The following is a 54,854-nucleotide window of genomic DNA, read 5'->3' on the forward strand; positions in this document are numbered from 1 at the left end:
GTTTATTGCCGTCAGCTGTCAGGACAATATCATCCTCAATTCTCACGCCGCCGACATCTGGCAAGTAAATCCCCGGCTCAACTGTGACGACCATTCCCTCTTCTAAAACGACCTCTGATCGTGAGGAAAGGCCTGGCGCTTCATGTACTTCCATACCTAGGCCGTGCCCGGTTGAATGCCCGAAGTATTGACCATAGCCGTACTTTTCAATGATGTCTCGTGTGATGCGATCAGCTTCTTTTCCTGTTAAGCCTGGCTTGATTCTATCCACACCAGCGTTTTCTGCTTCTAATACGATATGATAAATTTCCTTTAGCTTGTCGCTTGGTGTTCCGACAGCAATCGTTCTTGTCATATCAGAACAATAGCCTTTATAGTAAGCACCGAAATCGAGTGTCACTAAATCACCAGATTCAATTACCTTTTCACTCGCTCTTCCGTGCGGCAGGCTTGAACGAACACCAGAAGCAACAATCATATCGAATGAAGATCCTTCAGCACCTTCTTTTCTCATGAAAAATTCAAGCTCGTTCATGACAGCAATTTCCGTCAGGCCCGGCTTGATGTAAGTGAGAATATGATCAAAGGCGTGATCTGCAATCTTCGCAGCTTCCTCTAATATCTTAATCTCTTCACTAGACTTAATCAAGCGCAACTTTTCAACTGATTCAGAGACTGGAACAAGCTCTATCTCACCTGCTTTGGCTGCGTACTGCTGATACGTGGCAAATGTCATATGGTTTTGTTCAAACCCAAGGCGTTTTACTCCAAATTCCTTCGCCGTTTGGGCAGCCGTTTCCACAATGTTTCCTTTGTGTTCAATGATGTCATAACCTTTGACTTGGTCCTTCGCTTGCTCTGTATAGCGGAAGTCCGTGATAAAAGCTGCCCGGTCCTTTGAAACAACTGCAAGGCCGGCAGATCCGGTAAAGCTGGTCATGTACTGTAAATTAAAGCTGCTCGTAATGACAAGGCCATCGATCTCTAATTCACTTAAAAGTGTTCTTAGTTTTTCAAGTTTCATGATACTGCTCCCCCTTCACTGACTAAATAACGAATCGCCAATTTGTACCCTTCTAAGCCAAGTCCAACGATTTGCCCTTGGCATACTGGAGCAAGTACAGAATGATGGCGGAATTCCTCTCTCTTATGAACATTTGAGATATGTACTTCAATGACAGATAAAGAAATACTTGCAATGGCATCTCTCAGCGCATAGCTGTAGTGGGTAAATGCACCCGGGTTAAACACGACTCCATCGTACTGATCTTCTGCTTCGTGGAGCGCATCAATCAAATCTCCTTCGTGATTCGATTGAAAGAACGTTAATTGAATGTTTGCTCGTTCTGCAAACTGGAACAAATCTGTCTCTAAATCTGTCAGCGTCTTACTTCCATAAACAGCAGGCTCTCTTTTGCCAAGCCTATTTAAATTGGGTCCATTCAGTACAAGAAAATGAGGCATATGACCACTCCTTCACCCTAATTCAATCTATATTGAGATCTGTTTCTTTTTCCTTAGAAACCTTTCGTTTCCAAAAATATTTTATCATATGAATAGGTGATTTACACTTTATTCTGTCTTTTTCCCGAGTGCCCTCGCAAGCTTTTGACTCGTCAATTCATTATATTCAAAAGAAATGCTGTACCCAACAAACATGCCATATAAAATATATAGGCAAAATGTCGTAACAATGGTGCTTTGCTGCAAGTCTTGTACTTGCTTTACATCTGGGAAAATGGGATTAAATACGTAAAAAACGAGCAGCCATAAAAGCCCGCCATAAACCAGACCCATCCAAAAGCCTTTGATCCTTTTTAAAAGCCCATAATAAATAAAGGCGGCTCCAATCGATAAAATTCCTAACAGCATAATACTTATAAAAGTACCAAGTCCTCCCTTTTTCCACTCTCCAAGCACAAATGGCTGAAGCAGCATGTTAGGACTCACCTCTGAAAAATGGAACACATAGGTCAGAAACCCGATAAAGCCCCAAAAAACACCGCCTACAAAGCCTGTAGCAGCTGCTCTTGCCACAAGTGATGTCGTTTGCACGGACTGATTTTTTTCTTCTTGGTTTTTCTTTTCATCACGTTTCATTTGTGAACACCTCCAGCAAGTAGTATGTCCAAAATGTCATGAAAAAAAAGGATTTCCATGCGTGAGTGTAAAATTTTTAAAACAGGGTATACTGGCTAAAAAGAGGTAGATAGAATTCTAGTAGATAATCGACCTGTGCGCTAGTGATTTCCCCTCAAATCCTGTACAATAAAGGTATAAGGAAATGCATGTAAATTACAGGAAACAGGCAGGTTGATGAAATATGTCCAATCAAACAAAACCTCCAGCTTATGGAGGGCAGGCAGTTGTCGAAGGTGTCATGTTCGGAGGTAAGAAGAACTATGTGACAGCGATTCGGCGAAAGGACCAGTCCATTGAGTTTTTGAAGCTTCCCCGGACCTCCAATAAACGAACCGCCTTTCTCAAGAAAATCCCCTTTGTCAGGGGTGTTGCTGCACTTGTTGAAGCAAGCGCAAACGGCAGTAAGCACTTAAACTTCTCCAGTGAGCGATATGACTTAGATCCTTCTGAAGATCATACTCTTGAAAAAGAACAAAAAGGCTCAAAATTATCCATGATTTTCGGCATTGCTGTGATCGGAGTTCTCTCTCTTCTCTTTAGTAAATTTGTCTTTACCCTGGTACCTGTCTTTTTAGCAGAGCTTGTGCGTCCCATCTTTTCAGGGAATTTCGCACAAATCGCAGTGGAAACATTCTTTAAATTGGTCCTTTTATTAGGCTATATTTACTTTATTTCCATGACCCCTTTAATTAAAAGAGTATTTCAATATCATGGGGCAGAACATAAAGTCATAAACTGCTATGAACAGAACCTTGACATCACAGTGGAAAATGTCCAAAAGCAATCCCGTCTGCATTATCGATGCGGCAGCAGCTTTATTTTATTCACTGTCATTGTTGGAATGTTCGTCTATTTACTCGTACCGACAGATCCTTTATGGGTGAGAGTTCTGAACCGCTTGGTGCTCATTCCGGTTGTTCTGGGCATTTCATTTGAAGTGCTTCAGCTCACGAACAAACTCCGAGAAGTGCCTGTACTTAAAGTGCTTGGCTATCCTGGCCTTTGGCTGCAATTGCTTACAACAAAAGAACCTTCTGACGATCAAGTCGAGGTAGCCATTGCAAGTTTTAATGAACTTCTTCGTTTAGAGGAAGCATCTCTAAAACAAGCGTCAGATTCTGCTCATCAAGTGATCTAACTTATAAATCCGGTAAATTCCTTCGGAGGTGGACAGTTATGAATCGCCGAGTACATCCTGCTTTTACCATTATTTTCGCTTTAGGTGTTTTGGGATTTGTGTACTTACTCACAACGAACCCAGGCAGACTTTTTACAATGCTGCTGTCTGTTGTGATCATTGGAGCGGCCCTATTTTTCCTATTTAGATGGCTGATGAATCGAAGAACTGGAACAGAAGGCAATCTTTATCGCAAAGCAGTAAAACAATCAAAACGTCGCTACCAGCAGCCTAAACCAAAAACGAAAAGCCAGATGAAAAATCGGGTCACTCATTTGCGAAGCGTGCCGACTGACCACAAGTCTAAGCCCGTCCTTCTCAAAAAGAAAAGCCAAACACATTTGACTGTGATTGAAGGCAAGAAAAACAAAAAGAAGAATCGCGCCTTATTTTAAAATGTCCAGCTTTTTAAAAATTGCTCGGCCTTCTGTCTACCTAGATCGACGAGCGCCTTTTTCTTTTCTGTCATGAGTTGAAAATCAGTGGCAATGACGTGTTCTACAGGAATAAAAATAATATGACGTTCGTGTTTTGTGGCGATATGTCTTTCGTCATGAGCACCACGCATCGTTTCAAAAAGAGCGCCAAACAGTTCAAACGCATTGCGGATGGAGTGTTGTGGGCGTTCTTTTTCGTTTGGCGTTAATGTGACACCGACGAACGGTCTTTTTTTCTCTTCAGCAAACAGCCAAATTGGAAAATTGCTAAGCACTCCTCCATCTACAATGGTACAAATGCCTTTTGAAGACTTCAGTTTGACAGGTTCGAAAAAATACGGCAGGCTGCAGCTCATTCGAATGGCCCTCGCCACGGAAAACCGCTCTGGATTCAAGCCATATGAAGGAAGGTCGTCTGGCAGTACGAGGATTTTTCCATTCGTTAAATCGGACGCAACAATTTTCAGCGAATCTTTTTTGAGGTCTCCAAACACGGTGACCCCTTTTCGTTTTAGCACATCAGTCAGCCATTTTTCCAGCCGGTCTCCTTTATAAAGACCAAGACGCCAGTAAATGGATACCCACCTAAGCATTTTAAACGGGATGAATTGACATCTTCTATCAAGCAATTGATGCTCATCCATTTCATCTAAAAGCTCCCGAATTTCCTGGCTTGTAAAACCTGCTGCGATGAGTGAAGCAATGATTGCTCCAGCACTTGTACCAGCAAGACGGACAAATTGAAATCCTCTCGCTTCAAGCGCTTCATAGGCACCAGCAAGCGCTGCCCCCTTAATGCCTCCACCTGAGAACACACCATCTATCTTCATCAAGGAGCCCCCTTTGATTTCACGCTAATAATAGTGTAGGAGCATTTGCTTTCAATTAGAACTTTAATCAAAAAGGACACCCATGCTAAGGGTGTCCTTTTTGATTAAGATTCTTGATTTGTTTGTTCGTTTTTCTTTTGAATCGCTTTCAGCTGAACAGATCGCTCATCGTTTTCTTCAAAAAATTGAACGAGATCGCCGATGCGGTCAATGCTGTTCCAGCTGAGATGATGTTCAATGCCTTCTACATCATCATAAATTTTCTCTTCATCTACACCAATGATTCTTAAAAATTGCTCCAGCAGTTCATGTCTGTATACGAGACGTTTTCCAATTTTTTTGCCTTTCGGGGTTAAAATTAGACCACGATACTTCTCATAAATGAGGTATTCATCTTTATCTAGCTTCTGAACCATTTTTGTTACAGAGGAGGGATGGACAGCGAGTGCTTCTGCAATATCAGAGACTCTGGCATATCCTTTTTCTTCTATCAGCATATAAATTTGTTCAATGTAATCTTCCATACTAGGTGTAGTCATAAAACCCCTCCATAATGCACCTTTACTTAATAATCAACCCAATTCTACACCATCGTTCATTAAAAAACAAGGAGTGTCCATCGTCTTAACGCTTGTAATTCCAATCATCTGAGGCATATTTCGTTTTGGCGAGATGATGGACAAACGCTAATTCTTCATCTGTCAGCTCATAAGGTTCAAGCTCAATATTTAATCCTTTTTCAAATCCTCTTTTAAACGCAACACGCGCATCGTCTATCGTACAAGTTCGGTCTGAGATTTCATTGATGGCAACCGCTTTGTTTTTAAAGCTTCGCTGCATCCGCTCTCTTACCCGGTCGTTAGGATAAAGGAACAAATCGAATAATTTATCCTCATCAAGGTCAATTAAAATAGATCCATGCTGGAGGATAACACCTTTTTGTCTCGTCTGAGCACTGCCCGCTACCTTTCTGCCTTCTACAACAAGCTCGTACCAAGAAGGGGCATCAAAGCATACAGAAGATCTTGGGTTCTTTAAGCTTTCCTTTTCTTTATCTGTACGAGGAATGGCAAAATACGCATCGAGTCCCAGCTCTTTAAAGCCTTCTAAAATGCCTTCTGAAATGACACGGTACGCCTCTGTCACCGTTGCTGGCATTTCTGGATGTTCCTCTGACACAATCACGCTGTAGGTCAGCTCCTGGTCATGTAGTACTCCTCGTCCTCCGGTTGGTCTGCGGACAAATCCAAGACCATAGCGCTTGACAGCTTCTAGGTTGATTTCTTTTTCAACGTTCTGAAAATACCCAACAGATAATGTCGCCGGATCCCATCCATAAAAGCGGATAACAGGCGGAATGAGCTTCTCACTATGCCAATAAAGCAAGGCTTCGTCCATTGCCATGTTAAAGGCAGGGTCTTGGTTTCCTGAATCAATGAAACACCATTTCTCTTTTTGCATATAAAATCCCTTCTCTTTTACGTAGTCAATGTTAGATGATGGTGGTGACCACCGGTTTTCTCTCTTCATCAGTCTATCAAATAGGAACGGAATTGAAAATAATTCTTACCATTTATGATGACAAGTTTCTTATGCTTTACTATAATAGTATTTGTCTAAAACGTACCATCAGACAGGCTACTGTGCTGATGCTCAAGAAGGAGTCGAGTTGTATTGTCAATGTTCAACTATATCGTCCTCTCACTTTGTGGACTTTTTGTTCTTTATTCCATCGGCAGCTACATTTATCAGCAGCGCATTATGAAAACGCTGACGGAAGCAGAATTTATTAAAGGTTACCGCAAAGCCCAGCTCATTGATGTGAGAGAGCCAAATGAGTTTGAAGGCGGACATATTTTAGGGGCAAGAAATATCCCTCTTTCCCAACTAAAGCAGCGCAAAAATGAAATACGTCCTGACAAGCCTGTTTATCTCTATTGTCAAAATAATTTCAGAAGTGGAAAAGCAGCCCAAACTTTACGTAAAAATGGCTGCCGTGAGATTTATAATTTAAAAGGCGGCTTTAAAAAATGGGGCGGCCGCATTAAAACGAAGAACTAACAAAAAAGACTCTGGGAGCATGATTCCCCCTGAGTCTTTTTTCTTTATTTTCTTTCAAAAACGAGAACGGGATTCCGAGCGGCCTTTGTTTCGTCCATACGTTTCACGACGGTTGTATGCGGCGCTTCCTGCACCACTTCAGGATTCTCTTCTGCTTCTTTCGCAATTTGAATCATTGCTTCGATGAATGCATCAAGTGTTTCTTTTGATTCTGTTTCGGTCGGTTCAATCATGATACATTCCTCTACATTGAGCGGGAAGTAGATCGTTGGCGGATGGTAGCCGAAATCAAGTAATCGTTTGGCAATATCCAGTGTCCGCACACCTAATTTTTTCTGACGTTTACCTGAAAGGACAAATTCATGCTTACAGTGACGATCAAACGGCAAATCATAATGAGCACTTAAGCGGCGCATCATATAGTTCGCATTTAACACGGCATTATCGGTTACAGCCTTTAAGCCGTCTGGCCCCATAGAGCGGATGTACGCATAGGCTCTGACGTTAATGCCAAAGTTGCCATAGAATGGCTTCACGCGCCCGATTGATTCCGGACGGTCATATTCAAAGTAAAAACGACCTTCCTTCTTTACAAGCACCGGCTTTGGCAAATACGGAATTAAATCTTTTTTAACGCCAACTGGACCTGAACCAGGACCTCCGCCTCCGTGTGGGCCTGTAAAGGTTTTATGAAGATTTAAGTGGACAACATCAAATCCCATATCTCCTGGTCTTGCTCTACTTAAAACCGCATTCAAGTTGGCTCCGTCATAATAAAGTTTACCGCCAGCTCCATGAACGATTTCAGCCATTTCTAAAATGTTTTCTTCAAAGAGGCCAAGTGTATTCGGGTTTGTAAGCATTAAAGCAGCTGTTTCTTCATTAACAACGCGGCGTAAATCTTCTAAATCAACAAGCCCGTTTTCATCAGATGCGACAGTAATGGTTTCAAATCCAGCGACTGTCGCAGATGCCGGGTTCGTTCCATGAGCAGAATCAGGCACAATGACTTTTGTACGCTGATGATCTCCTCTTGCTTCATGGTACGCACGGATCATCATGAGTCCCGTCCACTCGCCATGTGCTCCTGCCGCAGGCTGTAATGTCACAGCGTCCATCCCCGTAATTTCTTCAAGATGTTCACCTAGATCGTATAGTAATTCCAATGCACCTTGTACAGTGTCTGCCTCCTGTAGTGGATGGACCTGCGAGAAACCTGCAAGGCGTGCAACCTTTTCATTAATCTTTGGATTATATTTCATCGTACAAGAGCCAAGAGGATAAAATCCAGAATCGACCCCATGATTGCGTCTTGATAATGCTGTATAATGACGCATAATATCAAGCTCAGATACTTCAGGGAGCTCAGCATCCTCATCACGGATGTACGTCTTATCAAATAAAGACGGGATCTCCTGTTCAGGTACATCTAAATCAGGCAGGCTGTACCCAATTCTTCCTTCTTTAGATAATTCAAAAATAAGCGGCTGATCTTGTTTATTCATGGCGATCCCCCAATTCCTTGATAAACGTATCAATTTCTTCTTTTGTTCTCAGCTCTGTCACGGCTACAAGCATGTGCTGCTCAAGCTCTGGGTAGTCTAGCCCTAAGTCGTAGCCGCCGATGATTCCTTTTTCAAGCAATCGTTTATTGGCTTCTTTCACAGGCTCCTGTAACTTGATCACAAATTCATTAAAATGAGCCCCTTCTACATCCGCCTGCAGTCCATATTTTTCTGCCTGCGTCTTGGCATAATGGGCTTTTTGCACGTTTTGATAGGCGATGTCTTTTATGCCTGTTTTCCCTAGTGCCGTCATGGCAACAGAAGCAGCTAGCGCATTTAATGCTTGGTTCGAGCAAATATTTGACGTCGCTTTATCTCTTCGAATGTGCTGCTCACGCGCTTGAAGAGTCAGGACAAATCCACGAACACCATTTTCATCTTCTGTCTGCCCGACTAAACGACCTGGCACTTTTCTCATCAACTTTTTCGTCACAGCAAAATATCCGCAGTGAGGTCCGCCAAATGCCGCAGGGATACCGAACGGCTGCGCATCACCAACGACAATGTCTGCCCCAAGTTTACCAGGCGGCGTCAATAGCCCGAGTGCGAGGGGATTGCTAGAGACAATGAACAGGCTTTTTCCTTTATGTGCAATGGGTTCAATGTCTTTTAACGGCTCGACGACACCAAAAAAGTTTGGATATTGCACGAGAACTGCTGCTGTATCATCGCAGACGGCCTTTTCCAGTGCAGCTAAATCTGTCTGCCCTTTTTTCGCAGGCACTTCAACAACTTCAATGTTTTGTCCTTTGGCGTATGTTTTCAGCACCGCTCTTGATTCAGGGTGAACCGTTTCAGAAACCACCACTTTTTTCTTCTTTGTGTGTCCCGCAGCAAGCATTGCCGCTTCTGCTAGTGCCGTCCCGCCATCATACATTGAGGAATTGGCTAGATCCATACCAGTCAGCTCAGCAATCATTGTTTGAAATTCAAAGATCGCTTGCAATTCACCTTGTGAAATCTCCGGCTGATAAGGTGTATACGCTGTATAAAATTCAGAGCGTGAGATAACATGATCGACAATGACAGGCTGGTAATGATCATATACACCAGCACCAAGAAACGATGCATAGGAAACTGTATCCTTATTCTTTGCAGCTAGCCGGGATAATTCCCTGACAAGCGCTGTTTCAGATGCGGCTTCTTTGATGTTGTATGCTCCTTTGAATCTCACCTTCTCTGGGATATCTGAAAAAAGCTCATCAATCGACTGAACGCCGATGACATCCAGCATTTCTTTCTGATCTTGCTCTGTTTGCGGCAAATATCTGTGCTTCATCCTCTATTCCCCCTCGTTATTTGGTTCTTTTATAAAATGGTGTTGTGACGATTTTGGCTTTTAGACGCTTTTTGCGAACCTGTACTTCCACCTCTGCCCCAAGCTCCGCTTCTGAGGTTTCGATCAAAGCAAGCCCGACATTTTTCTTTAATGTTGGGGATTGAGTGCCCGTTGTGACAAACCCAACCTGCTTTTCTCCTGAAAAGACTGGATAATCTGTACGCGGAATCCCTTTTTCAATCATTTCAATGCCGACAAGCTTTCGCTTCAGTCCCTCTTCTTTTTGTTTTTTAAGTGCTGCTTTTCCGATAAAATCAGCTTCTTTATCCGTTTTGACAGCAAAACCAATTCCGCCTTCTAATGGAGAAATATCCTTTGTCAGCTCCTGGCCATAAAGCGGAAGCCTTGCTTCAAATCTCAAGGTATCACGTGCACCGAGTCCGCACGGTATTAATCCTTTTGGCTGCCCCGCTTCTAATAAAGCGGACCAAAGGTGGACCGCATCTTCTGACTGGCAGTAGATTTCAAAGCCATCTTCCCCTGTGTAGCCTGTTCTGGAAACGAGCACTTCTTTATTTGCGACCTCAGCTTTTGATAAAAACGTAAATGGTTTAAGCGATGTCACCTCTTCATCCGCCACCTCTTTGATGATGTCAGCTGCAAGAGGTCCTTGAAGCGCTAGCAAGGCGGTTTGATCAGATATATTTTTGATCAATACGTCATCCTTCTCTTGGTGCTTCAAAAGCCAATCCACGTCTTTATCGATATTTGATGCGTTGATGACAAGTAAATAGTGGTTCTTTTCTTTTTGGTAGACGAGCAGGTCATCTACCGTTCCGCCATCTTCATAACACATGGCTGTATATAGTGCCTTACCGTCTGTCAGCTTAGACACATCATTGGTTAATAACCTTTGTAAAAAAGGAAGGGCATCTTGACCTTTGACGTCCACCTCACCCATGTGAGACACATCAAAAAGCCCTGCTTTTGTTCGAACAGCTTCATGTTCTTCTTTAATGGAAGAAAATTGGACAGGTAATTCCCAGCCCCCGAAGTCAATGGTTTTTGCGCCAAACGTTTCATACGCATGAAAAAGCGGTGTTCGTTTCAACATCAATCGTTTCCCCCTTTTTTTAGTGCAAATGCAAGCTGAATTTTCAGAAAAAAATCACAGCAAAAAAGGACAGAGCGCTCCCTTTTATCAAAAAGAAGTCTCTGTCCTTGCACCTGAAAGTTTACAGCACAACATCATTGTGCGTTTTCCCCTTTGGTGGTTTGCTAAAACGATCAGCAAACACTCTCCAGAGTTGCGTCCGGTAAGAGTACTTTTGCCTGAGAGATTCACTGAATCATTCAGCTTGCTCCTTCGGCGCCTGCCAGTGCAAAATAACCGCCAAGTCTCTCCCCATACCATCATCCGCTCATATTTTTCACATTTATTGGACATACTATCAAAATGGGTGACTTATTTTCTAGATCACTTATCAACATCCTACCATTAGAAATGGATGGAGAGCAACAGAAAAATCATTAACATTTTTAAAATAACCTTTCGATATCGTTCGCTTTTATTCATATATCTAGTCTTTTAGAGACCTCTTAAAAAATGAAGCGTTTAAAAACAGAACAATTTATCAGATCCTACTAGAAAGGCAGGCGACCACATTGAATATTCAAACGATTTTTGATCAGGAATGGACAAATGAATTTCAGCAGCGGCTTTCATCAGACGGCCCCTGGGCGAACTGGGATATGTATCGATTAGCGACGCAGGTTCAAAAAGTCACAGCCATTGATTCATTCGAGGGACTGCAAGCTCCTGCGCACCTGCCTGCATTCACACCTTTACAGCACCAGCTCGAAGTAGCCAGAAGAGTCGTAGAAGAAATGAATGGGAAAGCCATTCTAGCAGATGAAGTGGGCCTAGGGAAAACCGTAGAAGCAGGACTCATTATCAAAGAATACATGATTCGTGGACTTGCCAAAAAGATTCTTATTCTCGTCCCCGCCTCCCTTGTATCTCAGTGGGTACAGGAGCTGCGGACGAAATTTTATATTGATGCTGTTGAACAAAAAAAGAGCTATGTGTGGGAGCAGTGCGACGTTGTCGTTTCTTCCATTGACACAGCCAAAAGACAGCCGCATCGAGACACGATTTTATCGATTGCCTACGATATGGTCATTATCGATGAAGCACACAAACTGAAAAACAATAAAACGAAAAACTATGAATTTGTGAGAAACCTGAATAAGAAGTTCTGTCTGCTGCTGACAGCGACACCTATTCAAAACCGGATCGGAGAAATATTTAATCTCGTTTCCCTTCTGAAGCCGGGCCACCTAGGAAATGAACATCAATTTAAAGATATCTTTGCCAAAAAGGACTTGCAGCTTGAAGACCATGACCGATTAAAACAGCTCGTCAATAAAGTGATGATTCGAAACCGAAGACAAGACACAGGCATCGAGTGGACAAAACGACATGTCAAAACGATTTCCATTGATTTTTCTCCGACAGAACAAGCATTGTATGATGAAATCTGCAAGCTGAAAGAGAATCCGTCTTATACAAAGCATATGTTTTCCATTATGACCTTGGAACGAGAATGCTGTTCAAGCCGTGAGGCAGTTTATATGACGATTAAAAAAATGCAGGAAGAAGAAAAGCATATTCTCGGCTCTTCTGCTATAGCGCAAATCATGGAGAAAATCAATCAAGTGGAGCAAAACTCAAAGGCGCTTGAAGTGGTCAAACTCATTCAACAGTTAAATGAAAAAGTCATTATTTTCACCGAATACCGCGCAACACAAATTTATTTACAATGGTTTCTACAGCAAAATGGCATTAGCTCCGTGCCATTTCGTGGCGGCTTTAAGCGGGGTAAAAAAGATTGGATGAAAGATTTATTTAGAGAACGGGCGCAAGTGTTAATTGCTACAGAAGCTGGCGGCGAAGGGATCAACCTTCAGTTTTGTAATCAAATCATTAACTACGACCTCCCGTGGAACCCGATGCGTTTAGAACAGAGAATCGGACGTATCCACCGCCTTGGCCAAGAACGAGATGTCCACATTTACAATATGGCAACAAACGGAACAGTTGAAGAGCATATTTTAAAGCTTTTATATGAAAAAATTCAGCTGTTCGAAAACGTCATAGGCGATTTAGATGATATTTTAACGAGAATTGATATTGAAGAAGTCGAAACAGAGTTGCATCAAATTCTCTTCCAGCATGAATCTGATGGAGACATGAAAAAGAAATTAACCCAATTTGCTTCTTATTTAACTGAAGCACAAACACCACTTTTAGAAAAGAGACAGCAGGGCTCATAAAGGAGAGTTGATCAATGGAGCAGCATGACATTCACACCTTTCTTCTCCGTTTTTTCAAGGCGAATCAATGCAGCATATTAGAAGAAAGTGCAGGACATATGACCGTACAGCTGACAATCGAAATGGATAAATTGATTATGAACCGTCCTTTTTATTGGCACTGGCTTGAAAAAACTGGCGGTGTACCTGAACCGCGGCAATTGACTTTCATCACAGATCAAAAAAAAGCGGGTGATACGGTCAGTGGTGAATTCATCCATTTCGGCTCCCCCCGGTTATTTCAAATATTTGAGGCGGTCAAACAACAGGGCCGTTTTATCCGGCTTTATGAACGAGTCAGCCCGCTCACGAACAATCAAATCGCACTTGAGCCATGGCTTGGTCTCAATGTAAAAATTTCTTACCTTGCAGACCGGAAGAAGGATAAGCTTTTATCATTAGGACTCCATCTTATACGCGGAGAAGTCATTGAACAATTTCAAGAAAAGCTGGAAGCTCGTGAGCTGTCGTCTCAAATTCCCGATTATTGTTTTACGATGAGTACAATGATTAAGCCAGAAAGCGGAATCAAACGGCTCTACAGCCTTATGGAGCGTTATGCCCATGAGGAGCCGGACGACTGGGCAGTGCGAGCCGTTCAAAAATGGAAAGAAGACTCCGAACTTTTAAACCAATTTTATGAAGGGACTTCAGACACATCTGTAGAATATGAAATAGAAAGGCAAGCACTCAAAACTTTATACGAACCAAAAATCAGTCTTACGATTGAAAATGGCGGACTTTTTTACTTACAGCAAAAAAGAGGAGGTTGACCCATAGTCCCCTCCCCTTTTATGTGACTTACAATTTTCGATCAGTCTAAAGCTAAGTTTGTCTGTTTGTATTGGGCGGAAACATGACGCAAGCAAACTATGAGGTCTTACCACCTATGTCTTTCCATTTCATGCGTTAAGTGCCTGAAATACATGATTCAGTATTTTAGGAGGGTATTTGTATGGAAAAGAAAACGAACAAATTAGACAGTGAATGGGTTCAATTATTACGTGAAGCTCGCAAGGCAGGACTAACAGTTGAAGAAGTCCGTCATTTCCTCAAATCAAATGAAAAGTCCTCTGAGTCTCCCCCTCTGGTAAGAAGTCATTCTATCAAACCTTTCTGAATGTGCTATAATATCGAAAGGAAGGTGATGACATTGATTGGCCAGCGTATTAAACAATACCGCAATGAAAAAGGCTACTCACTATCAGAACTGGCCGAAAAGGCTGGGGTAGCGAAGTCTTATTTAAGCTCAATAGAAAGAAACTTGCAAACAAACCCCTCCATTCAATTTCTTGAAAAAGTCTCCGCTGTTCTGGACGTCTCGGTTCATACACTTTTAAACGAAAAAGATGAAACCGAATACGATGGTCAATTAGATAGTGAATGGGAAAAACTAGTTCGAGATGCAATGACATCAGGGGTTTCGAAAAAGCAATTTCGTGAATTTTTAGATTATCAAATCTGGAGAAAAAAGCAAGAAGAGGAGTAAAGCGCACGTTTTAGCGCATACTCCTCCAATTGCTATGCAGATCTTGATATCAGCCTAAAGACTGGCTTTATTTTTTATCTTCGCTGTGTGCTTTTTCGTTTTCTTTCACGTAGCCTTTTTCATCCGTATGCTTTTTTGGATTGATCGTTAAACCATTCCACTGAGTCGCTTCGAAGGAAAGATCAATTTGAATCGCATCGCCTTGGTATTTATTTTGGATATAGTGACCAGCTTTATCCTTCGTCTGGTCATTGATAAATTCAATGGTCATTTCCACTTTATCGTAATCAAACGGATTCTTTGGAATGCCGTCATACTCTGGAGCCACTGTTCCATCAACAGTTGCTACATTAATTTTCCCACTTTCATGTAAAAACTTCTCATCGACGGCATGACGAAGCTTTTCAAATGCGGTCTGATCCTGTTTTGACGTTAATTGATGCAAGTCAAGCAGGTTTGCATGGTCTAAAATAATGTTTTTCGGATAACCATTTCCACCTTCGGCTCCAACCGTCAGAACACTCACCTGAAACTGACTGAGAAATTCTTCAGCTGTATTCTTACCGCCATTCTTCGCGGAAGATCCATCTGTAAACTGGCTATAATCAAGACTCATCAGCACTTGGTTTATCGCTAGTGATCCCTTATTATCAAAATGAAATTCTTTCTTGATCCGATCACCAGGTTTTAAGTTCGAAAGGTTGATGGCGCCGGAGTTCTCTTTAGCAGATAAATCCAGCTCTCCTGTCGAGTAGACCGCATTTGCCTTTTCAAAATCATTAAACGCCGCCCATGTTCCCCCGCCGATTAATGCAAGACCTAAAGCCCCTGATAATACACCTAAACGAATTGATTTCTTCATTGCCATGAATAATAAACCCCCTAATATTTTGTTTTATTGAAACCTGATTAGGTTACAAACGATTTAAGCTTGTTCCTCTGACATATGTACATCAGCCGTGTGTCTACGGTGTTTCGCTGCGCCCACAAAATGAATAGTTGAATAAACAAGCAGCATGACACCCGGTATAATAAGGAGCAAAGCAGTTCCAGCTGATGTCCCTGCATACGAAAGAAGCTTTCCTGCATAAGGAATGTTCACTCCCATATACTGCGCAGTCACCTGATCCGCTTTTACCAGCGTGCCGTCCTGATACATATTATTGTCACCCTTCGTCTCAAACGCTTTATTTGCATCCTTTCCTTTCACCCCAACAATTCGGTGGGTCACAAAGGACTGATCCTGTTTTGTTTGGAACGTAATAATATCTCCTTTTTTGAGCGTCTCAGGTGAGGCGACCTGCTTTACAACAATCAGTGACCCAGCTGAAAATTCTGGTTCCATCGAACCTGATAATACTTGCTTCAATTGATAACCGAAAATCTGAGGTTCTCCTCCTGTTGTTCTTGATGACAACACGACAATAATTGAGGCTATCATCACCGTGAACACCACCACATAAAGAATACTCCCAGACATCTTCATCCATTTTTTCATGACCCCTTCTCCCCTTCGCATATCATTTTTTCACTTTAAAAGACAGCTCCATTTAGGACGCCTTTTCTTGACACTTTGAGAGCACCATCTGTTTAGACCAAAAGTACGGCTGATCAGATGCGCCAAATCCTTTAGGATAAAAGATTTTAAATGCATAGATTCCATTTGTTTTTGCTTTATCTGTCGTGACAGTCGCTGTTTCTTGCGACAATAGGGACTTTATGGAGCCCTTTTCAAGAATATGACCATCTTGTAATGGCTCCTGACCATTTCCCACTTTATGTAATTCCCACTTCCATTCAGAGTACGCAATAGGCTGTCCACTATTTTTTAGTGTCATGCTCAGCCTTTGAGGTGCGCAGACTGTTCCTTCGATCATCGTTTGATCGACAAGCTCCAATTGACTTTGATCCCATTTTTTAGGCTGACAATGCTGATCTGTCTGTTCAAAGTTTTCACATGTTTTCATAACAAAATTTTTGTGCTCGACATCGTTAAAAGAGGCATTCGTTGGTGTCATGAGGAAAGATGTCAACATCAAACAAATGGCACAAAAAAGGACAAAGAGCGACTGTTTCATTAATCCCTTCAACTCCTTGAACGGTTGTTCTTTAAAAAGAACGATTATATACAGTATAAGGAAATACCTATAAAACCCAAAACGTCAAATTAGTTCATTTTGTTCTTAAACAAGAACAATTGCGAGAAAATTCTTCCATTTTCTCATTCTTTCGCCATATTCAATATTTTTTTGTGTGACATTTGTACTTCTTAAAACTTACATAAAAATGTAGGATTTGGTCAGGATATGAAGAGGTGAGGTGATGTTAAGTGAAATATGGAAAAATCATAATCATGCTCAGTTTACTGCTGAGTCCTATGATGCTAGACGTCAAACCTGTGGATGCGAGAGGTTTGACTGCCGCCACAGACCAATGGGAAATGCGAGCAGTCAAAGAAGCTAAAAAAAGATACCCGCTAACGCAAGTCTTATTTAAACAAAAAGTATGGGACCGCCACCGCGATAAGGAATCTGTAAAACAGTATCATATTACGTTAAAAGACCATACAAAGGAATTTGGGGTGTTTGTCACCATTTCCTATAATCCTTACTCAAATAAGGTGAATAAAGTGATTGTTGTGGAGGAATACAACTAAAATGGCATAAAAAAACCGCCTGCTGGCGGCTTTTTACTTTCGTCGATGTCGCTGACGTTTTTTAAGCATCATGGAGAAGCCAAACGGCAGAACCCCAAATAATCGCTGTGAAAACGGCGGTTTTGTTTCCATTTTTTCTTGTTTGTGTTCCTTCCGTTCGTCTCGTGGTGTATTCATATATTTAATGATTTCCTGCGTCATATATTTTACATAGTCATTTGTTTTCAAGCAAATTCACCTCTTCTTCCTTCAAGTGTTACCAGAAAGAGGATGATTTTATACACTGGCTAATCAGGGTTTGCCTATCTCATGATTTCACCGGTCTTCCAATCCAGCATCAGCTCCCGCTCATCGGATAAGCCATCCTTTGTTTTCACCCTCACCAAAGCGAGGACACGTTTTTTCTGTTGATCGCATTTCATCTGCTTCAGTGTCACATGCCCTTCTTCTGTATCAATATAGATCTTCTGCTTTTCACAAATGCGTTTTACTGAGCTGGCAGCTTCACTCACACCCACCCTAAAAAGATGCTGTTTTTTATAAAAAGAAATCGTGAGCTCTGCACTTCTCAGCTCTTTTTGAAAGCCCATCGTTATCGCTCCTAGGATCAAGAGAAAAAATAGGATCACAGCAAGCACATGCGGATAGATAAACCCTTCCTCTCTTTTCACGATTTCGGAACCACCCCTTTATATGTGAAAAAAACGGCTTCATGAACCTTACCAGATCCATCTGTGACTTTCAGGATGGCTCTATGCTGACTCGTTCTCACCTGAAATTGTTTTACCTTGTGCAATAAAGGAAGATGTCCAGTTTGATCCGTTCGTTTTCGAAGCATCTCTTGATATGGCTCAATCGTTACCACTCGCCCTTGATCAGATACATACTCTAACGCTTTACCTCCTTGCACCGATCGAACTGCCGTTGCACGGCTTAATTCCTCATCTAATTGCAGGACAGTCTGTTTCCACTCCATTTGTGAAAATCGGTTAATCTCTTCAAAAGGAAGGGCTTTCTCAGCTGTTGAAAAGATCAGTACACAGCCAAAAGAGAGGAACAAAAATAGCTGCAATTGCCACAAAGCCTGGACAAGGGTAAAACCTTGTTCACCGTTCCACAACCTGGTGAAAGCATATCGTCTGCTTTTCTTGCAATTTGTATGATACACATCCCTTCTCTTTACTCCAATTGAATACATATGTGTTGTCGCCTCGCTTCTTTTTGACAGAAGATTTTTTACCTTCTATGAACGCTTCATTCATCTGTTCATGCAAGATTTGGTAAGCATCAAGTTTGGCTCTTACTTCCTTTTTCCCCATCATGATTTTTTCATAGGCCGGCATAATCACAAGGGCTGCAAATAGGAAGATATGACAAGCAAACAGCGTTTCAATCGTACTAAACCCTCTATTGCTTTTGAACATGGATTCGCCCGCTTCCTAAATAAATCGTGAGTTTATACGTTTGACTGCCAAATTCGACAATGAGAGATCCACCGCTGCTTGGATGTCCATTTTCATTAAAATAGATACCTTGCGAGAATGTAGAAGTCTTGATGCTGCCCTTTTTATGCTGATAAGAAGCAATGACTTCGTTACTCTTTTGATCTATTACCTGATAAGATACATGCGGCGGTTGGATCTCAACATGCACACGTGTTTTTTTGATAAATGCAGTATATGATGCCAATTGAAGATCTTGTTTCATGAGGTTTACTTGTCTTTTGGCTTCAGCGCTTACTATTAAATTTGGGATTTTCATTCCTATGATCGACAATAGAATCGATAGAACTAGTAAGATCATTAGCTGCTCTATGAGGGTAAAACCCTTCTCATGTAAAAGTAATTTATTCATGCTTCACGTTGCCGTTTTGAATGACAATCGCTTTTCCATTAGGACAGGTTAATCCCTTTTTAACATAACCTTCTTTTTCTAACTCAGCTAAAGATGGCGTCTTCCCATCATGCTCCAATTCATACGCCATCACTTGTGTGCTGACCATTGATTTGAGCCCTTCACAGCCCTTTGCTTGAATTGCTTGGTGATGACGTGTGATATTCGGTATGGTAATGAGTAAAAGAATGGATATCACGAGCATGACAATTAACATTTCTAACAGGGTAAACCCTTTATCATTCATGTCTTTGTCCTCCTTCTTACACTTGCTCCATTAGTTGATACATTGGTAAAAGAATAGATAAATATACGATGAGTATAAGAAGTGCCGTCACACCATAGATCACCGGCTGCAGCCAAGACATCCATTTTTCAATTTTCAGCTCTGCATTCTCTAATAGAAATTGGCTGTACGTGTACATTTCTCTTGCTAGCATCCCGCTTGCTTCACCATGTTTGATGATGGCTGCAAAATGTTTTTCGAAAAAAGGACTCTCACTTACTTGATGTGCCATGCTTTCTCCTTTTCTTAACTCATCCATCATTTGTTCACCTATTTCTTGAAGAAAAGGTAAGTAGCTTTGCTGTTTAAAAGCTTGCAAACCCTCGTACATCGATAATCCAGCCTGAAGCAGTCCGCTTAGCTGAAGAGAAAAAAGGTATGTATGCATCAGCTGCATCCCTTTATATAAAAAAGGCAGCTTACTCATCACCCTCAATTTCTCAAGCGTCGACTTTTTCCTAAAAAACAAAGCATAATAGCCGGTAAGACAAATACACAGACAACTGGTGATGAGCAGAAAAGCATGAAGGAATTGAAACATTCCAAACATTCCTTGAATCAGCCAAGACATGCGGGTATCCATCGATGAGTACAAAACAGAAAATTGAGGAATGATCATATTCTGAACGAGTATCAGCACGATCAAAACCGTGAAGATGAGGAAGAGCGGGTAACGCAACATGCGTTTAAACGTGTCTAACTGCTTGACTTTTTTCTCTAAAAAACGGGCGCTTTGTTCTAAAGCACGGGCTAGACTACCATGCTTCTCAGAAAAACATAGTATGGCGATGACTTCCCGCTGAAAATGGAGTCGCTCGAGCACTACATAAAAAGGCTCGCCTTCGTGCAGCCACTGAATACCTAGTTTTAATTGCTGCCGCTGTTGTTTTGATAACTGGATATTCACCATCACTAATGCCTCAATCAATGTATATCCAGCCTGAATTAATTGAGCCAGTTTTGATAGGCATTCAGCTTGGTCCTTTTTAGACCATACTTTAGAGGCTCGCTTCTTCATAAACCCAGCGATGGTAAGTGTTTTTTGATAGATAGCCAAGTGCCACTCCTTTACGAATTAATCTTTGCAGTGTTTCATATGACGAGTGAGCAAATTCTCCTTTAGCCTCCTTGATACACTCACCAAGCTCTTTTCCGAACAGCAGTTCAAATACATTTGTTCGTCTGATCGGTCGATTTAATTTACAGTAAAGCTGACATGTTTCTCCGCAAAAAGGACAGGTGAGCTCGATTAATCGCTGGGCTGCAATCGCAACCATCGTTTGCTCAAGTTCATTCATCGTGACACCAAATTCAAGCATACGATAAAGAGCTCCTTTTGCATTTTTTGCATGGAGCGTACTCAATACTAAATGGCCTGTCAGTGCTGCTCTAATCGCCGTTCTGGCCGTTTCAGCATCTCTTATTTCTCCTAGCACAATCATATCTGGATCATGTCTTAAAATAGCGCGTAATCCTGCGGCATATGTAATGCCGGCTTTTTCATTTACTTGAACCTGTAACACTTCTTCATTTCTTGTTTCCACAGGATCTTCAAGCGTAATAATATTTCGGTTGAAATTCTTTTTTGCAAACTGGATCAGTGAATAGAGGGTTGTTGTTTTCCCCGAATTGGTTGGACCGGTAAATAAAATGAGCCCATGCGAATGCTTCAAAAATGACAATAACCTGGCTGAAGCTTTCGGAAATAGTGACAGGTGTTTTATTTTCGGAACATGATCCTGCGGCAATATTCTAATCACTAAACTCTCATCATTTACAGTTGGTAAGGTAGACATTCGAATAAACACCTGGCCGCTTCTTAGTATCACAGCTAATGACCCATTTTGCGGTCTCCTTTTTTCCCCGATATCCATAGAAGATAAAAATTTAAAATGAGCAATGAGCCGCTCGCCGGTTTTTTTATCAATGGTTCGCTGCTGGATTAAATCTGAGTCTACGCGGAAAGATACCAACGCTTCCTTTTCTTTTGGGACAATGTGCACATCAGATGCTCTCATGCGGCATGCTTCTTCTAGCAGCTCTTGCCTTAAATATTCAATCCCATACAAGTGGATCACTCCTTTCATTGATCACATTGTAGAATGGAGGAACCTGAATGACAAAAGAGCATTTTATGATTTTCATGACTAATAAAGCATGAAAACCCTCAACTCAAGATGCATCACATCATTTTTTAGAAAAGAGCATATAAAAAAACCTGACTTTTACAAGTGCAGGTTTTTTCGTCATAATGTGGCTTCTTGCTGCTGCTCTTCAAAAATGCGAAATCCTCTTTTTTCTAAAGCTTTTGCAAGGCTGTGTTCTGTATTTACTTTTGAGAAATCAATGCCGAGTTTCACTACAGTTTGAGCGATCTCTGGGCGAATGCCTGATATAATCGTCTCAATTCCTAATAGCTTCGCACTATCGACCACTTTAAACAGCTGATAAGCAACCATCGTGTCAACAACAGGAACGCCAGATATATCAATAAATAAGTGCGTTAAACGCAGTCTTGAAGCCTGTTCTAGCACAGATTCCAATATGATTTTAGCCCGGTACGTATCGATTTCTCCGATCAATGGCAAAATCCCGATTTCCTTTGATACCGGAATAACAGGGGCACTCAGTTCTTGAATCATCTCTCTTTGTGCATTCAGCTGACTGAGTGTGACGCGGTCATATTCTTCTGATAAACGCTCAATCATATCATCAAATGTGGCGTGAAAATGCTGATTCCACTGACACACATCTTGCAGCGTCACTTCAAGCTCTGTTTCTTGGGTGAATGTCTCAATTCTCGAACAGAAAATGTGGCGGAAAATCTTAAATTGTCCAATGATTTCATATAACGGCACCTCGTGCACTGCTCGATCTCGAGCAATATCAACAGACCACTTTTTCAAATGGTTTTCTACTTTGTCTGACAGTGTCACAAGTGTTGCTGCAATGGTTTGAATAAACGCTGTGTTCTGTTCTTTCAGCTTCTTTTCTGTTTCCTCTGAAGCATGTTTAGAATATAATGAGCCTTCTTCTGTTCTTGTCTTTAGCCATTCTTCGGTCATGACAGGGGCTTCTTTTAGGATAAATTCGTATAATTGCTTTGATTTTTCATTTTTCATTTACTTCTTTCGCTCCTTTTGCACTTAAAACTCGTGACATACAATTTTTATGTATAAATGACCGTAGATGGTGAACAATATCATTACACGTTTGATATTGGGCTATAGCCAAGTGGTAAGGCAATGGACTTTGACTCCGTGATCGTTGGTTCGAACCCAGCTAGCCCAGTTCAGCACAAAAACGAAGACGGCTGAAGCATGTTTCAGCTGATCTTCGTTTTTTATTAGGAAACTGATTGATGAATCGCTTTCTTTTTTGATATTTTCATGAGTTCTCCTGGATTATAACCAACTACTAATTTATTTCCATCAATGATGATTGGTCTTCGAAGCAGTTTTGGTTTTTCAATGAGAAGCTGCAAAACCTCGTTTACTTTTAAGTCATTAATATTTAAATTTAAGCTTTTAAAAGCTTGACTTCGTGTGGCTAAAATTTCATCCATTCCTTCTGTTGTTAAAGAAAGAATCTTTTTTAATTCATCTAGAGTTGGCGTTTCTCTGAAAAGGTGACGCTCTTTAAAATCAATTTGATTCGCCTTTAACCAATGTTTTGTTTTGCGGCAAGACGTGCAGCTTGGGTATGAATAAAAAGTAATGTCACTCATTAGTCTTCCTCCTTAGGTCGTTAACCTTTTCTCTTATGGAGTAAGTACCCTCATGTTTTTCAGCATAAACACTTTTTCATCATTTTTTCAAAAAAATTTTTTCTGCATTCAAAATAAATTGTTCACACGTTGTCAAAAATGTAAATGTTTACATAACAAGTGGTGATCAGCTATAATATGAATCAAAGGGGTTTTTTTAGGGGAGGGAAAGAAATGAATCGCATGTTCCGCGTGCTTGGCTTTTGGACGGGTATTTTTGCTGTCATGTTCTATTTAGGACATATGAAAGATGCATCGCTGCTGTTCTTCGGTCAAACCGTTCTTTTTGTATTTTTATCCTACTTGAATCTATCCGAAAGAATGTATATTTACATTTTCGGAGCGTACTTGACGATTTTCTTTGCCGGATTTACATATTATTCGATTTTCATCATGGTTCCCGGTACCGGACATTAATTGAAAAAAGCATCTCTTCTAAAGAGATGCTTTTTTCATGCCTGCAATTAAAGAGAAAAACCATTAATAAACGGATTTTGCTCCTGCTCTGTCAGCACAGTGGTTTCCCCGCCATGCCCGCTTAATACAAGAGTTGATTCTGGCAAGGACAATAATTTATGATGGATTGATTGAAGCAGCACTTCCTGACTGCCGCCTACTAAATCTGTTCTCCCAATGCCACCTTCAAATAGCGTGTCACCAGAAATAACAAAGCCCTCTTCCGCCGAATAGTAAGACACACTGCCAGGTGAATGCCCAGGTGTATGGAACATTTCTAATGTAAACGATCCAATTTGAAGAGTTCCTTCTGTCGTAATCAATTTTTCAGCTTCTTTGACCGTAATTCCATTTCCAATCAATCGAGCTGAACCGTTTAATTCAGCGTTCGTGAGCCATTCTTTTTCATTTTCATGTACATACAGCGGCACTCCCCACTCTTCGCGTACCTCATCTGCCGCACCAATATGATCAAAATGAGCATGTGTTAATAAGACAGCAAGCGGTGTGAGCTGTTTTTCTTTTACATAGGAAATCAGCTTTTGCGCTTCGCCGCCTGGATCAAAAATTAAGCATTCTCCCTGCTCGTTTTTCCAAATATATGCGTTCGCTTGTACATAGCCTAGTGGCATTCTTCTCCAATTCATTTTCATCACCTACTTTATTGATTCTTTTTTATTATGAAGGCTATTCAATAAAAATTCAAACAATCGTCAACTGGAATCTACTCGACAAGCTTTATGAAAACGGTTAAAATGAAAAGAAAGGAAATCAAGGGGATTGATGACAAAGGGGGACTTTCACATGATGCTCGTCATTATTTTTGGTCTAGTCACGATTTTAGCTGCGCTCGGTATCTATCGCTCACTAAAAAAAGTGAACGTACTTGCCATCGCTTTTGCTGGCGCTACATTTTTGGTTTTTGGATGGTTCACTGTCATGACCATCATCTATAGCGGTTATCCAACTGCACATTAAAAGCCTGCATATAGCAGGCTTTTTTTATTGATTTAAATGCTTATTCACGCTTTCTAATTTGCTTGTAAGCGTTGTGGTTTGATCCCGTCTGTCATCGATGCGAATATTGGTCGCTACTCGGTGCAATCCCTTTTCAAAAGGGGCTTCATGAATGCGCTGAATGACCTCAAATAAAACGGATAATTCGCCTTCAATTAACGTATTCATCGGTGTTAATTGATATTTGATTTTCCCTTCTTGTTGAAAACCTTCTAAAATTCTTTGTACATCTGCTACGTAAGCACTGACACTTGGTGTTTCAGTGCCTATCGGAATGATGGTGACGTCTGCTATAGCCATCGTTTTTCCCCTTTCAATCAAATCTCATATTTTCTCGTCCTCATTGTAACCTATCTTCAATCAATCATGCCATGCTTACGTTGCGTTTACAGCAGGTTTGTCTCGTTCTATCGTCAAATCCGCCCTCTCTACCTTTCCGATCTTTGTAAACAAAAGCAAGCATATACCTGAAACAGCTTCAATGATGCCGCCAGCCGCAATGACATACCCAGATCCAAACAGTGTAGCCATATAACCGCCAATGAGAGCGCCTAACGGAATCATCAAGAAGGAAATCATGTTGATAATCGCGTACACTTGCGGCTGATCCTCTGCCTTTACTGACAATTGAATCATCGTATGTTCGGGTACGTTAACTGCACTAATGGCTGCTCCTAAAGCAAAAGCTGATATAAACACAAGTGGTAACAATGCGTTCATACCTGTGATGAAGAAGGCGATTCCATCAACAATCCCAGCACCTATAAACAGCAATCCATACCGATTCACTTTTATTTTTGTCAAAACAAACCCCATCAAAAATGCGCCTAGTGCGGTTGTGACTTTGATGAATGAATAGACGACCGGTCCACTATGTAAATCTTCAGTTAAATAAATAACAGACAATGCTTCCCATGGTGCCGCAGCAAAGTTTGAGCAGACACAAAAAATGGCTAATGGAAACAAAATATGATGGCTTCTAACAAGTGAAAAACCTCGAATTAATCTTTTGCCGTAAGATAATCCTTTTTTGGCTTTATCGATGATGGCTTCTGTTTGATATGAAATCATGAACACCAATAAAGCGGACAAAAGATAAAGGGGAATGATCACAAGCATTGTATAGCCTACGCCTACAAATGCAATCATGACTCCACAAATCGTTACCGTCACAAGTCTTACGACATGACTTGCTGATTGGATGGTTGCATTCGCCTTTTGTATGAGGTCCTCATGGACAAGCTTTGGAATAATCGATACAGATGCCGGTTCGTAGGAGCCTCCTGTCGCCGAATGAAGCAGCATGCAGCCAATGATGAGGACTAATGGTGTGAAACCATAAAAGTAACTAACCACGATCAAAAGAATAATCGCTCCTCGTGTTAAATCAGCAAAGCACATCCAAAATTTCAATTGATGCGGCTTCATCATAGGCGTAATAAATGGTCCAACAATCGCTTGAGGGACAAAGCTGACCGCAATAAAAAAAGCTGTCCCTATTGCTCCTTTCCCTCCTAGTACCAAAAGCCATAAGATGGTGTTGAAAGATAAACTATCAGCTGTAATTTTGCACATTTTAGAAACAAAGAGATAAGTAAAATTTCTTTTCCACAGGCTTTGAGCACTCAATAGTCGACATCTCCCTAAATCATATCCTTTTTTTTACATCCATATCTTTCACAATAGCTTACAAGAAAGCCTTCGTCAATTACTTCAACATTGTTTTTATTGACCATAAGCAATTGATTGTTGCTCCAATATGAAAAAGCACCAGACAGGTGCTTTTAACACTTACACGCTTCCCATAAAAGCCGCTTTGTTTTTTCATAAATCGAATCAAATTGATCCATGGAAAGAGGATTTTTCCCTAGACCAAGCTCAACTGTATAGCCCTCATTATGAAATTGATAAATAAACCAATCGCGATAGCCTGCATAGCTGTCGAGATATTGGATCGGTTTGTAGCCGCTTACTTGTTCGAATCGTTTGACCATTTCTTTTGAGATGGCTGGCTCATGGCCAAGAAAACCCCAATAAATCTCTTCTCCTTGTGTATGAAGGGCAATCAGCCGGTCAAATCGTTTTCGCAACGCAAGATTTGCCATCGCTTTCGCTTCTGGTTCTGTTAACGGCTCACGCCCAGGATAATCCCGGTAGGACGGAGCCTTCGACTGATGACGATAGTACTCGATCTCCCAATAAGCAGGGAATTGATTGTTTAAATCCACCCCTCGAATATTTGCTTTCCATTCCCGGTAATCGGAATATCCACCGTTTAGCAGTGTGAATTCTTCACGATGAAGACCTAGTGACTCCGGTCCATTACGAACCAAATCCACTCCATCTGGATTGACCATTGGCACGATGGATAAAGCGGTGGTCTGCAGAATATGCACCGCTTCATAATGTCTTGCCTGCACCGGGTCAGACGCTGCTAAGCAAAGCGATTTCAACCATTTTAATAAAACAGACGTCGTGATCCATTCATTTGCATGAAATGAGGCATTGAGATGAATAGAATGTAAATGCTGAACAGGCTCTGTTCGGATTTCATAAATAGGTGTATCAAGCACTGAGTGGCCAATGACGCTGATATGAAGAAAAGGAAATACGGCTTTCAAGCGGCTCAGCTCTTCTTCTAATTGAGCGCTATCATATTCAAATGTTCCATTGATCCAATCATCGGATTGCTGCAGTCTATAAGGCGCAATAAATTTCTGCACATCACCGATGGAATCAAATACATGGACTCCTTCTGGAAGTTTATATCCCGGTAAAAGAAGGTCATCAGTGCTTGTTTGATTAGATAAATGAAAAGCAGCTTTGCCAATACCAAGCTGCTTTTCCACAGCATCCCTCTCCGCTTCATCCAGCTGCCATTCAATTTTTCCAAACGACGTTGTCTTCATTTACATCCCTCCTCTCATATTATATGAGCCGTCAGGCAAAAAAAGAAAACCTCTGCTTCTAAAAATAGCAGAGGTTTTTTCATCTATTAGGACGCCTTTTTCAGCTCCGTTTCACCTTCTTTTTTGGATGGTGAATGGTCCGGGCTGTTTCGATCATAAAATCTAAGGAGATCTCCATAGATGATTTGATCAGAGAATTGAAGCTCCTGCTTCGCCTTCTCTTCATAAGACTGACACACATTTTTATCATCTGCTGGCTCGCCCGTCTCTTTATTGTAGCAAACACCATCTGTAAAAACGCTGTCCTTCGTAATAAAGCTTCCATCACGGAGTACTGTAAAGTCATTCGTATCTTTCGATAAAAGGTCATGACCAAATTGAATTTGTTTACTTGTATCAATGCCTAGAAGATTGAGTACAGTTGGACGGATATCGACCTGACCGCCTACCGTATCAATTTCTTTTGGATGTTGATCCGTTACCCCTGGAATGTGTACAACAAACGGGACTTTTTGAAGCTGTACTTCTTCAAATGGCGTAATCTCTTTATTTAAAAATTGTCCCATGGCTTCGTTATGGTTTTCAGAAATTCCGTAGTGATCCCCATATAAAACAAAAATGGAGTTATCGTATAACCCAGCTTCCTTCATCTTTTTAAAGAAAAGCTTAAGGGCTTCATCTTGATAACGCACTGTAGGGAAGTACTTGTTCAGCGTTTTACTCTTTGAATCATATTCATCAATGAGCTTATCTTCTTCATCTAAATCAAAAGGGAAATGGTTCGTTAATGTAATCAATCTCGTATAGAAAGGCTGCGGGATCGATTTCATTAATTCAGCGGACTGCTCAAAGAACGGACCATCTTTCAGTCCCCAGCCAACTGAGTTTTCTTCATTCACATCAAATGATTTAATATCAAAGAACTTATCGTAGCCAAAGCTATCGTAGATAAGGTCACGGTTCCAGAAGCTTTTGTTATTCGCATGAATAACAGAAGAGTGGTAGCCTTCATCCTTTAACAGCTCAGGTGTCGCTGTAAACTCATTACTTGGATTTGTGAAGAACACAGCCCCTCTTCCAAGTGGATAAAGAGAATTATCTACAATAAACTCTGAATCAGATGTTTTCCCTTGACCTGTTTGGTGATAAAAATTAGTAAAGTTATAGCTCTTCTTGATCAATTTGTTTAAAAACGGAGTAATTTCTTTCCCGTTTAATTTTTCATTGATCACAAAACTCTGTGTAGACTCAAGTGATACAAGAATGACATTTCGTCCTTTCGCTTGACCAAATGTCTTTTCATTACGGTCCGTTTGATTTGCGCTTACATAGTTTTCAATTTCAGTTAAGCTATTACTGTCAGCAAGGGCTCGTTGAGCAGACTGCTTCGATTGCAATACCCCATCATAAATATGGAAGTTATATAAGCTGATATTTTTCACCAGCATCTCACGGTCAAATGAGCGAGTAAGCAGTTCTGGTCTTTCTGTTTCAGCTAAACCAAGGTTAAAGAAAAATGTAGCTGCCACAAATAAGTAATATGCTGCTCGTTCTTTTCGTGAAACTGTGACATCTGTTCTAAAGGAAGGCTGTTTTTTATAGAGCCAAATTAAAATGATGATATCAACGAACATCAGTAAATCGACTGGTTCAATTAAAGAGGTAATACTTGACCCGAGGTCACCCATATTGTTTGTTTGAAATAGGACGGGGATGGTTAGAAAGTCACTATAGAATCGATAAAACACAATGTTGGCTAACAAAATGAATGTCAGGATAAAGCTTGTCACGATGATATATCGATTTCGATTTTTCTCTTTGAAAAATAAACCGATACCGAAGATAAACAAAAGAAAGCTAAGCGGATTAATAAACAGGATAAACTCCTGCATGAAATTTTCAATTTTAATATTGAAGCTAGATTTATAGATAACATAGGTTTTGACCCACATCAGCAATGTCGCAATCAGTAAAAATGAAATCGCCTTTAATCTATTCTTTCGCATTGTAACCTCCTTATGCTAAGCGCGCACCCAGGCTCAGGATATACCCTAATTATTGGTGCTTCTAGAAAAATAACTAAAGTATATCTTATCCTGTATATGATGGAAAATCAATGTCTTTTTCCTCATGACAAACTTATGAATATGCTAAACATCCAATTTCATGCCTATCTATCGCTTTTTTTAATAAAAATGACATCATTATGACTTTTTTGTTCAAGACAGCCATTTGGTTTTTGCCATCCATGCACCACCGATGACACCCGCATCGTTTCCGAGTGATGCTATCACCACTTCGACATCGTCTGCGCAAGGCGGGAACGCATGTTGTTTCACAACGCGTTCTACTTTACTGCGAAGAAGCTCACCTGCTTTTGAAACACCGCCGCCAATCACAATTTTCGTTGGGTTTAAAGCACTGGCAAGATTCGCTAGGACAAGTCCAAGATGTGTCGTCACTTCTTCTACGACACGCATTGCAAGATCATCTCCGTTTTCTGCCGCTTCAAATACATTCTTTGCTGATAGCGAAGCGAGCGTGCCAAGTGAAGATGTATGCTGCTCGGTTTCTAATTTATCCTTTGCAAGCCGGACGATGCCAGTTGCAGATGCGATTGTTTCAATACAGCCTGTTCTTCCGCAGTTACAAGGTGCTCCTTGAAATGGAACGGCACAAATATGGCCAATTTCTCCGCCAGCTCCTGTCTCCCCTTGAACAACTTCACCGTTGACGATGATGCCGCCGCCAACCCCCGTTCCAAGTGTGACCATCAGGATATTTTTTGCGCCATCTCCTGCACCCTTCCACATTTCACCGAGTGCAGCAATATTCGCATCATTTTCAATGACAGATGGAAGTCCTGTCTCTGCCTCTAGGTGATCTTTCAACGGATAGTTTGTCCAGCCCAGATTCGTTGTTTTATAGACGATTCCAGATACTTTATCTACAGGTCCAGGTGCACCCATTCCGATCCCAATAAGTGCTGATTTCGGCATACTGATCTCAACCAGTTTATGGTCAATTGATTTGGCAATATCGACTGTGATCGTCTGCCCGGATTTATCCGTAGGAATCTCCCACTTATGCTGAATTTCACCATATAGATTAATGAACGCAAGCTTAATTGTCGTACCGCCAAGATCAATACCTACAAACCAATCCCCTGTCATATGCCCTCCACCTTCACATTGTTTTTCGATTTAGTTTGGCTAACTCCATTTGAAGAATCGTCATTGCGTTTGACCATTCAGTCCGGTCAATGATGCCCGATGTATACATTTCCTTCAATTCGTCTGCCATAAATTCTAATTCTACTTCACGATCTCCGAAATACACATAATTTCCAAATCTCATAAGCAGCTGCTGTACATCATATAACGTTTTCATTGTTTCCACCATTTCTTCTCATCAACAGATAGGATAAGCGTATTCATAAATGCGCTTTCAGTCAAGTCATTCAACGTGTTTGACTATTTTCGATATATTGTTTCAGCTTTAAAAATTGATCATTTTGAGGATCCTGTTTTAATGCTTTCTCTAATAGTTCTTCTGCTTTCGCTGTCTCTCCTTTTTCTACGAATAACAACGATAAATGATACAGTTTATTTGGATCATCTGGATCTTTTTCGAGCGACTTTTGTAAAAATTGAATGGCCTTATCAAGGTGGCCCTGCTGCGCTTCCGATAGTGCATAAATATGAAGTGCCTCAGCTGATGCATCTTTTTCGTGTACATATTCCTCTAGTCGTTCACTTGCTTCGCTATACTTTTTCTCATCAAATAAACTCGCTGCCTCACTTGTTGCCGCTGCTTCCTTTTGATTATCTGAATGAAACCCTGTATACAATCCAAGACCGCCAATCAAGAGCAAAACAGCAGTCGCAAGAAGCATTTTGACAGGCTGCGTCTGTTTAGGCAGACGGACAGCTAATGCGGCGAAAAAGCCGCCAACCAAGCCGCCAAGATGCCCTGCGTTATCAATACCTGATACAGTGAAGCCTATTCCTAGGTTAATGAGGATAATGACAATAATATTTGTCCCCATCGTCCGAAAGAAAAGCTTTCGATTTGAGATAGCTAAATATAACAGTGCCCCTAAACAGCCAAAAATCGCGCCTGATGCACCGGCTGCAATTGCCGTATTAAACACAAAGCTCGCTATGGAGCCAAAAATGCCGGAAATCAAATAGATGAGCAAAAATCTTCCTGATCCATAAATTCTCTCAACAGCCGCTCCAACGGACCAAAGAGCAAAAGTATTAAAGAGTAAGTGCGTCAAGCCAATATGTAAAAACATTGGTGTTATCAGGCGCCACCATTCACCCTCTAAAATCAGCACATTATTTTTAGCACCAAATGCTGTTAAAGTTGCCGTATTGGTACTTCCACCAGACAGCTCAAGTAAAAGAAACATCACCACTTGGACAGCGATCAGCAAGTAGGTAAAAATGGGTCTGCCATTTTGAAACACGGCCCGTTCTCGTTCACGCTGTTTTTCCTGATCATCAAATGCCTGGAGCACGTTCCTTTTAAGCTTCATTGCATCCTCAGCTGTGTCTCTCTTCGCTTCTTCTACATCAACTGCAAGAGATGTATTGAGCCATTTTTGCAGTTCGTTTACATCGTTTTGAAGCGTGTCTGCATTGAGTAACACAGGAGTAACTGTCACCTTATTCTCTTTTTGCGGCTGACCATTTAAGTCTTCCCAATCATCTACTGGAACATCAGTTGTAAATTGCAGCTGCAAGAGATGAAGCGATCGTTTACGCATAGCTTCTCTCAGCTGATTGATCCGGTATGTTTGCTCCTCGATATCTCGAACGATCTCCTGTCTGAAATTCACATCTTTTCTATACAGACGGATGAGATCATAGCCTGAGTTTCGTGGTGCTTCAAAAAATATTTCATCTTCTGGGTACGGACTTTGAATCATCTCGTATCCTTTTTGTCTTAGTTCATCAACAACTCGCCAAAATAGACTATCTATGACATTCATACATTCGCGCTCCATTTTTTACATTATTATAGCAAGAATCGTTCTGATCCGCATTTCAAAACAAAAAAATCCCGGCATTTGCGGGATTAGAATGCTTGGCGAATAAATTTCGTCCGAAAATATGGGATTTTCATCAGCCATTTAATCAAAAAGTGACGTACTTGATTTTGGCCTAAAATCAAATTCATGAGCCGATAACGATTTTGCACGAGAACGAATGCAAACAGTGTGAACACAATGCTCCAAATCATTTTATTCATCATATTCCCTCCTATGTTCGTATCGTGGCTTAAATAGGATTTGTTTATGCATGAACCATCGTTTTTATCGCTTTGAATGGTTCCGTTCGTTAGCCAGCCTTTACAATCTAATCCCTTGTGCTTTTGATTGAATATAATAAACCTCTTCACCCTCTGATCGATAACAGGAAACATCAAATTGATGAAGGTTCACTAAATCCTTGAACGTATGAGGTAGCTTACAATTCAGCTCTAATTCTTCAAGCTTGTGCGGGAAGTCATCATCATTTGGATTTGGTGAATGGACATACACAGCATCTAACATTGGATCTTGTTCGTGAATACAGATCCATGTTTGGTATGGCTTTTCAAATTCTTCGAGCTGCTTTAGCAACCTATTGTATAAAGCGATATGAGCCTTTATATGCTCTCTTCTTATTTTCAAACTATTTTTCCCAACACCCCAAAAATCAAGATGGGTATGAAAAAAATCGAACCAATAATCATGATCAAGTTGCAAGTCAAAAGTATTAACTTCCTTCCACAAATTACGGAAGTATCTTTTCTTTCCTCGAAATTTTTTCAATATATGCCTCCTAATAGCTAAAAAGTCATTAAATGAATAAACGTAAACTATTATTAAAATCGGTTAACTTACAGACAAGTGAAGCCGCAACTTAAATTTTAAAGAGATATCAACTCAACATTCACTTCGACCAAGGCATAAATCAAACCAAACGGTCTCAACACAAAAAAGCCCGTTCTACCGTACAAGCAGCGGACTTTATTTTTGATATAAGATACCTTTCTCACTGACGATAATTGAGACCGGAATGTCGTGCGTTTCAACCGGAATATGCTCGGTTTGCTGTACAGTCAAGCAAAGGGCAAGTGTTTCGCCGTGATAGTCAGCTAAGTAGCGGTCATAGTAGCCGCCCCCATATCCGATACGGTAGCCTTGTCGATCAAAGCACACCCCAGGCACAATGATCAAATCGATTGATTCTTTAGATGCAGCGGCCGACGCCAGAGGATCTGGCTCCAATAGCCCAAAGTAGCGGGATATCATCTTCGTTTCCGGTGTATATTTATAAAACGTCATCTCTTTTGTTTCCGGAAAACAGGTGGGTACACATACTTTTTTCCCCTCCTGCCATGCTTTTTCAATGAGAGGCATTGTCGGTACCTCTTTTCCTCTAGACATGGTGAGTGCAATCGTTTTTGCTTCTTTCCATGCTGGTAGCTGAAACAAGTGCTCATGAAGTAAAGCGGTGCTTCGCTCGAAATCCTCAGCACTCATCTGATCCAGCTTGGCTAATGTTTGAAGGCGAAGTTCCTTTTTCACACAGATCATCTCCCATCATAAAAAAACAGCAGGAAAATTCCCTGCTGCTTACTTTGTTTCACGATGTAAAGTTTGTTTTTTATCACGTGAGCAATACTTTTTGAATTCAACGCGATCTGGATTGTTTCGCTTATTCTTTTTAGTAATATAGTTACGCTCACCGCATTCAGTGCAAGCTAGAGTAATATTTACGCGCATGTTTTTCCCTCCAAACTAAAATCAATTCACATTCAGACCTAACTATAATACCACTTCTAGCTTAGGAATGCTAGAATGTTTTTTCACCAATTTCAATTTCAGTGCAATCCGTCTGCGTTCTGATCTATATCGTATGATCATTTCATGAAAAATGGCCTGCTCCCCTATAAAACGTCAATCTTTGTCGTACTGTATACATGAGAAACCCTCTTTTATTTTGACAGCGAGCAAGATTTTCATACTCGTTTTTCATATAAAAAGAAAAAAGATGAAAAAAAGGTGATTTTTTCAGCAATTCCTTTTGAAACTAGCTTTTTTATGGTATAAAAAAGAAGGGTCGAAAACTGTCTGAAACAATCATGAAAGCCTTTTATGGTTTTCAGCATTAAAATACGAATAAAAGGTGATGAAACATGGAAATTGCAATTATCGGATTGCTTGTTGTCAGTATCGTACTGATCGCATTCTCATATTTTCAAAGAGAGCCGATTAAAGAAGTCGAGCAGGAACTTGAAACACTTCAACTATCTGCAATGCAAGAAATCTATAAACTGAAAAAGAAAATGAAGGTTCTTGAAGAAGAATTGCTTGAAACAAATATCGTCGTCCGCAAACATTCAGAAATTGATCCATCTATCGCAAGACAAATCATTTCAAAGCATCAAAATGGCATGTCTCCTGAGGCCATTGCGCGCGCTGAGCATGTATCTGTAGATGAGGTCAACATGATCATTAAAGACAACGAGAAGGTGCTTGTATGACGAAAAAAAGCATCCAAACGTTTGCGGCAGGTATGATTTTTGCAACTGGTGTTCTGGCAATCGTTTTTTTCCTCACTGGAAAAGATGAAGCGGCGGCTGATACAACCACAAAAGAAACGCTCGCAGCGAAAGTAACAGACACTGACGTGAAAAACTATTTAGACTCTAAAAAAGAAGTCTCCGTTAGCCGTGAAACATATCAGCAGCTTCTTGATTATAAAGAAAAAGCACTGAAAGCAAATGAAGACGGCGATTCTAAAAATGATAAAGAAACATCAGACAAGCCTAAAGGCAAATCGGTCAAATTCGTTATTAAAAACGGGATGAGCACAAGTGATGTTTCAGACATGCTTGAGAAGGACGGAATCATCAACTCGTCTAAAGATTTTAATGATTACGTGATTGACGCCGGCTACCATAAAGAAATTCGTGCAGGCAAATTCAATTTAAAAACAGGGATGACGTTCAAACAAATCGTCAAAGCCTTAACAAAATAACAGTAAAAACCCCTGGCGGCGCTGACCTCCAGGGGTTTTTGTTATCCAAATCGACCAGATATATAATCATTTGTTCTTTGATCATTTGGCTCAGAGAACATCACATTCGTATCATTGATCTCAACAAGCTCCCCCATTAAGAAGAAGGCTGTTCTATCTGATACCCTTGCCGCTTGCTGCATGTTATGCGTCACAATGGCAATCGTATATTTCTCTTTTAATTTCATAATCAATTCTTCAATCTTTAATGTTGAGACAGGATCAAGCGCTGATGTTGGTTCATCCATTAATAAAATATCTGGGCTTGTAGCAATAGCTCTTGCGATACAAAGACGCTGCTGCTGACCGCCAGAAAGACCTAATGCAGGCGCACTTAAGCGATCTTTCACTTCATCCCAAAGGGCAACATCACGAAGCGCTTTTTCAGCGATTTCTTTTAATTGCTGCTTGCTCTTCACCCCGTGAATTCTTGGCCCATAGACGACATTATCAAAGATAGATTGAGGGAATGGGTTTCCTTTTTGAAAGACCATCCCAACGTTTTTACGCAGTTCCACGAGATCGACACGGCCTTTTAAAATATTGTCACCGTTATACATCATATCCCCGGTGATTTTCACACCTGGCACTGTTTTGACCATGAGATTTAAGGTCTTGATAAACGTTGACTTTCCGCACCCGGACGGACCGATAATTGCTGTGACTTCATGCTCTCTTATGTCTAAATCAATATGCTTGAGTGCGTGATGCTGTCCATACCAAAGGTTCATATCATTCACACGAAACACTTCTTTTTTTGCTGTTTCAGTTGCTACTGAATTCATCAAAATCCACCCGCCTTATCCAAATCGACCATTGATATAGTCTTCTGTTTTTTGCTGCGCAGGACGTGTAAAGATACGTTCAGTGGCATCATATTCTACTAGATCACCGTTCAGGAAAAAGGCCGTATGATCAGATACACGTAACGCTTGCTGCATGTTGTGAGTCACAATGACGATCGAATAATCATTTTTCAACTCTGATAATAACTCTTCAATTTTTGCATTTGAGATCGGGTCTAGGGCAGAAGCAGGTTCATCTAATAAAAGAACGCTAGGCTTCATCGCAAGTGTACGGGCAATACAAAGGCGCTGCTGCTGACCGCCGGATAATGACAAAGCTGAGCGGTGCAGACGATCTTTGACCTCATCCCAAAGCGCCGCTTTTGTTAAGCTTTCCTCTACCGCATCATCAAGCACTGATTTTCTTTTTTCACCCGCATACTTTAACGCATGGGTAATGTTATTGTAGATTGATTTAGGAAATGGATTTGGTTTTTGGAAAACCATACCGATTTCTCTTCTTAAATTGACCACATTAATGCGGTCATCCAAAATATTGAGCCCTTCGTACATGATCGCCCCTTCACTTCTCGCACCTGGGATCAAGTCGTTCATGCGGTTAATGCTGCGTAAAAAGGTTGATTTCCCGCAGCCAGATGGACCGATTAATGCGGTAATTGCGTTCTTCTCAACTTCAAATGAAATGTGATTGACCGCTCTTTTTTCCCCATAATAAATGCTTAAATCCTGCACCTGTAAAATCTGTTCTGCTTGAAGTGGAGCCTTTTTTGCTGCAATCTCTTTTTTTTCTGCTAGCATTTGAACCATATCCCCTTCACACCTTTCTCACATTATTTTGACGTAAGCTTCTTATGAATAAATGAACCAAGCCATCTAGCTGCTAAGTTGAATACTAAAACTGAAAGCACTAGTACCGCTGAGGCACCATTTGCAATGGCCTCTGCATCTGGAATGATTCCTTGTGTATTGACGTTCCATATATGAACGGCTAATGTTTCTGCCGGTCTAAAAATATTCAGCGGTGACGTATCAGAAAATGGACTCCAGTTTGTAAAATCTAGACGCGGTGTGGTGAGACCTGCTGTGAAAAGAAGCGCTGCTGCCTCCCCGAAAACTCTTCCTGATGCTAAAATCGCACCGGTAATAATAGAAGGAATCGCACCTGGAATCAGGACCGTCTTCACTGTATGCCATTTCGTCACACCAAGCGCTAGTGATGCTTCCTTTTGATCCTTCGGTACAGAGCGAAGCGCGTCTTCTGTCACCCTGACCATCACTGGCAGGTTAAACACGGTGAGCGCAAGAGCTCCTCCGATGATTGTATAGCCCCAGCCTGTTAAATTGACAAACATGAGTAAACCAAACATACCAATGACAATGGAAGGAAGTGAAGACAGCACTTCAATACATGTGCGAATAAAATCAGTGACTTTGTTTTGAGGCGCATATTCAGCCATGTACACTCCGCCGCCGACACCAAGTGGTACTGTGATCAGCATTGTAATAAACAAAATGTAAAACGAGTTAAACAGCTGATCCCTAATGCCGCCGCCAGAGCCAATCGCACTTGAGCGGGTTGTCAAAAAGTCAAAGTTTAATTCTTTTGCACCGTTGAAAATGATATAAGAAAACAAACCAACTAGGATCGCCGTAATAATGGCGGCACATAATCCAAAAACAATCGTGGCAAAACGATCAGTCATTTTGCTATTCATTAAATCTTCCTCCTAGACGACAAGTATCTGATAATGAGTATGAACATAAACGATACAACTAGAAGGACAAGCCCCATTGACCAAAGTGTATTGTTTTCAACACTTCCATACGTTGTGTGACCCATGTTTAACGTAATAATGGTTGTTAATGTACCAGCTGTATCCATAATGCTCTCTGGTAAATTACGTGTGTTTCCAATGACCATTTGAACGGCAAGGGCTTCTCCAAATGCTCTCGCCATCCCAAGAACGACAGCTGTCATTAATGTTGGAAGAGCTGCTGGTACAAGCACACGTCTAATCGTTTGCCACCTTGTTGCGCCAAGTGCATACGATCCCTCACGCAAGCTTTTTGGAAGGGAAGCCATTGCGTCAGTTGCAATGGATGTAACGGTTGGCAGAATCATAATGGACAGGACAATTGTTCCTGCTAATACGCTATGCCCTGAACCGCTTGATTTGAAATGTCCGATAAACGGCACCAATACTGTAAGACCTATGAATCCGTAAACAACGGATGGAATCCCTACAAGCAATTCAATGACTGGCTGGAGAATTTTCCGGCCCCATGCAGGTGCAATTTCTGTCATAAAGATCGCTCCTGCGATGCCTAGCGGCGCTGCAATGAGTGCCGATAGAAGTGTGACGGCGATCGATCCAAAGATAAAAGGAAATGCGCCGTACTCCGGGTTTTCTGCTGTTGGGTTCCAATTGATACTGGTTAAGAACTCAATTGGGCTTACACCATTTACGATGAAAGATTGTAAACCCTTAATGCCAAGGAAGATGGTGATGGCGATGGATACTGCAATCATTAAGAATGCGCAGAATCTTACCAAAATACTTCCTCTTACTTCATCCATTTGCCTATTTTTCTTCGAGCTGATCAGCCGATCGCTCGCTTCTGTATGTTCTATCTGCTTCATCTTTTTCTACACTCCTATGAATGTCATAAAAGGAAAAGTGAAATGCTCCACTTTTCCTTCATCAGCAATTCAAGACCTCTTACTTATCTGATTGTTTGCCTGCTGCGTCTCTTTCTACTTTCATATTAGAGACTGAGATGTAGCCTTGGTCTTTAACGATTTCTTTTTGTACTTCGTCACTCATAAGGTAATCTAAGAATTGTTTTGCTAGACCTTCCGGCTCACCTTTTGTATAAGAGTGCTCGTATGCCCAAATTGTATATTTACCGCTTTCTACATTGCTTTCTTCTGGTTTCACACCATCAATGCTAAGCGGTGTAATTTTGTCATCTGTTAAATAAGAGAATGCAAGGTATCCAATCGCACCTGGTGTTTCTGCAATCAGTTTTTTCACTGTGTTTGAAGAATCTTCTGTGATTCCTTCTGCAGGTGTTGCACCATCAAGTGCATATTTCACAAATGTTGCACGTGTTCCTGAAGAATCAGGTCTGTTAACAAGCGTGATTTTTTGGTCTTTCCCGCCAAGCTCTTTCCAGTTTTTGATTTTACCAGTGAAGATTTTTTTCAATTCGTCCTTTGTGATGTCTTTGACACCCACTTCAGGGTTTACAGCTGCGGCCATTCCAACAACTGCTACTTTGTGGTCTTTTAAAGCTTTTGCGTCGACTCCGTCTTTCTCTTCAGCGAATACATCTGAGTTACCAATTTGTACAGATCCTTCTGAAACTTGAGAAAGTCCTGTTCCTGAACCGCCGGCTTGTACTTGAATATCGGCTTTTGGATGTTTATCCATGAATTTTTCTGCTGCCGCAAGAACTAAAGGCTGCATCGCAGATGATCCTGAGATGGTAATGGAACCTGATGCCTCATCTTTGTTTGAAGCATTTCCTTTACTGTCTTTTGAATCTCCGCTTGAGCTGCTGTTTCCGCATGCTGTGACGAATGCTAACAATGCGATAGTAAGGAAAGTAAGCAGCCATAATTTGTTCTTTTTCATTTCAAGAATACCCCCTGAATAATTTGTCCTACGAGTAATACATTAAAGGTTCTTTATTAATTTCGTTTAAATGGAATGTTAAGGTTTTGTAAATGTCGAAGTTTTGTAGAGAAATTGCGGCGTTTTTTATGAATTTTGTCAATTTATATCGGGATTTTTGAAGAAAACGTAAAAAAACGCCCACAAAAAGTGAGCGTTTTTACCTATGAAAGGTCTAGTTATTTGTTTCTGCTTCATTTTCAATTTTGTTTTTGTTTTTCGCCTGTGTATCATTGCTTTCCTGTTTTGATTTCAGTTCAAAGTACTTATCTAATACTTGTTCACCAATATCATTAGTAATTGGATAGCGCTGGTTGTAGTCTTGATACACCCATGGCACGACAACGGAAATAGCCACTTCTGGATTATCAGCCGGCGCATACGCAACAAGAGTTGTGTTATACGTCGGTGTACCGCGCTTGCTTTTAATTGGACCGTCATAAAATGATTGGGCGGTTCCTGTTTTGCCAGCTGGATTATACTTTTTGTTGCCAAAGTTTGAATAGGCTGTCCCTCTTGGGTTCTGCATGACAAGCTTGAAGCCTTGCTGGACACGCTTGATTTGATCACTTGTCATGTCTAGCTTATTCAATACATCCGGTTTAACGGATTCTGTCACAGCTCCAATGCCGCGCTGCGGATCTGGCTCTCTCACTTCTTTGACAAGCTGCGGACGTAAACGATATCCCCCATTTGCAATGGTTGAAACGTATTGCGCCATTTGCAGCGGTGTAAACGTATCATACTGTCCAATCGCATAGTCAAGTAAAAGGCCCGATTGTGTAGACGTTCCTCTGTAGCCCGTTGCCTCGTTTGGCAGGTCAATACCAGTTTTGACGCCAAGGCCAAATTTACTGAAATTGTAGCGGAACGTATCAAATGCTTTCGGATCAATTGGGAGCGGCTGATTCTTACGATATTCGCTTTTCCCAATAGCGATCGCTGTTTTGAACATATACACGTTAGATGAACGCTCTAGTGCTGTTAAATCATTAATGAGTCCCATATTTTGATAGGATTTCTTTGGCGGTGACTGAGCGATATAGAGAGGTTCATCATATTGGGTACTTCCAATATGAATAGCGCCTGTTTTATATCCGGTTAGTACCGTTGCCCCTTTTACAGCTGATCCCATCGCATATGAGGATGTCATCGTTCCTAATGAGTAATCATCGAACTTGTATTTTCCGTTTTTGTTTGAAATCTGCTTACCCGCAACAGAGAGAACCTCTCCATTTCTCGGGTCCATCATAACAACAAATGCGCGATCAAGAAGCTCTGTTCCCCCTCTTTGTTTCGCACTTCTCAAGTTCTTTTCAATAATTTTTTCAACCGCTTTTTGCAGCTGAATGTCAATTGTCAGCACAAGGTCTTTCCCGCTCTTACCTTCAGTTAACACTTTAGAGCTTGTGACATTGCCCTGTTTATCAGTTGTACTCTGTTCTTTTTCCTTTTGGCCCTGCAGGACATCTTCATATTGATATTCAAGATAGCTTTTTCCTACACGGTCATTTCGGCTGTAGCCGAGTGATAGATAATGCTCAAGAAGTGACTGCGGAAGACCTTCATCACTCGAAGACACACTGCCAAGCATACTGCGGAGCAGTCCTTTATACGGATAGCTGCGTGACCAGTCTGTCGTCACATCAACACCTGGCAGCTCGTCCAAATGCTCAGAGACGTAAGCAATTTCACTTGGCTTTACATCTTCATTTTTAATAAATTGAGGCGTCAGTGCATAGCCTCCATCCATCTGCCTTTTAATGGCAAGCACTTGTAAATCTTTTTTCGTCAGTTGATTTAATTCCTTGTCTGTGATGCGTTTTAGCTGAAGCTCATATAGTTTATCATCAGAGACCTTATCGTCACCCTTTAATTCTGATTCCTTTTGAACAAGCTTTTTCGCTTCATTCGGATGCGTTAAGATCCAGAAATCTTTTTTGTCCCGATCTGTGATTTTTTTCGTACTCACATGAATCATATCCGCTAATTTTGATGCCACTTTGAGCCGCTCTTCTTGTGAAGTCGTCGAGGTTCTCGTATATGTAATGGCATTTAGCGCTTTATTGCTGACAATCGTATTGTAGTTTCGGTCGTAAATTTTTCCGCGCGGAGCAGATGAGCTGACATTCACATCCTCTTGTTTCTCTGCCTGCTTTTTATAATCTTCTCCATTGACAATTTGCACAAACCCGAGTCTAACGACAACGCCGGTAAAAATAATAAACGCAGCTAAAAATAATAAATTCAGCCGGATCGGAAGTGTTTTGCGCCCTTCCTTCGCGTCTTTTTTGTTTTTCTTGTTTCTCATCACATCACCTTTTCTATCAAGAAAGAAATGGCACCCCTTTTTGTATTTAAAAGGTGCCATCATCATTTTAGCGGTTTTTCTATCATTTATCTAGAAATTTGATGTTCCATTGGTAAGAAATTTTACCTTTCTCCCTTAATAAGGTTCGTGTGAGAAACTGGCTTTTGACCGTCAGCCTCTTTCATATCAGCAGTTTTTTCTTTTAAATGAATATCTTTTACAAAATAATAAATGAGGGTATGTCCCGCCCCGAGCACAACAAGAGATGCTGGGATTCCGAGCTCATCACCTAGTAAGGTGACAGACAGCAGGAACAAAATAATCGAACTAATACGGCCGGCATTTAAAAATAGCTCTCTGACCACAATATATTCAATTCTGGCCTTTCTGGCATACCTTGCATGGCCGATGACATCATATGTTAAGGATACATAAGGAACAAGCAGGAGCGGATATCCTATTGCAATCGCTACCGCATACATGAGAAGTGAAACATAGGACAAGTGGAAGACGATTAAAAACAGGGCGCCGTATAAAATCAGACCGCCAAGCATAATCGCCTTCTTCCGCCACTTTTTCTTAATCAAACGCGTAGCGAAGAAATAAGCAAAAAACGCAACACCTGAATTCACTAAACCAAACGTCCCGAGAGCAAGCTCACTGTTTGTTGCAATAAATACGAAGACACTGATTAAGAAGACAAAGACCCCTTCACGAAGCCCTTGAAAAAAGTGAGCTGTTGTAATCCTACGCCAATTCGCGTCTGCATGACGTTCTTTCCAAATTTGTTTGATGATAAATTTGCCTTTTGACTGTCTTCTTTTGAGGAAAAAGCTCATCACAACCGCTAGTGAAAACAAAAAAAGCGATAATGTGAAAATGACTGTGTAGCCTGTATCATCCGTTAACTGAGAAATGACAATCCCCGCAATGAGAGGACCGATCATGCCGGCAGTTGAGGAAAGCACCCCAAGAAACCCATTAAAGAAGTCTCTTGTTTCAGGCTCGGTGATCTCAAAGGTGAGTACGTTAAAAGCAAGCCAGTAAAAACCATAGCCGATCCCAAGGACACTTCCCAATAAAACAAGCCGTGCGGCCGCTTGTTCTCCTGCCATTAAAACAATCAAATAAAAAGCGGCTAAAAAGATGACACCGAAACGAAGGACAAACGCCCGGTCTATTTTTTTAGCGAGCCGGCCAGCGAATAAAAACGTAATGGGCTGAAGCACCACAATGGCCAAGTTATAAATCGCAAGATCTGTGAATTTCCCAGACTGTTTCCATAAGTACACATTTACAAACGTATTTGAAAGCGCAATGGCAAGTGCGTATAACCCGCCAATCGTGAGGAGGAGCAATAAATCTCTTGTAACATCCATGTCCCCGAACATTTTCTTTAATCTGCTCATACAATTCATTCTCCTTTTCTACACAATAGTCTGTCTCATCAAAAGGCAGATATGTAAAAAAAGGAGGGAAAATATAAAAAGACCTGCTTCTCTTGAAAGCAGGTCTTTTAGAATCAAATCATTATTTTGCTTCGCTGTAAAGGCGAGCTACTTCATCCCAGTTCACAACATTCCAGAATGCTGAAATGTAATCAGGACGACGGTTTTGGTAGTTTAGGTAGTAAGCATGCTCCCAAACGTCTAGTCCTAGAATTGGCGTTTTTCCTTCAGTTAAAGGAGAATCTTGGTTTGGCGTGCTTGTGATTTCAAGTTTTCCGTTGTTCACAACAAGCCATGCCCAACCAGAACCAAAGCGTCCTGCAGCTGCTGCAGCGAAATCAGATTTGAATTTTTCAAATCCGCCTAATTCTTTTTCGATTGCATCTGCAAGTTCACCAGTTGGTGCGCCGCCACCGTTTGGTGAAAGAAGCGTCCAGAATAATGAGTGGTTTGCATGTCCTCCGCCATTGTTACGTACAGCTGTACGAATGTTTTCAGGCACTGAGTTTAAGTTAGCCACTAGCTCTTCAATTGATTGATCTTCAAGAGCTGATACACCTTCGATTGCTTTGTTTAAGTTTGTTACATATGTGTTGTGGTGTTTTGTGTGGTGAATCGTCATTGTTTCCTTGTCGATATGTGGTTCTAATGCATCGTAAGCATATGGTAATTCTGGAAGTTTAAAAGCCATGGTTAATTTCCTCCTTAAAATGTATGTACTGAAATGCTTCCTTTGTAAGTCAGCAATTCACCCTACTCAAAGAGTATCAAAAGAAACAGCTTGTTTCAACGTTATTGCTCATGTTCTGAAACATTTCAGTGTTTATTTTGTATTTAGCCCTTTAGATAAAGTTTTAAACACCCTTTTTCAACTTAGCGAAGGACATAAAATAAAAAGATGCCCAGCATCAACGCTTGAATCAATCCTTTTGCAAAAACACCTGATACAAATCCAATTAATGAGCCTAATCCGACTTTCACACTCGTCTTCAAATCTTTTTGATGAACAAGGAGCTCTGCAATGACACTCCCGAGAAATGGACCAATAATAATTCCTGCAATGGGGATCACAAAAGGACCAGCTAATAACCCAATGGTGCTTCCCCAAATAGCTGCCTTGCTGCCGCCAAAGCGCTTGACCCCTATAAGATTTGAAACATAATCCGCCGCAAATAAGACGGCAGTAAACATCGCTTGAATGAGCCAGAACGTCAGTGTAAGCGGCTCGAAACTAAAGAAGAAGCCATATAGAATAAATCCGAGTACCATAAAGACCACACTCGGAATAATTGGATAAACCAGTCCAACAAACGCAATGATAAATGCACAGCCAATCAGTATCCAATAAAGCACGTCCAAGACCCTGCCGCCTCCTTTTTATATGCTGTATACATTATGCCTCATTCCTTCTATCTTAACCAGTGATGAGGCCATACTTGTACTTGATGGATAGACATTGATACAATATGAGAAATAGAAAAGAATGTAGGAAGTGAATAGGTATTGAACGTATTTAATCTATTGTTAAAAGGAATTTATTCACCAAAAGATGTTGCCAAAGCACGTTTTACAGGGATCGGTAAAGCGATTTTATTCATTTTTATCCTTTCAATTATCGCAGCAGTTCCTCAGGGATATCACATGAGTCAAGAGATCTCGAATGCGATGTCAGGATTTCAGCACGTGATCAAAAAAGATTTACCCGACTTTTCAATTGAAAAAGGAAAGCTTCAAGCGGATCAAAGTGCACCAATAGAAAAAGAAGAAAACGGCATTACGATCATCTTTGATCCTGCTGAAAAAATAAAAGCAAGTGAACTTGAATCAAAGCAAACAGCCATTGCTTTATTAAAGGAAAAAGCAGTGATTGCGATTGATGGGCAAATGACAGATATTCCATACCAGCTCCTAGGCGGAACGCTGACAAAAGACGAACTTGCTCGCGTCACAAATCAGAACCAAGCGATTATTATCCCTGTCATCTGTGTACTGCTATATTTATCAACTGCGGCGCTCATGTTTATTAGCGCAACATTCCTTGCAATGCTTGGTACATTTATTAAACGAATGCAGCAAAAAGAGCTGTCTTTCCAAATGCTTTGGAAGCTCTCCGCTTATTCACTCACATTAACCACGGTCTTTTTCGCCATCATGAGTGCATTAAACACACCTGTTGCAAACTCATTTTTATTGAATTGGGTCATTAACTTTATCTTTTTATATCTTGTTGTAAAAGAAATACCTGCAAAAAAAAGCAAATGATCCATCCAACAAGGATTTGTCTACACAATGAAAGCTCCCCCGTCTCGGAGGAGCTTTTTATGTATGTTCATACGCTAGGACTCATCTGGATGGATGATCGCAAATAAATAATGATCCTCCCACACTCCGTTAATCTTTACTTTTTTACGATTTAGTCCCTCATTTTCAAAACCTGTCTTTTCAAGTACACGAATGGAACCCTTGTTACTCGGCTTTACTCCAGCCTCAATCCGGTGGAGATTCAACTCAAAAAAGGCATAGTCAATGATTAAACGAATGGCTTCTGTCATATATCCTTTTCCGCCCTGTCTTTGATCGAGTACATACCCGAGCCAAGCTCCTTCTATCGGACCTCTTACGACAGAACTTAAAGAGATCGTCCCAATTAAGTCACCTGTTTCATTTAAGAAGATACCATGCATGTATGATTCATCTTGTTCTCTTCTTTGCCTACTCCGCTGAATTCGTTCAATTTGACGAGGTAACGTGAAGAAATCATCTTTGATCAAAGGTGTAAATTCCTGAAAATATGAGCGATTCTCAAGTTCTAATGTTAACAGTGATTCTGCATCATTTTCTGTCAGTGTTCTCACATATATATGCTGACTAACTTTCTTCATAAAATCTCCCCCTTTCTTATTTTATCATAATCGCCATATGAGATTGCTCTCCTATTTACACCAACGACCCAAGCAGTTTTATTACAAGACATACTAGAACTAACTAGAACCATCCTTTCCAGCTTTTCTCCTCTTTTTTGGTTCTATCATTTCAGGACATGCATAGACTGAAGTAAACTCTTAAAAGCGGTGAGTAAAATGCGGCGAATTCTTTTTTTACTAATCAGTTTATTTGTCCTCTTTATTATCTTTTTTGATTTAAAAAATGGAACCATTCCTGTTGAGGAAAACCCAGCCGTTCCAGCAAGTGCCCTTCAAACAGCTGAGAAAAAGACATATAAGAACGTTACGGTAAAACAAGGTGAAACGGTCCTCTCCATCGTACATACAAGCAAGCCACTTGATGATGTCATTAAAGATTTCGAGGAGCTGAATCAAGGTGTGAAAGCGAACGAAATCAGAGCAGGCAGTACATATAAGTTTCCTGTCTATAAGAGATAAAACGTTAATTCCTTGTCATTCATACGAAGAGACTGTTACAATATGAACTGTAAAACACGACGTACACGGCAAAGAATTGCTTGTACACTAAGGAGCGATTGACAAGTGAGTGAAGTCACACATCGTACTAAAACGCGTCCCGTCAAAGTGGGACCTTTAACTATAGGTGGAAATAATGAGGTTGTCATTCAAAGTATGGCAACAACCAAAACACATGATGTCGAAGCGACAGTCGCTGAAATTAAACGTTTAGAAGAGGCAGGCTGTCAAATCGTGCGTGTCGCATGTCCAGATGAGCGTGCAGCAAATGCAATTGCGGACATTAAAAAACAAATTAACATCCCGCTTGTTGTGGATATTCATTTTGACTACAAGCTTGCACTGAAAGCGATTGAAGCAGGCGCAGACAAAATCCGAATCAATCCAGGAAACATTGGAAGAAGAGAAAAAGTTGAAGCTGTTGTCAAAGCAGCAAAAGAAAAAGGCATTCCAATTCGTATTGGGGTAAACGCTGGTTCATTAGAGAAAAAGATTCTTGATAAATACGGCTACCCAACTGCAGATGGTATGGTCGAAAGTGCACTGCATCACATTAAAATTCTAGAAGACCTAGACTTTCATGACATCATCGTCAGTATGAAAGCATCTGATGTAAACCTTGCAATTGAGGCATACGAAAAAGCGGCTAAAGCCTTTGATTATCCTCTTCATCTTGGGATTACAGAATCAGGTACGTTATTTGCAGGTACAGTCAAAAGTGCAGCTGGACTTGGCGCTATTTTGAATATGGGGATTGGGAATACACTCCGTATCTCATTAAGTGCTGACCCAGTTGAAGAAGTAAAAGTAGCACGTGAATTGTTGAAATCATTTGGTCTTGCATCAAATGCAGCAACACTAATCTCCTGCCCAACTTGTGGACGAATTGAAATTGACCTTATCAGCATTGCAAATGAAGTCGAAGAATATATTTCTAAAATCAAAGCTCCGATTAAAGTAGCAGTCCTCGGCTGTGCTGTAAATGGTCCAGGTGAAGCGCGTGAAGCAGATATCGGCATCGCAGGCGCTAGAGGCGAAGGATTATTGTTCCGTAAAGGTGAAATTGTTCGTAAAGTACCGGAAGAAACAATGGTCGAAGAACTGAAAAAAGAAATCGATAAAATCGCTGAAGAACATTATGCGAAAATGGAAGCTGAAAAAGAAAAACAAGCGAATGCTTAACAAAAAACGCCTGACGTCATTGTCAGGCGTTTTTCTGTCCTTGTTAAAAGAACGGGGTGATAAATATGCCTAGGATGACGGAAACAATTCCGATCCCGATTGACCACGCGCCAAGCGCATGTGCTCCTTTTCTTCGTGCAATATAACCAACGACGATTGCCGCTACCCCTAATAGCACCGGCAAGACAAATAATGAGATAATCGCAATCGCGAGTGCTGTATAGCCTATCCCTTTACTGCCCGAATCGTCACCTGCATGGTCACGTCCTCGTCTATCTTCTCGATCTCTTGATGCTTGATATGGCTCTGCAATTTCAGCAGCTGTTTCCTCTAAATAGCCATCATCATTACTAAAGTGTGTGTCGATTTCACGATCATTTCTTCTGAAATCCTCGTCTCTTTCCATGATCAATTCCCCCTTTTGGTTAATAGAAAGGAGCTTTTTTAGTATGAGCAAAAATGTCTGTTTCATGTTTGCTAAAACTTGCTGGAATTGTGAAATGATTATGTTACACTTTAAGAGTATAAAAATGAGGAGTGTGGGCATGTTACGTTTAGGAATTGATATTGATGGTACAGTGACGGCGCAGGACACTTTTGTTCCCTATTTAAACGAGTCGTTCCAATGTGCCATGACACTAGATGATATGACAGAATATGATTTGACGAAGCTTTTAAAGATTTCTCAAGAAGAATTTTGGGGCTGGATGAATGAGCATGAGCCTCTTATTTATAAACAGGCAAAGCCTGCTGAGGGTGCTAAAGAAATCCTCGACCAAATGAAGCAGCAGCATAAATTGATTTATATTACAGCAAGAAGGCAGCATCATTCAGATATCACCTACAAGTGGTTTCAAGAACATGACGTGCATTATGATGACATTGAGCTGGTTGGCGGTCATCATAAGCTGGAAGCCGTTCAAAAGCACAAGATTGATGTATTTTTTGAAGACCATCACGGCAATGCCACAATGATTGCAAAAGAGGCAGACATCCCGGTTATACTTTTTAACTCCCCTTATAACCAGATGCCAATTGACGACAGAATTATTCGCGTAAACAACTGGCACGAAGCGTCTCAATGGATCAAACAATATGAACAAAGTCTGCAAGCTGCTTATTAAGGTAGAAAAGCCGATACGTTTAATGTATCGGCTTTTTCGATGGAGCAAGCTGCCCTTCTTTCATGAGGAAATGGTACAACGCTCCCTTCATGCCTGCCTGATTCAAGTAATAACACGTTTCCAGCTTCACCTGAATGTTCTTCCACGCAGGCAGTGTATGTAGGTGTTTCTCAATACTTGATAGTAAATCTGGTCTTGCGCTCACGCCGCCGCCAATGAGAATTTTTTCTGGATTGAGGACGGTTGCTACATTGTAAATGCCAATGGCGATTCGCTTGTACCACTGATCCACCAGGTTTTCAATGGACGGATCGTGCTTCGCCTTTTCAAAAATGTCTTGGCCGTCTATTTGTGTACTTTGCGGAATTCCTTGCTTTTCTTTATAGCTGCGAATGAGACCAGCCGTTGAAGCGCTGCTGTTGAGTGTTGTAAATTGTCCATTGTCTGTTTCTGTCAGCATCATGCCAAATTCACCGCCGCGAAAGGAAGCCCCGCGCACAAGCTGACCACCAGCGAAAATACCACCGCCAACACCTGTGCCAAGCGTCATACAAATAAAGCTGTCACACCCTTTCGCATGGCCGCTATATTTTTCTGCGAGAGCTGCACAGTTCGCATCATTTTCCACTTCTACACGAAGAGATGTTTTCTCTTCTAAAAGTGTTTTTACATTTTGACCATTTAAGGCGATGATGGCGCCTGCAAATTCTGTATAACCTGATTCACTGTCCACAAAGCCCGGAAGACTGATGGCGATACCCCTGACAACCTGCATCCTTTGATATTCCCTGACCACATCCGCCATCGCTTCTAAAAACGGTTCAAGCTGCCGGCAGTTCGTCTGATAGTCACCGCTAGTGATTAGCTTTCCATCCTGATCCATTAATCCATGTTTCGTTCTCGTCCCGCCTACATCAAACACGACGTAATATGCCACTTTTGACCCCTCCCTTTACTCCAAAAGACTCAAATTGCACGTTGTATTACCTTGATCTCATTTTAATGAAACAGCCACCCTTTGTAAAACGTTTTCAAAAGACAAAACAAAAAAGCCAGCTCCATGGCTGGCTTTTTTTCACGAGTGAACTTCCTTCGGTTCGCAGGAAGGACACGTTCCGTATATTTCAAATTTATGTCCGCTAATATGATAATCCTCTAGATCGGCGTCAAGCTTGTCCATAGGACAGGCATCGATTTCTTTTGTTTTCCCGCATGTAAGACAAATAAAGTGATGGTGATGATGGGAAAATGAACATTTGAAACGGAATAGTTTCTCCCCTGACAATTCCGTTGTTTCTAATATTCCAAGGTCTTCATATAGTGACAAGTTTCGATAAATTGTATCAAAGCTAAGACCCGGGTAATCTTCACTTAGTGCCGTCAGCACATTTTTAGCAGTCAAGTATTTATCAGAATCAGAAAACAATTGAAGCATATCTTCTCGTTTGCTTGTATATTTGTAGCCTTTTTCCTTTAATAAATCAAGCGCTTCTTGTACGTTCATGTTGATTCCCCCTTCTGAATTTCCCAATACTAATACACCCGATTAAAATCAAAATAGACAGCATCACAATGGTTCCGCCTGGCGCTAAATCAAGATAATAGCTTAAAATCAATCCGGCTAATACCGACAATTCACCAAACAAGATCGAAAGGAAAATCGCCTGTTTAAATCCTTTGGCAATGCGGATACTTGCCGCAACAGGAAGCGTCATGAGCGCCGACACAAGCAGTGTACCAACGATACGCATCGATGCCGCAATGACAAGTGCGACGACTAAGATAAAAATAAAATGAATCCATTTTGCTGAAATACCAGAAGCCTTTGCATGCTCTTCATCAAAAGAAAGCAAAAATAATTCTTTATATAAAAGCACAACAACTAACACAACAACGAGTGAGATCCCTACAATAATCCAAAGATCGAGTCTTGACACCGCACTGACACTTCCGAATAAATAACTAAACAAATCTGTATTAAAGCCATTCGCTAGTGAAATGAAGATGACGGAGATCCCAATTCCCCCTGATAAAATAATGGGAATGGCAAGCTCCTGATAATGCTTATACACGGAGCGCAGACGTTCAATAAATAATGAACCAGCAACAGAAAAAGCCATCCCTAAGTACAGCGGGCTTACCCCTGTCAAAAGGCCAAACTTTTTATCAAGAAATAGACTTGCGGCAATACCGGCAAGTGATACGTGGCTGAGGGCATCTGCAATAAGCGAGAGCCTTCTGACGACAATAAATACACCAAGTAAGGGCGCAATAAAACCAATCAGTAACCCTGCGATAAACGCATTTTGTAAAAATTCATAATGAAAAAATGGAAATAGCATTATTCATGTCCCCCATGATGGTGATGGTCGTGATGAATCACTTGAATGTCATGCCCGTAAAATTGGGATAGCGCCTGATCATCCATTGAATCAAACGCTTCTGCATCCCCGTGGAAATGCAGTGTCTGATTTAAACAAGCCACATGGGTGACTTTATCGGAAACGGTGCCAACGTCGTGTGTGACGAGAATTAAAGACATTCCTTTTTCTTTGTTCAATGTTTCGAGCAGCTGATAAAAGCCTTCTACTGTCCGCTGGTCTACCCCAACTGTGGGCTCATCCAAAATGAGCAGCTTTGGCTGACTGACAAGCGCACGGGCAATAAATGCGCGCTGCTGCTGACCGCCAGATAGCTCCCCGATGTTTTGATGCTTTAAATCTTGTATACCAACTGAGCGAATGGCATCTTCCACTTGCCATTTATCCTGCTTGCTCATTCGTTTAAACAAACCAATTTTCGCGGTCAATCCGCTTGCGACGACCTCATATACAGAAGCAGGGAAACCCGTATTGAAGCTATTCGCCTTTTGAGAAACAAATCCAATTTGATCCCAGTCTCTAAATTTTGAAACAGGCGTGCCAAATAGCTTTAATTCCCCTTGCTGCGGTTTAATGAGCCCAAGCAGGCATTTTAATAAGGTTGTTTTACCAGAACCATTCGGTCCAACAAGTGCTAGAAAGTTTCCTTCCTCTACTGTTAAATGAATGTGATCAATGACATTTCGCTGTCCATATGAGTACGAAATGTCCTTCATTTCAATGATTGGCTTTGCCATGAATCTTTCCACCTTTAATCAATATAAAAAGAATGATTACGATTTATACAACAAAAAGAAAATGGCTTTTGCCATTTTCTCTGTCCATACATACATTTCATTATATAAAAGAAAGATAAAAAAGTAAAATAAAAGCTAATGAATGGCTGTTTTGAACTTACCGCCTTTTGTTTCATGCGTATCCATAATCGTGATAAATGCTTGGTCATCAATTTCAAATACGATGGATTTCAGCTTTGTAATTTCAAGCCTTGTGACAACGGCGTAGATGACATCTTTTTCTTCATCTGTATAGCCGCCTTTTCCTCTCAGCTTTGTCGTTCCCCTGCCGAGTCGATGCAGAATCGCATCTGAAATTTCATCATAATAATCTGATACGATAATGACAGCTTTTGTTTCATCAAGCCCTTGAATGACAGCATCAATTGTTTTCATTGCCAAATAATATGTCATGACAGAATACATAGCCTGCTCTGGTCCGAAAACAAAGCCCGCCCAAATAAAAATGAACACATTGACGATCATAACAAACTCACCGACGGAGAAAGGGATTTTTTTCGTCAAAAGAATTCCTAAAATCTCTGTTCCATCCATTGAGCCTCCATTACGGATGACAAGTCCAACACCAAATCCAAGTAATAGCCCGCCAAATACAGTGGCTAAGATCGGCTGTGTTGTAAATGCCTCCACATGATGAAGTGAAGATTCGATCACGGCTAAGCTGACAATCCCAATCACAGTGGAAACCAGAAAGGTTTTCCCAATATGCTTGTATCCTGATATCATAAATGGAATATTTAAAATGACAACAATCGTCGCAAAATTTATAAACGGGTTATCTGTAAAGAGATAATCCAAAATAAGCGAAATGCCGATGATGCCCCCATCAATAATATTGTTTGGCACTAAAAATAATTCAATGCTTACTGCTGCACATGCAGCCCCTACTAGAATCAGAAAAATTCTCAAAATAAAATGAGGCACTGATTCCTTTCTATGCTGTTTACTATTTGCCATACGTTCTCCCTTCTACACATGTTAAATTTTCAATGAACATTTTATTCATTTTACTATTTTATCATTTCACAGAATAAAATAAAATTTTTTGCACATTTTCCGTTTTCGCCCATACATTGTTACAGAGGGGAGGAATGGAATTGATTTTAATCCAAAAAATTGTCCTGCAGCGGCTCAATCAGATCACAGCAAATGATCTGTTAAGGTATGCGAAACAGTATGGCGTCAGTTTAACGTCACATCAAGCAGCTGAGGTTGCCAAACTCATGAACGGGAAAAATATCAATATTTTTAATGATTCAGAGCGTAACCGGCTTCTTAAGCAAGTGGAAGCGATTACTTCTAAACAGACAGCACAGACTGTGAATGATTTGTTTAACCAGTTTACAAGTTAAGCAAAAAAGGGCCGCATTTAGCGGCACCTCAACATGTTTATATCCTTTTTTATTGACCTGTAATTTTATCTAGTAAGCCTTCATCAAATTGCTTTTCTTTCAGCATCGCAATTTCGAATTTGTAAGGTGGTTTTTTGTTCTTTTTATCTTCACCTACATAAGGCGTTTCTAGAATTTTTGGCACATCTTGAAGCTGCGGATGATGCACAATATAGTTCAGTGCATCGAAACCAATTTCACCAAAACCGATATTTTCATGTCGGTCTTTTCTTGCGCCTTGTACGTTTTTACTGTCATTAATATGAAGAACTTTGATTCGGTCAATACCGACGATTCGGTCAAATTCTTCTAATACACCATCAAAGTCACTCACAATCGGGTAACCAGCATCGTGCGTGTGACACGTATCAAAGCAGACAGAAAGAGCTTCGTTATGTGTCACGCCGTCGATAATTTGGGCAAGCTCTTCAAAGCTTCTTCCACACTCTGATCCTTTTCCTGCCATTGTTTCAAGTGCGATTTGAACCTCTTGACCTTTCACAATGACTTCGTTTAAGCCTTCAATGATTTTTTGAATCCCTGCTTCTGCCCCTGCTCCAACATGCGCACCTGGGTGAAGAACAATTTGTCTTGCACCTAGCGCTTCCGTACGCTCGATCTCAGAGCGCAGGAAGTCTACGCCAAGCTCAAATGTCGCGGGATTCACTGTGTTTCCAATATTGATAATATACGGAGCATGGACGACGATATCTGTCATGCCGTGCTCTTTCATATGCGCTTGTCCAGCTTCAATATTGAGGTCTTCGATTTTTTTGCGGCGCGTATTTTGCGGTGCACCTGTATAAATCATAAACGTATTCGAACCATAAGAGGCAGCTTCTTCACTCGCTGCAAGAAGCATATGTTTTCCGCTCATGGATACATGTGAACCAATCTTT

Annotated in this window: 68 protein-coding genes, 1 tRNA gene and 2 riboswitches (2 of these 71 only partly in view); of the genes, 18 read left to right on the forward strand and 51 right to left on the reverse strand. The window is 40.9% G+C overall.

Annotated elements, in window-relative coordinates:
- From OIT90_RS07105 to OIT90_RS07115, 3 genes are all read right to left on the reverse strand, one after another.
- Positions 1-1,024, reverse strand: partial view of a M24 family metallopeptidase gene (locus tag OIT90_RS07105; RefSeq protein WP_039179897.1) — the 5' portion only. The gene continues 38 nt to the left of window position 1, outside the view; 1,024 of the gene's 1,062 nt are visible here — the first part of the coding sequence; its start codon is at positions 1,022-1,024; the stop codon falls past the left edge of the window.
- The gene (gene aroQ, locus OIT90_RS07110; protein WP_034280247.1) at positions 1,021-1,464 is read right to left on the reverse strand and encodes a type II 3-dehydroquinate dehydratase; all 444 of its coding nucleotides are present in this window, start codon (positions 1,462-1,464) and stop codon (positions 1,021-1,023) included. Before aroQ ends, OIT90_RS07105 begins: the two co-directional genes overlap by 4 nt.
- 108 nt (positions 1,465-1,572) lie before the next feature.
- Positions 1,573-2,100 (reverse strand): YqhR family membrane protein, encoded by a 528-nt coding sequence (locus tag OIT90_RS07115; protein ID WP_126681603.1) that lies wholly within the window; start codon positions 2,098-2,100, stop codon positions 1,573-1,575.
- A gap of 223 nt (positions 2,101-2,323) precedes the next feature.
- Between OIT90_RS07115 and OIT90_RS07120 the strand changes: the two genes are divergently transcribed.
- Positions 2,324-3,280, forward strand: a complete 957-nt coding sequence (locus OIT90_RS07120) for a DUF1385 domain-containing protein (protein ID WP_474892397.1) — start codon at positions 2,324-2,326, stop codon at positions 3,278-3,280.
- A 38-nt stretch (positions 3,281-3,318) separates the two neighbouring features.
- Positions 3,319-3,714 (forward strand): SA1362 family protein, encoded by a 396-nt coding sequence (locus tag OIT90_RS07125; protein ID WP_039179905.1) that lies wholly within the window; start codon positions 3,319-3,321, stop codon positions 3,712-3,714.
- On the opposite strand, the gene OIT90_RS07130 is transcribed toward OIT90_RS07125, so the two are convergent.
- From OIT90_RS07130 to OIT90_RS07140, 3 genes are all read right to left on the reverse strand, one after another.
- Positions 3,711-4,586 (reverse strand): patatin-like phospholipase family protein, encoded by an 876-nt coding sequence (locus tag OIT90_RS07130; protein ID WP_047202281.1) that lies wholly within the window; start codon positions 4,584-4,586, stop codon positions 3,711-3,713. The genes OIT90_RS07125 and OIT90_RS07130 overlap by 4 nt on opposite strands.
- A gap of 104 nt (positions 4,587-4,690) precedes the next feature.
- Complete coding sequence (gene mntR / locus OIT90_RS07135; RefSeq protein ID WP_003215946.1) at positions 4,691-5,125, reverse strand: transcriptional regulator MntR; 435 nt, start codon at positions 5,123-5,125, stop codon at positions 4,691-4,693.
- An 85-nt stretch (positions 5,126-5,210) separates the two neighbouring features.
- Positions 5,211-6,047: a lipoate--protein ligase family protein gene (locus OIT90_RS07140; RefSeq protein WP_039179911.1), complete on the reverse strand. Its 837-nt coding sequence runs from the start codon at positions 6,045-6,047 to the stop codon at positions 5,211-5,213.
- Between the two features lie 219 nt (positions 6,048-6,266).
- Here OIT90_RS07140 and OIT90_RS07145 point away from each other — a divergent pair, with 219 nt between their 5' ends.
- Positions 6,267-6,647, forward strand: a complete 381-nt coding sequence (locus tag OIT90_RS07145) for a rhodanese-like domain-containing protein (RefSeq protein ID WP_039183198.1) — start codon at positions 6,267-6,269, stop codon at positions 6,645-6,647.
- Between the two features lie 44 nt (positions 6,648-6,691).
- Here OIT90_RS07145 and gcvPB read toward each other — a convergent pair whose 3' ends face one another.
- From gcvPB to gcvT, 3 genes are read right to left on the reverse strand one after another with little or no spacing between them, the layout of a single operon-like run.
- Entirely contained in the window at positions 6,692-8,152 is a 1,461-nt protein-coding gene (gcvPB, locus tag OIT90_RS07150; RefSeq protein ID WP_039179914.1) for an aminomethyl-transferring glycine dehydrogenase subunit GcvPB, read from the reverse strand.
- Complete coding sequence (gcvPA, locus tag OIT90_RS07155; protein WP_041086157.1) at positions 8,145-9,491, reverse strand: aminomethyl-transferring glycine dehydrogenase subunit GcvPA; 1,347 nt, start codon at positions 9,489-9,491, stop codon at positions 8,145-8,147. Before gcvPA ends, gcvPB begins: the two co-directional genes overlap by 8 nt.
- Positions 9,492-9,507: 16 nt before the next feature.
- Complete coding sequence (gcvT, locus tag OIT90_RS07160; protein WP_039179920.1) at positions 9,508-10,605, reverse strand: glycine cleavage system aminomethyltransferase GcvT; 1,098 nt, start codon at positions 10,603-10,605, stop codon at positions 9,508-9,510.
- Between the two features lie 99 nt (positions 10,606-10,704).
- Positions 10,705-10,798, reverse strand: a riboswitch (glycine riboswitch).
- Positions 10,799-10,801: 3 nt separating this feature from the next.
- Positions 10,802-10,908: riboswitch (glycine riboswitch) on the reverse strand.
- A 248-nt stretch (positions 10,909-11,156) separates the two neighbouring features.
- On the opposite strand from gcvT, the gene OIT90_RS07165 reads away from it, so the two are divergent.
- From OIT90_RS07165 to sinR, 4 genes are all read left to right on the forward strand, one after another.
- On the forward strand, positions 11,157-12,827 hold the full coding sequence (locus tag OIT90_RS07165) for a DEAD/DEAH box helicase (RefSeq protein ID WP_126681602.1): 1,671 nt from the start codon (positions 11,157-11,159) through the stop codon (positions 12,825-12,827).
- Positions 12,828-12,841: 14 nt separating this feature from the next.
- The gene (locus OIT90_RS07170) at positions 12,842-13,639 is read left to right on the forward strand and encodes a YqhG family protein (RefSeq protein ID WP_039179926.1); all 798 of its coding nucleotides are present in this window, start codon (positions 12,842-12,844) and stop codon (positions 13,637-13,639) included.
- Positions 13,640-13,821: 182 nt separating this feature from the next.
- On the forward strand, positions 13,822-13,986 hold the full coding sequence (locus OIT90_RS07175) for an anti-repressor SinI family protein (RefSeq protein ID WP_073206269.1): 165 nt from the start codon (positions 13,822-13,824) through the stop codon (positions 13,984-13,986).
- A 33-nt stretch (positions 13,987-14,019) separates the two neighbouring features.
- Positions 14,020-14,355, forward strand: coding sequence for a transcriptional regulator SinR (gene sinR, locus OIT90_RS07180; protein WP_024422969.1), 336 nt, complete (start codon positions 14,020-14,022; stop codon positions 14,353-14,355).
- Positions 14,356-14,422: 67 nt separating this feature from the next.
- Here sinR and tasA read toward each other — a convergent pair whose 3' ends face one another.
- The 3 genes from tasA to tapA are packed head-to-tail and all read right to left on the reverse strand — an operon-like array spanning position 14,423 to position 16,433.
- Positions 14,423-15,223, reverse strand: coding sequence for a biofilm matrix protein TasA (gene tasA, locus OIT90_RS07185; protein WP_039179929.1), 801 nt, complete (start codon positions 15,221-15,223; stop codon positions 14,423-14,425).
- 57 nt (positions 15,224-15,280) lie between these two features.
- Complete coding sequence (gene sipW / locus OIT90_RS07190; RefSeq protein ID WP_047202287.1) at positions 15,281-15,853, reverse strand: signal peptidase I SipW; 573 nt, start codon at positions 15,851-15,853, stop codon at positions 15,281-15,283.
- 52 nt (positions 15,854-15,905) lie between these two features.
- Positions 15,906-16,433 carry an amyloid fiber anchoring/assembly protein TapA gene (gene tapA / locus OIT90_RS07195; protein WP_216431073.1) on the reverse strand — a complete coding sequence of 176 codons (528 nt, stop codon included), beginning with the start codon at positions 16,431-16,433 and terminating at the stop codon, positions 15,906-15,908.
- 299 nt (positions 16,434-16,732) lie between these two features.
- On the opposite strand from tapA, the gene OIT90_RS07200 reads away from it, so the two are divergent.
- Complete coding sequence (locus tag OIT90_RS07200; RefSeq protein WP_064497648.1) at positions 16,733-17,011, forward strand: DUF3889 domain-containing protein; 279 nt, start codon at positions 16,733-16,735, stop codon at positions 17,009-17,011.
- Between the two features lie 33 nt (positions 17,012-17,044).
- Here the strand turns inward: OIT90_RS07200 and OIT90_RS07205 are convergent, their stop codons facing one another.
- The 9 genes from OIT90_RS07205 to OIT90_RS07245 all read right to left on the reverse strand — a co-directional run bounded on the left by OIT90_RS07205 (position 17,045) and on the right by OIT90_RS07245 (position 22,312).
- Positions 17,045-17,239, reverse strand: coding sequence for a YqzE family protein (locus tag OIT90_RS07205; protein WP_024718846.1), 195 nt, complete (start codon positions 17,237-17,239; stop codon positions 17,045-17,047).
- Between the two features lie 74 nt (positions 17,240-17,313).
- Positions 17,314-17,682, reverse strand: coding sequence for a hypothetical protein (locus tag OIT90_RS07210; protein ID WP_474892398.1), 369 nt, complete (start codon positions 17,680-17,682; stop codon positions 17,314-17,316).
- Positions 17,679-18,209 carry a competence type IV pilus minor pilin ComGF gene (gene comGF, locus OIT90_RS07215; RefSeq protein ID WP_474892399.1) on the reverse strand — a complete coding sequence of 177 codons (531 nt, stop codon included), beginning with the start codon at positions 18,207-18,209 and terminating at the stop codon, positions 17,679-17,681. The genes OIT90_RS07210 and comGF overlap by 4 nt, the downstream gene beginning before the upstream one ends.
- Positions 18,118-18,435 (reverse strand): competence type IV pilus minor pilin ComGE, encoded by a 318-nt coding sequence (comGE, locus tag OIT90_RS07220; protein ID WP_474892400.1) that lies wholly within the window; start codon positions 18,433-18,435, stop codon positions 18,118-18,120. Before comGE ends, comGF begins: the two co-directional genes overlap by 92 nt.
- Positions 18,419-18,865: a competence type IV pilus minor pilin ComGD gene (gene comGD / locus OIT90_RS07225; protein ID WP_126681597.1), complete on the reverse strand. Its 447-nt coding sequence runs from the start codon at positions 18,863-18,865 to the stop codon at positions 18,419-18,421. The genes comGE and comGD overlap by 17 nt, the downstream gene beginning before the upstream one ends.
- Complete coding sequence (comGC, locus tag OIT90_RS07230) at positions 18,858-19,151, reverse strand: competence type IV pilus major pilin ComGC (RefSeq protein WP_024422977.1); 294 nt, start codon at positions 19,149-19,151, stop codon at positions 18,858-18,860. The genes comGD and comGC overlap by 8 nt, the downstream gene beginning before the upstream one ends.
- Positions 19,152-19,167: 16 nt before the next feature.
- Positions 19,168-20,247: a competence type IV pilus assembly protein ComGB gene (gene comGB, locus OIT90_RS07235; RefSeq protein WP_474892401.1), complete on the reverse strand. Its 1,080-nt coding sequence runs from the start codon at positions 20,245-20,247 to the stop codon at positions 19,168-19,170.
- Positions 20,189-21,259, reverse strand: a complete 1,071-nt coding sequence (comGA, locus tag OIT90_RS07240) for a competence type IV pilus ATPase ComGA (protein WP_474892402.1) — start codon at positions 21,257-21,259, stop codon at positions 20,189-20,191. The genes comGB and comGA overlap by 59 nt, the downstream gene beginning before the upstream one ends.
- A gap of 177 nt (positions 21,260-21,436) precedes the next feature.
- The gene (locus tag OIT90_RS07245) at positions 21,437-22,312 is read right to left on the reverse strand and encodes an STAS domain-containing protein (RefSeq protein WP_474892403.1); all 876 of its coding nucleotides are present in this window, start codon (positions 22,310-22,312) and stop codon (positions 21,437-21,439) included.
- A gap of 98 nt (positions 22,313-22,410) precedes the next feature.
- On the opposite strand from OIT90_RS07245, the gene OIT90_RS07250 reads away from it, so the two are divergent.
- A tRNA-Gln gene (locus tag OIT90_RS07250) sits at positions 22,411-22,481 on the forward strand.
- A 55-nt stretch (positions 22,482-22,536) separates the two neighbouring features.
- Here the strand turns inward: OIT90_RS07250 and OIT90_RS07255 are convergent.
- Complete coding sequence (locus tag OIT90_RS07255) at positions 22,537-22,917, reverse strand: Spx/MgsR family RNA polymerase-binding regulatory protein (protein WP_007501232.1); 381 nt, start codon at positions 22,915-22,917, stop codon at positions 22,537-22,539.
- Positions 22,918-23,130: 213 nt separating this feature from the next.
- On the opposite strand from OIT90_RS07255, the gene OIT90_RS07260 reads away from it, so the two are divergent.
- Positions 23,131-23,373, forward strand: coding sequence for a DUF2626 domain-containing protein (locus tag OIT90_RS07260; RefSeq protein ID WP_003217440.1), 243 nt, complete (start codon positions 23,131-23,133; stop codon positions 23,371-23,373).
- A gap of 47 nt (positions 23,374-23,420) precedes the next feature.
- On the opposite strand, the gene OIT90_RS07265 is transcribed toward OIT90_RS07260, so the two are convergent.
- A complete protein-coding gene (locus OIT90_RS07265) occupies positions 23,421-24,059 on the reverse strand; it encodes an MBL fold metallo-hydrolase (protein WP_039179959.1) in 639 nt (212 codons plus the stop codon).
- A 157-nt stretch (positions 24,060-24,216) separates the two neighbouring features.
- Here OIT90_RS07265 and OIT90_RS07270 point away from each other — a divergent pair, with 157 nt between their 5' ends.
- Positions 24,217-24,390 (forward strand): DUF2759 domain-containing protein, encoded by a 174-nt coding sequence (locus OIT90_RS07270; protein ID WP_003217333.1) that lies wholly within the window; start codon positions 24,217-24,219, stop codon positions 24,388-24,390.
- Between the two features lie 24 nt (positions 24,391-24,414).
- On the opposite strand, the gene OIT90_RS07275 is transcribed toward OIT90_RS07270, so the two are convergent.
- From OIT90_RS07275 to rpmG, 11 genes are all read right to left on the reverse strand, one after another.
- Complete coding sequence (locus OIT90_RS07275) at positions 24,415-24,729, reverse strand: MTH1187 family thiamine-binding protein (RefSeq protein WP_024427984.1); 315 nt, start codon at positions 24,727-24,729, stop codon at positions 24,415-24,417.
- A gap of 75 nt (positions 24,730-24,804) precedes the next feature.
- Complete coding sequence (locus OIT90_RS07280) at positions 24,805-26,058, reverse strand: MFS transporter (RefSeq protein ID WP_474892404.1); 1,254 nt, start codon at positions 26,056-26,058, stop codon at positions 24,805-24,807.
- A 155-nt stretch (positions 26,059-26,213) separates the two neighbouring features.
- Positions 26,214-27,338 carry a M14 family metallopeptidase gene (locus tag OIT90_RS07285; protein WP_474892405.1) on the reverse strand — a complete coding sequence of 375 codons (1,125 nt, stop codon included), beginning with the start codon at positions 27,336-27,338 and terminating at the stop codon, positions 26,214-26,216.
- 86 nt (positions 27,339-27,424) lie between these two features.
- Positions 27,425-29,344 (reverse strand): LTA synthase family protein, encoded by a 1,920-nt coding sequence (locus OIT90_RS07290; RefSeq protein WP_269773150.1) that lies wholly within the window; start codon positions 29,342-29,344, stop codon positions 27,425-27,427.
- Between the two features lie 213 nt (positions 29,345-29,557).
- Complete coding sequence (locus OIT90_RS07295) at positions 29,558-30,511, reverse strand: ROK family glucokinase (protein ID WP_039179975.1); 954 nt, start codon at positions 30,509-30,511, stop codon at positions 29,558-29,560.
- Positions 30,512-30,524: 13 nt separating this feature from the next.
- Positions 30,525-30,728: a YqgQ family protein gene (locus tag OIT90_RS07300; protein WP_008342322.1), complete on the reverse strand. Its 204-nt coding sequence runs from the start codon at positions 30,726-30,728 to the stop codon at positions 30,525-30,527.
- A 70-nt stretch (positions 30,729-30,798) separates the two neighbouring features.
- Positions 30,799-32,337 carry a rhomboid family intramembrane serine protease gene (locus OIT90_RS07305; protein WP_474892406.1) on the reverse strand — a complete coding sequence of 513 codons (1,539 nt, stop codon included), beginning with the start codon at positions 32,335-32,337 and terminating at the stop codon, positions 30,799-30,801.
- A gap of 86 nt (positions 32,338-32,423) precedes the next feature.
- Positions 32,424-32,597, reverse strand: coding sequence for a hypothetical protein (locus OIT90_RS07310; RefSeq protein ID WP_162473402.1), 174 nt, complete (start codon positions 32,595-32,597; stop codon positions 32,424-32,426).
- Between the two features lie 100 nt (positions 32,598-32,697).
- A complete protein-coding gene (locus tag OIT90_RS07315) occupies positions 32,698-33,162 on the reverse strand; it encodes a hypothetical protein (protein ID WP_058839081.1) in 465 nt (154 codons plus the stop codon).
- Between the two features lie 198 nt (positions 33,163-33,360).
- The gene (locus OIT90_RS07320) at positions 33,361-33,921 is read right to left on the reverse strand and encodes a 5-formyltetrahydrofolate cyclo-ligase (protein ID WP_474892407.1); all 561 of its coding nucleotides are present in this window, start codon (positions 33,919-33,921) and stop codon (positions 33,361-33,363) included.
- Positions 33,922-33,969: 48 nt separating this feature from the next.
- Positions 33,970-34,119 (reverse strand): 50S ribosomal protein L33, encoded by a 150-nt coding sequence (gene rpmG / locus OIT90_RS07325; protein WP_008360061.1) that lies wholly within the window; start codon positions 34,117-34,119, stop codon positions 33,970-33,972.
- A 413-nt stretch (positions 34,120-34,532) separates the two neighbouring features.
- Between rpmG and OIT90_RS07330 the strand changes: the two genes are divergently transcribed.
- Both OIT90_RS07330 and OIT90_RS07335 read left to right on the forward strand, forming a co-directional pair.
- Complete coding sequence (locus OIT90_RS07330; protein WP_024422989.1) at positions 34,533-34,880, forward strand: hypothetical protein; 348 nt, start codon at positions 34,533-34,535, stop codon at positions 34,878-34,880.
- A complete protein-coding gene (locus OIT90_RS07335) occupies positions 34,877-35,377 on the forward strand; it encodes an endolytic transglycosylase MltG (protein ID WP_474892408.1) in 501 nt (166 codons plus the stop codon). The genes OIT90_RS07330 and OIT90_RS07335 overlap by 4 nt, the downstream gene beginning before the upstream one ends.
- Positions 35,378-35,418: 41 nt before the next feature.
- Here the strand turns inward: OIT90_RS07335 and pstB (OIT90_RS07340) are convergent, their stop codons facing one another.
- The 9 genes from pstB (OIT90_RS07340) to OIT90_RS07380 all read right to left on the reverse strand — a co-directional run bounded on the left by pstB (OIT90_RS07340) (position 35,419) and on the right by OIT90_RS07380 (position 45,017).
- Positions 35,419-36,201 (reverse strand): phosphate ABC transporter ATP-binding protein PstB, encoded by a 783-nt coding sequence (pstB, locus tag OIT90_RS07340; RefSeq protein ID WP_106025022.1) that lies wholly within the window; start codon positions 36,199-36,201, stop codon positions 35,419-35,421.
- 15 nt (positions 36,202-36,216) lie between these two features.
- Positions 36,217-37,029, reverse strand: a complete 813-nt coding sequence (pstB, locus tag OIT90_RS07345) for a phosphate ABC transporter ATP-binding protein PstB (protein ID WP_474892409.1) — start codon at positions 37,027-37,029, stop codon at positions 36,217-36,219.
- 23 nt (positions 37,030-37,052) lie between these two features.
- Positions 37,053-37,937, reverse strand: coding sequence for a phosphate ABC transporter permease PstA (gene pstA / locus OIT90_RS07350; RefSeq protein ID WP_039179988.1), 885 nt, complete (start codon positions 37,935-37,937; stop codon positions 37,053-37,055).
- Complete coding sequence (gene pstC / locus OIT90_RS07355; protein ID WP_047202305.1) at positions 37,937-38,863, reverse strand: phosphate ABC transporter permease subunit PstC; 927 nt, start codon at positions 38,861-38,863, stop codon at positions 37,937-37,939. The genes pstA and pstC overlap by 1 nt, the downstream gene beginning before the upstream one ends.
- A 79-nt stretch (positions 38,864-38,942) precedes the next feature.
- Positions 38,943-39,860 carry a phosphate ABC transporter substrate-binding protein gene (locus OIT90_RS07360; protein ID WP_039179996.1) on the reverse strand — a complete coding sequence of 306 codons (918 nt, stop codon included), beginning with the start codon at positions 39,858-39,860 and terminating at the stop codon, positions 38,943-38,945.
- A gap of 214 nt (positions 39,861-40,074) precedes the next feature.
- The gene (locus OIT90_RS07365) at positions 40,075-42,210 is read right to left on the reverse strand and encodes a peptidoglycan D,D-transpeptidase FtsI family protein (RefSeq protein ID WP_039183202.1); all 2,136 of its coding nucleotides are present in this window, start codon (positions 42,208-42,210) and stop codon (positions 40,075-40,077) included.
- A gap of 122 nt (positions 42,211-42,332) precedes the next feature.
- Positions 42,333-43,619, reverse strand: a complete 1,287-nt coding sequence (locus tag OIT90_RS07370; protein ID WP_474892410.1) for an MFS transporter — start codon at positions 43,617-43,619, stop codon at positions 42,333-42,335.
- A 121-nt stretch (positions 43,620-43,740) separates the two neighbouring features.
- On the reverse strand, positions 43,741-44,349 hold the full coding sequence (gene sodA / locus OIT90_RS07375) for a superoxide dismutase SodA (RefSeq protein WP_007501264.1): 609 nt from the start codon (positions 44,347-44,349) through the stop codon (positions 43,741-43,743).
- Positions 44,350-44,531: 182 nt separating this feature from the next.
- Positions 44,532-45,017: a DUF456 domain-containing protein gene (locus OIT90_RS07380; RefSeq protein ID WP_039180001.1), complete on the reverse strand. Its 486-nt coding sequence runs from the start codon at positions 45,015-45,017 to the stop codon at positions 44,532-44,534.
- Between the two features lie 144 nt (positions 45,018-45,161).
- Between OIT90_RS07380 and OIT90_RS07385 the strand changes: the two genes are divergently transcribed.
- Positions 45,162-45,920: a DUF1189 domain-containing protein gene (locus OIT90_RS07385; protein ID WP_058839076.1), complete on the forward strand. Its 759-nt coding sequence runs from the start codon at positions 45,162-45,164 to the stop codon at positions 45,918-45,920.
- Between the two features lie 74 nt (positions 45,921-45,994).
- On the opposite strand, the gene OIT90_RS07390 is transcribed toward OIT90_RS07385, so the two are convergent.
- Positions 45,995-46,540 (reverse strand): GNAT family N-acetyltransferase, encoded by a 546-nt coding sequence (locus tag OIT90_RS07390; protein WP_458208717.1) that lies wholly within the window; start codon positions 46,538-46,540, stop codon positions 45,995-45,997.
- Between the two features lie 198 nt (positions 46,541-46,738).
- On the opposite strand from OIT90_RS07390, the gene OIT90_RS07395 reads away from it, so the two are divergent.
- Both OIT90_RS07395 and ispG read left to right on the forward strand, forming a co-directional pair.
- Positions 46,739-47,041, forward strand: coding sequence for a hypothetical protein (locus OIT90_RS07395; RefSeq protein ID WP_039180007.1), 303 nt, complete (start codon positions 46,739-46,741; stop codon positions 47,039-47,041).
- A 105-nt stretch (positions 47,042-47,146) separates the two neighbouring features.
- Positions 47,147-48,262, forward strand: coding sequence for a flavodoxin-dependent (E)-4-hydroxy-3-methylbut-2-enyl-diphosphate synthase (ispG, locus tag OIT90_RS07400; RefSeq protein ID WP_024423001.1), 1,116 nt, complete (start codon positions 47,147-47,149; stop codon positions 48,260-48,262).
- Between the two features lie 43 nt (positions 48,263-48,305).
- Here the strand turns inward: ispG and OIT90_RS07405 are convergent, their stop codons facing one another.
- Positions 48,306-48,668, reverse strand: a complete 363-nt coding sequence (locus OIT90_RS07405) for a DUF308 domain-containing protein (protein WP_039180010.1) — start codon at positions 48,666-48,668, stop codon at positions 48,306-48,308.
- A 139-nt stretch (positions 48,669-48,807) separates the two neighbouring features.
- Between OIT90_RS07405 and OIT90_RS07410 the strand changes: the two genes are divergently transcribed.
- A complete protein-coding gene (locus OIT90_RS07410) occupies positions 48,808-49,386 on the forward strand; it encodes a 5' nucleotidase, NT5C type (RefSeq protein WP_126681585.1) in 579 nt (192 codons plus the stop codon).
- A 19-nt stretch (positions 49,387-49,405) separates the two neighbouring features.
- Here OIT90_RS07410 and OIT90_RS07415 read toward each other — a convergent pair whose 3' ends face one another.
- The 5 genes from OIT90_RS07415 to OIT90_RS07435 all read right to left on the reverse strand — a co-directional run bounded on the left by OIT90_RS07415 (position 49,406) and on the right by OIT90_RS07435 (position 53,521).
- Positions 49,406-50,323: an ROK family protein gene (locus tag OIT90_RS07415; RefSeq protein ID WP_474892411.1), complete on the reverse strand. Its 918-nt coding sequence runs from the start codon at positions 50,321-50,323 to the stop codon at positions 49,406-49,408.
- A 138-nt stretch (positions 50,324-50,461) separates the two neighbouring features.
- Positions 50,462-50,890, reverse strand: coding sequence for a zinc uptake transcriptional repressor Zur (zur, locus tag OIT90_RS07420; RefSeq protein WP_003217433.1), 429 nt, complete (start codon positions 50,888-50,890; stop codon positions 50,462-50,464).
- The gene (locus OIT90_RS07425) at positions 50,868-51,728 is read right to left on the reverse strand and encodes a metal ABC transporter permease (protein ID WP_024423005.1); all 861 of its coding nucleotides are present in this window, start codon (positions 51,726-51,728) and stop codon (positions 50,868-50,870) included. Before OIT90_RS07425 ends, zur begins: the two co-directional genes overlap by 23 nt.
- Complete coding sequence (locus tag OIT90_RS07430; protein ID WP_024423006.1) at positions 51,728-52,504, reverse strand: metal ABC transporter ATP-binding protein; 777 nt, start codon at positions 52,502-52,504, stop codon at positions 51,728-51,730. Before OIT90_RS07430 ends, OIT90_RS07425 begins: the two co-directional genes overlap by 1 nt.
- Positions 52,505-52,639: 135 nt before the next feature.
- Positions 52,640-53,521, reverse strand: coding sequence for a YitT family protein (locus OIT90_RS07435; RefSeq protein ID WP_047202313.1), 882 nt, complete (start codon positions 53,519-53,521; stop codon positions 52,640-52,642).
- Between the two features lie 140 nt (positions 53,522-53,661).
- Between OIT90_RS07435 and OIT90_RS07440 the strand changes: the two genes are divergently transcribed.
- Entirely contained in the window at positions 53,662-53,916 is a 255-nt protein-coding gene (locus OIT90_RS07440) for a DUF2624 domain-containing protein (protein ID WP_024423008.1), read from the forward strand.
- A gap of 49 nt (positions 53,917-53,965) precedes the next feature.
- On the opposite strand, the gene OIT90_RS07445 is transcribed toward OIT90_RS07440, so the two are convergent.
- Positions 53,966-54,854 carry the 3' portion of a deoxyribonuclease IV gene (locus OIT90_RS07445; protein ID WP_039180018.1) on the reverse strand. The gene runs 5 nt beyond the window's last position, so 889 of the gene's 894 nt are visible here — the last part of the coding sequence; its start codon lies beyond the right edge, outside the window; it ends in the stop codon at positions 53,966-53,968.

The organism is Bacillus sp. ABR (assembly GCF_056172715.1).

Excerpts from the sequence above, each read along its gene's own strand:
- rpmG (WP_008360061.1), bottom strand. The coding sequence starts at position 34,119 with ATGCGCGTAAATATTACTCTAGCTTGCACTGAATGCGGTGAGCGTAAC.
- OIT90_RS07200 (WP_064497648.1), top strand. The coding sequence starts at position 16,733 with ATGATGCTAGACGTCAAACCTGTGGATGCGAGAGGTTTGACTGCCGCC.
- OIT90_RS07285 (WP_474892405.1), bottom strand. The coding sequence starts at position 27,338 with ATGAAGACAACGTCGTTTGGAAAAATTGAATGGCAGCTGGATGAAGCG.
- OIT90_RS07310 (WP_162473402.1), bottom strand. The coding sequence starts at position 32,597 with ATGAATAAAATGATTTGGAGCATTGTGTTCACACTGTTTGCATTCGTT.
- OIT90_RS07435 (WP_047202313.1), bottom strand. The coding sequence starts at position 53,521 with ATGGCAAATAGTAAACAGCATAGAAAGGAATCAGTGCCTCATTTTATT.
- tasA (WP_039179929.1), bottom strand. The coding sequence starts at position 15,223 with ATGGCAATGAAGAAATCAATTCGTTTAGGTGTATTATCAGGGGCTTTA.
- OIT90_RS07140 (WP_039179911.1), bottom strand. The coding sequence starts at position 6,047 with ATGCAAAAAGAGAAATGGTGTTTCATTGATTCAGGAAACCAAGACCCT.
- OIT90_RS07360 (WP_039179996.1), bottom strand. The coding sequence starts at position 39,860 with ATGAAAAAGAACAAATTATGGCTGCTTACTTTCCTTACTATCGCATTG.
- sodA (WP_007501264.1), bottom strand. The coding sequence starts at position 44,349 with ATGGCTTTTAAACTTCCAGAATTACCATATGCTTACGATGCATTAGAA.
- OIT90_RS07245 (WP_474892403.1), bottom strand. The coding sequence starts at position 22,312 with ATGAAAAATGAAAAATCAAAGCAATTATACGAATTTATCCTAAAAGAA.
- mntR (WP_003215946.1), bottom strand. The coding sequence starts at position 5,125 with ATGACTACACCTAGTATGGAAGATTACATTGAACAAATTTATATGCTG.
- OIT90_RS07170 (WP_039179926.1), top strand. The coding sequence starts at position 12,842 with ATGGAGCAGCATGACATTCACACCTTTCTTCTCCGTTTTTTCAAGGCG.
- OIT90_RS07295 (WP_039179975.1), bottom strand. The coding sequence starts at position 30,511 with ATGACAGGGGATTGGTTTGTAGGTATTGATCTTGGCGGTACGACAATT.
- OIT90_RS07405 (WP_039180010.1), bottom strand. The coding sequence starts at position 48,668 with ATGGAAAGAGACGAGGATTTCAGAAGAAATGATCGTGAAATCGACACA.
- OIT90_RS07260 (WP_003217440.1), top strand. The coding sequence starts at position 23,131 with ATGAATCGCATGTTCCGCGTGCTTGGCTTTTGGACGGGTATTTTTGCT.
- OIT90_RS07430 (WP_024423006.1), bottom strand. The coding sequence starts at position 52,504 with ATGGCAAAGCCAATCATTGAAATGAAGGACATTTCGTACTCATATGGA.
- OIT90_RS07365 (WP_039183202.1), bottom strand. The coding sequence starts at position 42,210 with ATGAGAAACAAGAAAAACAAAAAAGACGCGAAGGAAGGGCGCAAAACA.
- OIT90_RS07290 (WP_269773150.1), bottom strand. The coding sequence starts at position 29,344 with ATGCGAAAGAATAGATTAAAGGCGATTTCATTTTTACTGATTGCGACA.
- OIT90_RS07145 (WP_039183198.1), top strand. The coding sequence starts at position 6,267 with ATGTTCAACTATATCGTCCTCTCACTTTGTGGACTTTTTGTTCTTTAT.
- OIT90_RS07425 (WP_024423005.1), bottom strand. The coding sequence starts at position 51,728 with ATGCTATTTCCATTTTTTCATTATGAATTTTTACAAAATGCGTTTATC.
- pstB (WP_474892409.1), bottom strand. The coding sequence starts at position 37,029 with ATGGTTCAAATGCTAGCAGAAAAAAAAGAGATTGCAGCAAAAAAGGCT.
- comGC (WP_024422977.1), bottom strand. The coding sequence starts at position 19,151 with ATGAATGATAAAGGGTTTACCCTGTTAGAAATGTTAATTGTCATGCTC.
- OIT90_RS07270 (WP_003217333.1), top strand. The coding sequence starts at position 24,217 with ATGATGCTCGTCATTATTTTTGGTCTAGTCACGATTTTAGCTGCGCTC.
- OIT90_RS07395 (WP_039180007.1), top strand. The coding sequence starts at position 46,739 with ATGCGGCGAATTCTTTTTTTACTAATCAGTTTATTTGTCCTCTTTATT.
- pstB (WP_106025022.1), bottom strand. The coding sequence starts at position 36,201 with ATGAATTCAGTAGCAACTGAAACAGCAAAAAAAGAAGTGTTTCGTGTG.
- OIT90_RS07175 (WP_073206269.1), top strand. The coding sequence starts at position 13,822 with ATGGAAAAGAAAACGAACAAATTAGACAGTGAATGGGTTCAATTATTA.
- gcvPA (WP_041086157.1), bottom strand. The coding sequence starts at position 9,491 with ATGAAGCACAGATATTTGCCGCAAACAGAGCAAGATCAGAAAGAAATG.
- OIT90_RS07125 (WP_039179905.1), top strand. The coding sequence starts at position 3,319 with ATGAATCGCCGAGTACATCCTGCTTTTACCATTATTTTCGCTTTAGGT.
- OIT90_RS07305 (WP_474892406.1), bottom strand. The coding sequence starts at position 32,337 with ATGAATGTCATAGATAGTCTATTTTGGCGAGTTGTTGATGAACTAAGA.
- gcvT (WP_039179920.1), bottom strand. The coding sequence starts at position 10,605 with ATGTTGAAACGAACACCGCTTTTTCATGCGTATGAAACGTTTGGCGCA.
- OIT90_RS07120 (WP_474892397.1), top strand. The coding sequence starts at position 2,324 with ATGTCCAATCAAACAAAACCTCCAGCTTATGGAGGGCAGGCAGTTGTC.
- OIT90_RS07335 (WP_474892408.1), top strand. The coding sequence starts at position 34,877 with ATGACGAAAAAAAGCATCCAAACGTTTGCGGCAGGTATGATTTTTGCA.
- OIT90_RS07265 (WP_039179959.1), bottom strand. The coding sequence starts at position 24,059 with ATGAATTGGAGAAGAATGCCACTAGGCTATGTACAAGCGAACGCATAT.
- sipW (WP_047202287.1), bottom strand. The coding sequence starts at position 15,853 with ATGAAAAAATGGATGAAGATGTCTGGGAGTATTCTTTATGTGGTGGTG.
- OIT90_RS07330 (WP_024422989.1), top strand. The coding sequence starts at position 34,533 with ATGGAAATTGCAATTATCGGATTGCTTGTTGTCAGTATCGTACTGATC.
- gcvPB (WP_039179914.1), bottom strand. The coding sequence starts at position 8,152 with ATGAATAAACAAGATCAGCCGCTTATTTTTGAATTATCTAAAGAAGGA.
- OIT90_RS07115 (WP_126681603.1), bottom strand. The coding sequence starts at position 2,100 with ATGAAACGTGATGAAAAGAAAAACCAAGAAGAAAAAAATCAGTCCGTG.
- comGE (WP_474892400.1), bottom strand. The coding sequence starts at position 18,435 with ATGTTCAAAAGCAATAGAGGGTTTAGTACGATTGAAACGCTGTTTGCT.
- aroQ (WP_034280247.1), bottom strand. The coding sequence starts at position 1,464 with ATGCCTCATTTTCTTGTACTGAATGGACCCAATTTAAATAGGCTTGGC.
- OIT90_RS07370 (WP_474892410.1), bottom strand. The coding sequence starts at position 43,619 with ATGAGCAGATTAAAGAAAATGTTCGGGGACATGGATGTTACAAGAGAT.
- OIT90_RS07255 (WP_007501232.1), bottom strand. The coding sequence starts at position 22,917 with ATGAGTGACATTACTTTTTATTCATACCCAAGCTGCACGTCTTGCCGC.
- OIT90_RS07390 (WP_458208717.1), bottom strand. The coding sequence starts at position 46,540 with ATGAAGAAAGTTAGTCAGCATATATATGTGAGAACACTGACAGAAAAT.
- comGD (WP_126681597.1), bottom strand. The coding sequence starts at position 18,865 with ATGAATAAATTACTTTTACATGAGAAGGGTTTTACCCTCATAGAGCAG.
- OIT90_RS07275 (WP_024427984.1), bottom strand. The coding sequence starts at position 24,729 with ATGGCTATAGCAGACGTCACCATCATTCCGATAGGCACTGAAACACCA.
- zur (WP_003217433.1), bottom strand. The coding sequence starts at position 50,890 with ATGAACGTACAAGAAGCGCTTGATTTATTAAAGGAAAAAGGCTACAAA.
- pstA (WP_039179988.1), bottom strand. The coding sequence starts at position 37,937 with ATGAATAGCAAAATGACTGATCGTTTTGCCACGATTGTTTTTGGATTA.
- pstC (WP_047202305.1), bottom strand. The coding sequence starts at position 38,863 with ATGAAGCAGATAGAACATACAGAAGCGAGCGATCGGCTGATCAGCTCG.
- OIT90_RS07130 (WP_047202281.1), bottom strand. The coding sequence starts at position 4,586 with ATGAAGATAGATGGTGTGTTCTCAGGTGGAGGCATTAAGGGGGCAGCG.
- comGF (WP_474892399.1), bottom strand. The coding sequence starts at position 18,209 with ATGTATTCAATTGGAGTAAAGAGAAGGGATGTGTATCATACAAATTGC.
- OIT90_RS07410 (WP_126681585.1), top strand. The coding sequence starts at position 48,808 with ATGTTACGTTTAGGAATTGATATTGATGGTACAGTGACGGCGCAGGAC.
- OIT90_RS07300 (WP_008342322.1), bottom strand. The coding sequence starts at position 30,728 with ATGAAAACGTTATATGATGTACAGCAGCTGCTTATGAGATTTGGAAAT.
- tapA (WP_216431073.1), bottom strand. The coding sequence starts at position 16,433 with ATGAAACAGTCGCTCTTTGTCCTTTTTTGTGCCATTTGTTTGATGTTG.